General features: G+C 67.3%; 55 protein-coding genes (2 of these 55 only partly in view). 22 read left to right on the forward strand and 33 right to left on the reverse strand.

Annotated features, from left to right (window positions below; translation table 11 throughout):
- Nucleotides 1–173 carry the 3' end of an alpha-ketoacid dehydrogenase subunit beta gene (locus G9C85_RS17810; protein WP_166042472.1) on the forward strand. It extends 835 nt beyond the left edge of the window, so only the last 173 of its 1,008 coding nucleotides appear in the window; its start codon lies off the left edge, out of view; its stop codon occupies nt 171–173.
- 1 nt (nt 174) lies between these two features.
- Nucleotides 175–1,782 (forward strand): 2-oxo acid dehydrogenase subunit E2, encoded by a 1,608-nt coding sequence (locus G9C85_RS17815; protein WP_166042474.1) that lies wholly within the window; start codon nt 175–177, stop codon nt 1,780–1,782.
- A 133-nt stretch (nt 1,783–1,915) separates the two neighbouring features.
- On the opposite strand, the gene G9C85_RS17820 is transcribed toward G9C85_RS17815, so the two are convergent.
- Nucleotides 1,916–2,443 (reverse strand): RDD family protein, encoded by a 528-nt coding sequence (locus G9C85_RS17820; RefSeq protein WP_166042476.1) that lies wholly within the window; start codon nt 2,441–2,443, stop codon nt 1,916–1,918.
- Nucleotides 2,444–2,593: 150 nt separating this feature from the next.
- On the opposite strand from G9C85_RS17820, the gene lpdA reads away from it, so the two are divergent.
- Both lpdA and G9C85_RS17830 read left to right on the forward strand, forming a co-directional pair.
- On the forward strand, nt 2,594–4,063 hold the full coding sequence (gene lpdA, locus G9C85_RS17825; RefSeq protein ID WP_166042477.1) for a dihydrolipoyl dehydrogenase: 1,470 nt from the start codon (nt 2,594–2,596) through the stop codon (nt 4,061–4,063).
- Between the two features lie 125 nt (nt 4,064–4,188).
- Nucleotides 4,189–6,084, forward strand: a complete 1,896-nt coding sequence (locus G9C85_RS17830) for a cation:proton antiporter (protein ID WP_166042479.1) — start codon at nt 4,189–4,191, stop codon at nt 6,082–6,084.
- A gap of 34 nt (nt 6,085–6,118) precedes the next feature.
- On the opposite strand, the gene G9C85_RS17835 is transcribed toward G9C85_RS17830, so the two are convergent.
- Together G9C85_RS17835 and G9C85_RS17840 are read right to left on the reverse strand one after the other, a co-directional pair.
- Nucleotides 6,119–6,457, reverse strand: coding sequence for a cupin domain-containing protein (locus tag G9C85_RS17835; protein ID WP_166042481.1), 339 nt, complete (start codon nt 6,455–6,457; stop codon nt 6,119–6,121).
- Between the two features lie 93 nt (nt 6,458–6,550).
- Complete coding sequence (locus G9C85_RS17840; protein ID WP_166042482.1) at nt 6,551–6,847, reverse strand: hypothetical protein; 297 nt, start codon at nt 6,845–6,847, stop codon at nt 6,551–6,553.
- 143 nt (nt 6,848–6,990) lie between these two features.
- On the opposite strand from G9C85_RS17840, the gene pheA reads away from it, so the two are divergent.
- Both pheA and G9C85_RS17850 read left to right on the forward strand, forming a co-directional pair.
- Entirely contained in the window at nt 6,991–7,842 is an 852-nt protein-coding gene (gene pheA, locus G9C85_RS17845) for a prephenate dehydratase (protein ID WP_166042484.1), read from the forward strand.
- Nucleotides 7,843–7,976: 134 nt separating this feature from the next.
- The gene (locus G9C85_RS17850; protein WP_166042486.1) at nt 7,977–8,390 is read left to right on the forward strand and encodes an Hsp20/alpha crystallin family protein; all 414 of its coding nucleotides are present in this window, start codon (nt 7,977–7,979) and stop codon (nt 8,388–8,390) included.
- Between the two features lie 180 nt (nt 8,391–8,570).
- Here the strand turns inward: G9C85_RS17850 and G9C85_RS17855 are convergent, their stop codons facing one another.
- The 5 genes from G9C85_RS17855 to G9C85_RS17875 form a co-directional block, all read right to left on the reverse strand.
- The gene (locus G9C85_RS17855) at nt 8,571–9,596 is read right to left on the reverse strand and encodes a DUF4352 domain-containing protein (protein WP_166042488.1); all 1,026 of its coding nucleotides are present in this window, start codon (nt 9,594–9,596) and stop codon (nt 8,571–8,573) included.
- 228 nt (nt 9,597–9,824) lie between these two features.
- Nucleotides 9,825–10,280 carry a hypothetical protein gene (locus G9C85_RS17860; protein ID WP_205254401.1) on the reverse strand — a complete coding sequence of 152 codons (456 nt, stop codon included), beginning with the start codon at nt 10,278–10,280 and terminating at the stop codon, nt 9,825–9,827.
- Nucleotides 10,281–10,415: 135 nt separating this feature from the next.
- Nucleotides 10,416–11,030, reverse strand: coding sequence for an NUDIX domain-containing protein (locus G9C85_RS17865; RefSeq protein WP_166042491.1), 615 nt, complete (start codon nt 11,028–11,030; stop codon nt 10,416–10,418).
- A gap of 91 nt (nt 11,031–11,121) precedes the next feature.
- Entirely contained in the window at nt 11,122–11,742 is a 621-nt protein-coding gene (locus G9C85_RS17870) for a hypothetical protein (RefSeq protein ID WP_166042493.1), read from the reverse strand.
- A gap of 35 nt (nt 11,743–11,777) precedes the next feature.
- Nucleotides 11,778–12,068, reverse strand: coding sequence for a hypothetical protein (locus G9C85_RS17875; RefSeq protein WP_166042495.1), 291 nt, complete (start codon nt 12,066–12,068; stop codon nt 11,778–11,780).
- A gap of 112 nt (nt 12,069–12,180) precedes the next feature.
- Between G9C85_RS17875 and leuS the strand changes: the two genes are divergently transcribed.
- Nucleotides 12,181–15,051: a leucine--tRNA ligase gene (gene leuS / locus G9C85_RS17880; RefSeq protein WP_166042496.1), complete on the forward strand. Its 2,871-nt coding sequence runs from the start codon at nt 12,181–12,183 to the stop codon at nt 15,049–15,051.
- 268 nt (nt 15,052–15,319) lie between these two features.
- Here leuS and G9C85_RS17885 read toward each other — a convergent pair whose 3' ends face one another.
- Nucleotides 15,320–15,607 carry an amphi-Trp domain-containing protein gene (locus G9C85_RS17885; RefSeq protein WP_166042498.1) on the reverse strand — a complete coding sequence of 96 codons (288 nt, stop codon included), beginning with the start codon at nt 15,605–15,607 and terminating at the stop codon, nt 15,320–15,322.
- A gap of 190 nt (nt 15,608–15,797) precedes the next feature.
- Between G9C85_RS17885 and G9C85_RS19055 the strand changes: the two genes are divergently transcribed.
- On the forward strand, nt 15,798–16,529 hold the full coding sequence (locus G9C85_RS19055) for a hypothetical protein (RefSeq protein ID WP_240148959.1): 732 nt from the start codon (nt 15,798–15,800) through the stop codon (nt 16,527–16,529).
- Nucleotides 16,530–16,804: 275 nt separating this feature from the next.
- Here the strand turns inward: G9C85_RS19055 and G9C85_RS17895 are convergent, their stop codons facing one another.
- The 5 genes from G9C85_RS17895 to G9C85_RS17915 form a co-directional block, all read right to left on the reverse strand.
- Nucleotides 16,805–17,791: an ornithine cyclodeaminase family protein gene (locus G9C85_RS17895; RefSeq protein WP_166042499.1), complete on the reverse strand. Its 987-nt coding sequence runs from the start codon at nt 17,789–17,791 to the stop codon at nt 16,805–16,807.
- A 107-nt stretch (nt 17,792–17,898) separates the two neighbouring features.
- Nucleotides 17,899–18,459 carry a CBS domain-containing protein gene (locus G9C85_RS17900; RefSeq protein ID WP_166042501.1) on the reverse strand — a complete coding sequence of 187 codons (561 nt, stop codon included), beginning with the start codon at nt 18,457–18,459 and terminating at the stop codon, nt 17,899–17,901.
- 128 nt (nt 18,460–18,587) lie between these two features.
- Nucleotides 18,588–20,279 carry a thermosome subunit alpha gene (gene thsA / locus G9C85_RS17905; protein WP_166042503.1) on the reverse strand — a complete coding sequence of 564 codons (1,692 nt, stop codon included), beginning with the start codon at nt 20,277–20,279 and terminating at the stop codon, nt 18,588–18,590.
- A 282-nt stretch (nt 20,280–20,561) separates the two neighbouring features.
- Nucleotides 20,562–21,116 (reverse strand): pre-rRNA-processing protein PNO1, encoded by a 555-nt coding sequence (locus tag G9C85_RS17910; protein ID WP_166042505.1) that lies wholly within the window; start codon nt 21,114–21,116, stop codon nt 20,562–20,564.
- A 127-nt stretch (nt 21,117–21,243) separates the two neighbouring features.
- A complete protein-coding gene (locus G9C85_RS17915; RefSeq protein WP_166042507.1) occupies nt 21,244–22,479 on the reverse strand; it encodes a tryptophan--tRNA ligase in 1,236 nt (411 codons plus the stop codon).
- Nucleotides 22,480–22,762: 283 nt separating this feature from the next.
- Here G9C85_RS17915 and G9C85_RS18620 point away from each other — a divergent pair, with 283 nt between their 5' ends.
- On the forward strand, nt 22,763–24,352 hold the full coding sequence (locus G9C85_RS18620) for a BGTF surface domain-containing protein (RefSeq protein WP_193570818.1): 1,590 nt from the start codon (nt 22,763–22,765) through the stop codon (nt 24,350–24,352).
- 43 nt (nt 24,353–24,395) lie between these two features.
- Here G9C85_RS18620 and rio1 read toward each other — a convergent pair whose 3' ends face one another.
- The 4 genes from rio1 to G9C85_RS17940 all read right to left on the reverse strand — a co-directional run bounded on the left by rio1 (nt 24,396) and on the right by G9C85_RS17940 (nt 27,134).
- Nucleotides 24,396–25,313 carry a serine/threonine-protein kinase Rio1 gene (gene rio1 / locus G9C85_RS17925; RefSeq protein WP_166042509.1) on the reverse strand — a complete coding sequence of 306 codons (918 nt, stop codon included), beginning with the start codon at nt 25,311–25,313 and terminating at the stop codon, nt 24,396–24,398.
- Nucleotides 25,314–25,377: 64 nt separating this feature from the next.
- The gene (locus G9C85_RS17930; protein WP_166042512.1) at nt 25,378–25,878 is read right to left on the reverse strand and encodes a cupin domain-containing protein; all 501 of its coding nucleotides are present in this window, start codon (nt 25,876–25,878) and stop codon (nt 25,378–25,380) included.
- 206 nt (nt 25,879–26,084) lie between these two features.
- Nucleotides 26,085–26,246: a DUF6757 family protein gene (locus G9C85_RS17935; RefSeq protein ID WP_166042514.1), complete on the reverse strand. Its 162-nt coding sequence runs from the start codon at nt 26,244–26,246 to the stop codon at nt 26,085–26,087.
- Between the two features lie 87 nt (nt 26,247–26,333).
- Complete coding sequence (locus G9C85_RS17940) at nt 26,334–27,134, reverse strand: PHP domain-containing protein (RefSeq protein ID WP_166042516.1); 801 nt, start codon at nt 27,132–27,134, stop codon at nt 26,334–26,336.
- Nucleotides 27,135–27,261: 127 nt separating this feature from the next.
- Here G9C85_RS17940 and G9C85_RS17945 point away from each other — a divergent pair, with 127 nt between their 5' ends.
- Together G9C85_RS17945 and G9C85_RS17950 are read left to right on the forward strand one after the other, a co-directional pair.
- Nucleotides 27,262–27,549 carry a DUF2795 domain-containing protein gene (locus G9C85_RS17945; RefSeq protein ID WP_166042518.1) on the forward strand — a complete coding sequence of 96 codons (288 nt, stop codon included), beginning with the start codon at nt 27,262–27,264 and terminating at the stop codon, nt 27,547–27,549.
- A gap of 106 nt (nt 27,550–27,655) precedes the next feature.
- Nucleotides 27,656–27,847, forward strand: coding sequence for a hypothetical protein (locus G9C85_RS17950; RefSeq protein ID WP_166042520.1), 192 nt, complete (start codon nt 27,656–27,658; stop codon nt 27,845–27,847).
- A 43-nt stretch (nt 27,848–27,890) separates the two neighbouring features.
- On the opposite strand, the gene G9C85_RS17955 is transcribed toward G9C85_RS17950, so the two are convergent.
- From G9C85_RS17955 to G9C85_RS17985, 7 genes are all read right to left on the reverse strand, one after another.
- On the reverse strand, nt 27,891–28,460 hold the full coding sequence (locus G9C85_RS17955; protein WP_166042522.1) for a DUF1684 domain-containing protein: 570 nt from the start codon (nt 28,458–28,460) through the stop codon (nt 27,891–27,893).
- A gap of 126 nt (nt 28,461–28,586) precedes the next feature.
- Entirely contained in the window at nt 28,587–29,717 is a 1,131-nt protein-coding gene (locus G9C85_RS17960) for an ORC1-type DNA replication protein (protein WP_166042524.1), read from the reverse strand.
- Between the two features lie 96 nt (nt 29,718–29,813).
- Nucleotides 29,814–29,972, reverse strand: a complete 159-nt coding sequence (locus G9C85_RS17965; RefSeq protein ID WP_166042526.1) for a hypothetical protein — start codon at nt 29,970–29,972, stop codon at nt 29,814–29,816.
- A 165-nt stretch (nt 29,973–30,137) separates the two neighbouring features.
- Nucleotides 30,138–32,132 carry a helix-hairpin-helix domain-containing protein gene (locus tag G9C85_RS17970; RefSeq protein ID WP_166042527.1) on the reverse strand — a complete coding sequence of 665 codons (1,995 nt, stop codon included), beginning with the start codon at nt 32,130–32,132 and terminating at the stop codon, nt 30,138–30,140.
- A gap of 353 nt (nt 32,133–32,485) precedes the next feature.
- Nucleotides 32,486–32,659, reverse strand: a complete 174-nt coding sequence (locus tag G9C85_RS17975) for a hypothetical protein (protein WP_166042529.1) — start codon at nt 32,657–32,659, stop codon at nt 32,486–32,488.
- A 46-nt stretch (nt 32,660–32,705) separates the two neighbouring features.
- Complete coding sequence (uvrB, locus tag G9C85_RS17980; RefSeq protein ID WP_166042674.1) at nt 32,706–34,763, reverse strand: excinuclease ABC subunit UvrB; 2,058 nt, start codon at nt 34,761–34,763, stop codon at nt 32,706–32,708.
- Nucleotides 34,764–34,935: 172 nt separating this feature from the next.
- Nucleotides 34,936–35,202 carry a helix-turn-helix domain-containing protein gene (locus G9C85_RS17985; RefSeq protein ID WP_166042531.1) on the reverse strand — a complete coding sequence of 89 codons (267 nt, stop codon included), beginning with the start codon at nt 35,200–35,202 and terminating at the stop codon, nt 34,936–34,938.
- Between the two features lie 127 nt (nt 35,203–35,329).
- Between G9C85_RS17985 and G9C85_RS17990 the strand changes: the two genes are divergently transcribed.
- Nucleotides 35,330–36,214, forward strand: coding sequence for a site-specific DNA-methyltransferase (locus G9C85_RS17990; RefSeq protein WP_166042534.1), 885 nt, complete (start codon nt 35,330–35,332; stop codon nt 36,212–36,214).
- An 8-nt stretch (nt 36,215–36,222) separates the two neighbouring features.
- Here the strand turns inward: G9C85_RS17990 and G9C85_RS17995 are convergent, their stop codons facing one another.
- Entirely contained in the window at nt 36,223–37,386 is a 1,164-nt protein-coding gene (locus G9C85_RS17995) for a hypothetical protein (RefSeq protein WP_166042536.1), read from the reverse strand.
- Nucleotides 37,387–37,705: 319 nt separating this feature from the next.
- Here G9C85_RS17995 and G9C85_RS18000 point away from each other — a divergent pair, with 319 nt between their 5' ends.
- Nucleotides 37,706–37,978 (forward strand): hypothetical protein, encoded by a 273-nt coding sequence (locus G9C85_RS18000; protein WP_166042538.1) that lies wholly within the window; start codon nt 37,706–37,708, stop codon nt 37,976–37,978.
- A 166-nt stretch (nt 37,979–38,144) separates the two neighbouring features.
- Nucleotides 38,145–38,513, forward strand: coding sequence for a hypothetical protein (locus tag G9C85_RS18005; RefSeq protein WP_166042540.1), 369 nt, complete (start codon nt 38,145–38,147; stop codon nt 38,511–38,513).
- Between the two features lie 88 nt (nt 38,514–38,601).
- On the opposite strand, the gene G9C85_RS18010 is transcribed toward G9C85_RS18005, so the two are convergent.
- Nucleotides 38,602–39,243: a rubrerythrin family protein gene (locus tag G9C85_RS18010; RefSeq protein ID WP_166042542.1), complete on the reverse strand. Its 642-nt coding sequence runs from the start codon at nt 39,241–39,243 to the stop codon at nt 38,602–38,604.
- A 157-nt stretch (nt 39,244–39,400) separates the two neighbouring features.
- On the opposite strand from G9C85_RS18010, the gene G9C85_RS18015 reads away from it, so the two are divergent.
- A complete protein-coding gene (locus G9C85_RS18015; RefSeq protein WP_166042544.1) occupies nt 39,401–40,180 on the forward strand; it encodes a 23S rRNA (uridine(2552)-2'-O)-methyltransferase in 780 nt (259 codons plus the stop codon).
- Nucleotides 40,181–40,240: 60 nt separating this feature from the next.
- On the opposite strand, the gene G9C85_RS18020 is transcribed toward G9C85_RS18015, so the two are convergent.
- Together G9C85_RS18020 and G9C85_RS18025 are read right to left on the reverse strand one after the other, a co-directional pair.
- Nucleotides 40,241–40,417 (reverse strand): type II toxin-antitoxin system ParD family antitoxin, encoded by a 177-nt coding sequence (locus G9C85_RS18020; RefSeq protein WP_166042546.1) that lies wholly within the window; start codon nt 40,415–40,417, stop codon nt 40,241–40,243.
- A 98-nt stretch (nt 40,418–40,515) separates the two neighbouring features.
- Complete coding sequence (locus G9C85_RS18025; RefSeq protein ID WP_166042548.1) at nt 40,516–43,056, reverse strand: twin-arginine translocase subunit TatC; 2,541 nt, start codon at nt 43,054–43,056, stop codon at nt 40,516–40,518.
- Between the two features lie 110 nt (nt 43,057–43,166).
- Between G9C85_RS18025 and G9C85_RS19155 the strand changes: the two genes are divergently transcribed.
- Complete coding sequence (locus tag G9C85_RS19155; protein WP_166042550.1) at nt 43,167–44,510, forward strand: twin-arginine translocase subunit TatC; 1,344 nt, start codon at nt 43,167–43,169, stop codon at nt 44,508–44,510.
- Nucleotides 44,511–44,579: 69 nt separating this feature from the next.
- Here the strand turns inward: G9C85_RS19155 and G9C85_RS18035 are convergent, their stop codons facing one another.
- The 4 genes from G9C85_RS18035 to G9C85_RS18050 all read right to left on the reverse strand — a co-directional run bounded on the left by G9C85_RS18035 (nt 44,580) and on the right by G9C85_RS18050 (nt 51,069).
- On the reverse strand, nt 44,580–47,420 hold the full coding sequence (locus G9C85_RS18035) for a M14 family zinc carboxypeptidase (RefSeq protein ID WP_166042552.1): 2,841 nt from the start codon (nt 47,418–47,420) through the stop codon (nt 44,580–44,582).
- A gap of 245 nt (nt 47,421–47,665) precedes the next feature.
- Nucleotides 47,666–48,553, reverse strand: a complete 888-nt coding sequence (larE, locus tag G9C85_RS18040) for an ATP-dependent sacrificial sulfur transferase LarE (protein WP_193570820.1) — start codon at nt 48,551–48,553, stop codon at nt 47,666–47,668.
- Nucleotides 48,554–48,694: 141 nt separating this feature from the next.
- Entirely contained in the window at nt 48,695–50,458 is a 1,764-nt protein-coding gene (locus tag G9C85_RS18045) for an excinuclease ABC subunit C (RefSeq protein WP_166042554.1), read from the reverse strand.
- Nucleotides 50,459–50,484: 26 nt separating this feature from the next.
- Nucleotides 50,485–51,069, reverse strand: a complete 585-nt coding sequence (locus G9C85_RS18050; RefSeq protein ID WP_166042556.1) for a hypothetical protein — start codon at nt 51,067–51,069, stop codon at nt 50,485–50,487.
- 131 nt (nt 51,070–51,200) lie between these two features.
- Between G9C85_RS18050 and G9C85_RS18055 the strand changes: the two genes are divergently transcribed.
- The 6 genes from G9C85_RS18055 to G9C85_RS18080 all read left to right on the forward strand — a co-directional run.
- Nucleotides 51,201–52,448 (forward strand): PQQ-binding-like beta-propeller repeat protein, encoded by a 1,248-nt coding sequence (locus tag G9C85_RS18055; RefSeq protein WP_166042558.1) that lies wholly within the window; start codon nt 51,201–51,203, stop codon nt 52,446–52,448.
- A gap of 128 nt (nt 52,449–52,576) precedes the next feature.
- A complete protein-coding gene (locus tag G9C85_RS18060) occupies nt 52,577–52,924 on the forward strand; it encodes a hypothetical protein (RefSeq protein WP_369680840.1) in 348 nt (115 codons plus the stop codon).
- 102 nt (nt 52,925–53,026) lie between these two features.
- Nucleotides 53,027–53,566: a cupin domain-containing protein gene (locus tag G9C85_RS18065; protein WP_166042560.1), complete on the forward strand. Its 540-nt coding sequence runs from the start codon at nt 53,027–53,029 to the stop codon at nt 53,564–53,566.
- A gap of 64 nt (nt 53,567–53,630) precedes the next feature.
- The gene (locus G9C85_RS18070) at nt 53,631–54,641 is read left to right on the forward strand and encodes an ABC transporter ATP-binding protein (protein WP_166042561.1); all 1,011 of its coding nucleotides are present in this window, start codon (nt 53,631–53,633) and stop codon (nt 54,639–54,641) included.
- The gene (locus G9C85_RS18075) at nt 54,641–55,477 is read left to right on the forward strand and encodes an ABC transporter permease subunit (RefSeq protein ID WP_166042563.1); all 837 of its coding nucleotides are present in this window, start codon (nt 54,641–54,643) and stop codon (nt 55,475–55,477) included. Before G9C85_RS18070 ends, G9C85_RS18075 begins: the two co-directional genes overlap by 1 nt.
- Before the next feature lie 31 nt (nt 55,478–55,508).
- Nucleotides 55,509–55,551, forward strand: the 5' end (the start) of a protein-coding gene (locus G9C85_RS18080) for a hypothetical protein (protein ID WP_166042564.1). 626 nt of this gene lie beyond the right edge of the window; the window shows 43 of its 669 coding nt (coding positions 1–43); it begins with the start codon at nt 55,509–55,511; its stop codon lies beyond the right edge, outside the window.

Genomic DNA, 55,551 nt, shown 5'->3' on the forward strand with positions numbered 1-55,551 from the left:
TCGGCGGCGAGATCGCGACGATCATCCAGGAGGAGGCCTTGATGTACCAGGAGGCGCCCGTCGAGCGCATCACGGGCTTCGACACGCCGTTCCCGCTGTACGCGCTCGAGGACTACTACCTCCCGGAGCCGGCTCGCATCAAGAAGGGCATCCGCGACGCGGTGGACTTCTAACATGCCACAGGAATTCAAACTCCCGGACGTCGGCGAAGGCGTCGCCGAGGGCGAACTCGTCGAGTGGCTCGTCGAGCCCGGCGACACCGTCTCCGAGGACCAAGCTGTGGCGAAGGTCGAGACTGACAAGGCGCTCGTCGACGTCCCCTCGCCGTACAACGGGACCGTGAAGGAACTGCTCGCCGAGGAGGGCGAGATGGTGCCCGTCGGCGACGTCATCATGGTGTACAACGTCGAGGGCGAGGACGACCTCGAGGACACGTCCTCGAGCGCGGACGCCGATGCCGGCTCGCAGGACGCGACCGCGGAGCCGCCGGACGGCGGCGAGGCGGCGGCCGGCGAGACTGGAGCAGTCGATTCCGACGACGCCGAGGAAGTGTCGACGTCGGAGGGGCGCGTGTTCGCGCCGCCGAGCGCGCGCAAGCTCGCTCGCGAACTCGGCGTCGACATCGGCGCGGTCGAGGGCACGGGCCCGAGCGGTCGCGTGACGGACGCGGACGTCCAGGCGCACGCCGAGAGCGGCGACGACGCTCCCGAGGGCGGCGAGCCCGCGAGCGCCGAGGCCGACCAGAGCGCGGACGAGGTCGCGAGCGCCGGCGATGCCGGGTCGGCCGGTGGAAGCGCGCAGGCAGCGTCCACGCAGACGACGCAGTCCGCGCCGTCGCCGAGCGGCGTCGAGGCCGCTGGTCGCGAGAAGACGCTCGCGGCGCCGGCGACGCGGAAGCTCGCCGAGGAGGAGGGCGTCGACATCGACGACGTCCCGACCGACGAGACCCGCGACGGCGAGGCGTTCGTCACGCCCGAAGCCGTCACGGAGTATTCGCAGGCGACCCAGGAGGCCCAGGCGGCCGACGCCGGCGCGATGGCAGCCGGCGAGTCGATGGGTGCGGAGGGCCAGCGCGAGACCCGTGAGCCGTACAAGGGCGTGCGGAAGACGATCGGGGACGCGATGGCGAACTCGAAGTACACCGCGCCCCACGTCACGCACCACGACGAGGTCGACGTCACCGCGCTCGTCGAGACCCGCGACCGCCTCAAGGGCGAGGCCGAGGAGCGCGGCATCCGCCTGACGTACATGCCGTTCGTGATGAAGGCCTGCGTCGCCGCGCTCAAGGAACACCCCCAGCTGAACGTCTCGCTCGACGAGGCGAACGAGGAGATCGTCAAGAAGCACTACTACAACATCGGCGTCGCGACGGCCACGGACGCCGGTCTGATGGTGCCGGTCGTCGACGACGTCGACCACAAGGGCCTGCTCCAGCTCTCCTCGGAGATGAACGAGAAGGTCCAGAAGGCCCGCGATCGCACGATCGGCGTCGAGGAGATGCGCGGCGGGACGTTCACGATCACGAACGTCGGCGGGATCGGCGGCGAGTACGCCACGCCGATCATCAACCACCCCGAGAGCGCGATCCTCGCGCTCGGCGAGATCAAGAAGAAGCCGCGCGTGGTGACGGACGAGAACGGCGAGGACTCGATCGAGCCGCGGCACGTCCTCACGCTCTCGCTGTCGATCGACCACCGCATCATCGACGGCGCCGACGCCGCGCACTTCACGAACGAGGTCAAGAAGTACCTCCAGAACCCCGAACTGCTCCTTCTGGAGTAGTCGCACCGAGCTTTTTGCGTTCGCTCTCCTCTCGCGGCCTCGCCGTCGTCTGCCCGTGCTCTCGTTTCAGACAGCCGCGGAGCTGCGACGCTCGTCTCCCCCGCAGCCGGAAGAAGCCGGCGCGGGCGCCGGGTCAGAACTGCGTGGACTGGTCGGCGTCCGACCCCCAACTGGTGTCCGTTGAGTGTTCGGGCTCGGCACCGCTCGCCTTCTCGACGACGATTGTACTCGCGAGCACGTCGAAGATCCGCTGGGTCTTGTCGCTCAACGCCATGGTGAGGAGTGCGGCGAAGACGCTGAAGATGCCGAGGTTGAAGACCGCCGGGATGTTCCGGACGATCGTCTGCCCGAAGCTCGCCGCGTCCCCGGACTCGTCGACGACCTTGATGCCCATCAGGCGCTTGCCGACGGTCTGGCCGTCCCAGTAGTACTCGAGGCCGGCGTTGTAGAAGAACATCGCGGCGAACGCGACCAGGAGGCCGAAGAGCCCGATGCCGCTGGCGACGCTCTCGCTCGCCTCGGCCGCGGCGCCGGCGACCCCTGTGAGACCGATGAGGAGGCCGAACGCGAGGACGACCTGGATGATTCCGTCCACGATCTGTGCCACGATTCGCTCCCCGAAGACGTCAACGTTCAGACGTGCTTCCTGACTGGTTGCCATCGTTTCAATATCATAACTGTTCGATATAATTATTTCGTTCCGGCACAGAAACGGTCGCGGGGCGCTCCTGCTCCTGCTGGACCGACGACCGCGAGGGCTCGCAGTGCCGATTCCTGCGGGTTTTTATGGCTGCTCGCGGAGTGTATCAGTATGGTCGTCGGAGACGTCACAACTGGCACGGACCTCCTCGTAATCGGCGCGGGCCCCGGCGGATACGTCGCCGCCATCCGCGCAGGACAGCTCGGTCTCGACGTCACGCTCGTCGAGAAGGACGAATACGGTGGCGCGTGCCTGAACCGCGGGTGCATCCCGTCGAAGGCACTCATCACGGCGACGAGTCTCAAGCACGACGCCGCGAACGCCGAAGAGATGGGTATCCACGCGAACCCCGCCGTGGACATGACCCAGATGATGTCCTGGAAGGACGACGTCGTGGACAACCTCACGGGCGGCGTCGAGAAGCTCTGCAAGGCCAACGGCGTGAACCTCATCGAGGGCACCGCCGAGTTCTCCGGTGAGAACTCAGTTCGCATCGTTCACGGCGGCGAAGGCCAGGGGAGCGAGAGCCTGGACTTCGAGCACTGCATCGTCGCCACGGGCTCTCGCCCCATCCAGATTCCGGGGTTCGAGTTCGACGGCGAGCACGTCCTCTCCAGCCAGCACGCGCTCAGTCTGGACTCGGTCCCGGACGAGCTCGTCGTCGTCGGCGCGGGCTACATCGGGATGGAGCTCGCGACGGTGTACGCGAAACTCGGCACGGACGTCACGGTCGTCGAGATGCTCGACGACGTCCTGCCGCCGTACGAGGACGACGTCAGTCGGGTCGTCAAGAGCCACGCGAAGGACCTGGGCGTGGAGTTCCACTTCGGGTACTCCGCGAGCGACTGGGAGGAGACCGCCGACGGCGGCGTCCGCGTCACCGCCGCGCCTGCCGCAGCGGACGGCGGCCAGACTGCGGAGGCGGAAGCGGAGGACGAGACCTCGGACCTGGAACTGGAGGCTGACAAGGTCCTCGTCGCGGTCGGCCGGCAGCCCGTCACGGACACGCTGAACCTCGAAGCGACGGGTCTGGAGCCGAACGAGCGCGGGTTCCTGGAGACGGACGATCGCTGTCGCACGGACGTCGAGCACATCATGGCGGTCGGCGACGTCGCCGGCGAGCCGATGCTCGCGCACAAGGGTAGCAAGGAGGGCCAGATCGCGGCGGAGGTCGTCGCGGGCGAACCCTCCGCAGTGGACTACCAGGCGATGCCCGCCGCGGTGTTCACGGAACCCGAGATCGGGACCGTCGGCCTCACGCAGGACGAGGCCGAGGAGGAGGGCTTTGAGCCGGTCGTCGGCAAGTTCCCGTTCCAGGCGAGCGGCCGTGCGCTCACCACGGCCGAGACCGACGGATTCGTGCGCATCGTCGCCGACGAACCCAGTGGATTCATTCTGGGCGCGCAGATCGTCGGCCCGGAGGCGAGCGAACTGATCGCGGAACTCGGACTCGCCATCGAGATGGGCGCGACCCTCGAGGACGTCGCGTCGACCGTGCACACGCACCCGACGCTCGCCGAAGCGGTGATGGAGGCCGCGGAGAACGCGCTCGGGCACGCCATCCACACGCTGAACCGCTAGACGCGGCCACGACGGTCGGACGTCCCGGTACGACGGACGCGGCGGTGGGGCCGTCACTCGCATGCTCCTCGCTTATTCTCGCGGCACTCCTAGGCTTGTCTCACCGAGGATGAGAGGGAGGACTCGTGGCGGCGACTGAACTGTTCGCAGCGATTGCGCTCGTCATCAGCGTCGCGATCGCCGCGGAGCTCCTCGGTGCGCGCTTCGCGGTCCCGAACTTCCTTTTCTTCACGATTGCGGGCGTCCTCATCGGCCCGCCGGTTCTGGGGCTCGTCCACCACGAGGTGTTCGGCGACGGGCTGGCGGTCGTCGTCGGCATGGGCGTGGCGATCATCATCTTCCACTCGGGGTCGAGCCTCAGCCTGGAAGCGATCCGGGACGCGCCGCGGATGGCGTACCTCCTCGCGACCGTCGGAACGATGGTGACGTTCCTCGGGACGGCGGCGATCACGTACGTCGCGATGGACGTTCCGACGGGCATCGCGCTCCTCATCGGCGCGCTCCTCGTCCCCACCGGGACGACCGTCATCGAGCCGCTGCTGGCGGTCGTGCCGCTCCCCGAGCGCCTCGAGTACACGCTGGAGTTGGAGGCGCTCGCCACCGAGGTGACGGCGGGCATTCTGGCGGTCGCGGTGTTCTACGCCGTGACGCTCACGCGGACCAACCCGGAGCAGTTCGCGTTCGTGTTCGGGTGGCATCTCCTCTCGGGCGTCCTCGTCGGCGCGGCGGTCGCGGCCGTGGTCTGGGTGCTGTTCAAGAAAGCCCGGCACGCTCCGGACCGGGCGCCCGTGCACGCCAGCCAGCTCTACCTCGCGACCGCCGTGGTGGCGTTCTCGGTCGCGGAGAACGTCGCACGTGAGGCGGGCGTCGCGGCGGTTGCGACCGCTGGACTGCTCTTGGGGAACGCCGACCTCCCCTACCAGGAGCGAATCTCGGAGTTCGAGGAGGAGTTCATGACGTTCGTCCTCGCGTTCACGTTCGTCGTGCTCGCGGCGTTCGTCGAACCGGAGTGGCTGCGGACGGTCGGGGTGAACGGCCTGCTCGTTGCGGTCGGCGTCGTCGTCCTCGTCCGTCCGACCGCAGTCTTCCTCGCGAGCCTCGGATCGGTGCTCCCCTGGCGGGAGCGACTGTTCCTCGGGAGCGTGAGTCCACGCGGCATCATCCCGGCAGGCCTGGCTGTGTTGTTCGCCGTCCAGCTACAGGGCGAGAACCCGGGCGCGGCGGCGAACATCACCGGGACCGTGCTGATGACGATCCTCGTCACGTCCCTGATCGAGGGGCTCTTCGCGCCGCGGATCGCCAGCCGGCTCGGGCTGTTCACGGATACCGTCGTGGTCGTCGGCGCCGGTCGGACCGGGCTGGCGCTGGCCGAGCGATACGAGAAACAGGACCTGCGCGTGCACGTCGTGGAAGCCGACCGCGAGCTCGTCGAGACCGCGAGAACCGCCGGATTCGAGGTATACGAGGGCGACGGCACGGACGGTGCCGCGCTCCGTCGAGCCGGCGTGACCCGGGCGCGCCGGGTCGTCGCCGCGACGGACGACGACGAGACCAACGTCGACGTCGCTCGTCTCGCCACGGAGGAGTTCGACGTCGATACGGTCCTCGCCCGTCTCAACCGCACGGATAACCGCTCGATGTACGAGGCGTCCGACGTCGAACTGCTCACGGGCTCGCAGCTCGAACTCTGGTCGCTCGACCAGGTCGTGGACCAGTCCGCGCCGGACTGGCTCGTCTCGCTGACGCGGACCGGTGGCGTCCGGACGGTCTCACTGACGCGTGCCGGCGTCGACACCGTCGCGGAACTGGATCGGCTGGCGGCCGAGCGGTCGTTCGTCGTGGCGCTCGCTCGAGACGCGGAGACGTGGATTCCGGCCGCGGACGACGCCGTGAACCTCGGCGACCGGGTGACGGTCCTCGGGCGCTCCAGCGCCGTCGAGGAGACGACGGCGCGCCTCACGCACGACGTCGACGACGACCGCTTCGACGCGAACGCCGCGTTCGACGACTCTGCGTCGTGAGGCCGAGTCTGGATGCGAGCGAGTCGGCCTGCGGTCAGTCCCGCCAGTCGGGGTCGTCTCGTGGCGGACTGAAGACGTCGAGGCCGACGGCGGGGACGTCGCCGCGGTTCCGGGCACCGTGGGGTTCGTCGCCGGGGATGACGAACGAGTCGCCGGCCTCGACCGTGACGGTCTCGCCGTCGACCTCGAAGTCGAGCGCGCCCGACAGCACGTAGCCGACCTGCTCGTGGGGGTGACTGTGTTCTGGAACGCTCGCGCCGGGGTCGATGTCGAAGTGCTGGACGTTCGCCTCGCTGCCGCCCGCGAGGAGCGTCAGGGACACGCCGTCGACCGCTTCGGTGCTCTCGACCGTGGATTCTGGGACGACCTCCATGCGTTCGCGTTCGGTCGCGCGCTCGTTAACCCTTCCCACGGGTCCGTGTCGGGTCTGGATGCGTTCAGTCGATCGCGGCGCTCTCGCGTCGGCTCAGGTGGCGAAGACGACGTCGGGGGCGACGAAGACGGCGACGACGAGCGCGAGGAGGACGCCGATGCCCGCGAGTCGGAGGACGGCAGCCAGGTACCGCGGGGATTCGGGGAGGAGTTCGGCGACGCCACTCGTACCCATACCGATCGCCAGCCCGAGCGTGAACGGAGTCCGATGCTGGTGAACTAGCGCATAGTACGCGTAGATCGCGACGAAGACGACCGCGCTAAGCACGGAGACGCGGGCGGCGTCCCAGCCGCGGGGTGGACCGACGAGCCGTTCCGGGTGGAACTCCATCGCTCCAGATGACACTTCCCAGACACAAATAGCGGTCGATAGGTCGAGGCAGCGGCCGGTCGCTGGTCGCCGGTCGTCGGCCGCTGGCGGCGAACGCTGTCGCCCCCGACGGTCTTTTCTCGCACCGGGCGGTATCGGGTCGTATGTCGACCGTTACGCTCGGGCCGTCGGGGACGTACTCGCATCGGGCTGCACGCGCCGTCAGCGACGGCGAGGTGTCGTTCCGCGAATCGGTGACGAGCATCGTGGAGGCCGTCGCGTCGGGCGCGGCCGACCGCGGCGTGGTCCCGATCGAGAACTCCATCGAGGGGTCGGTGACGGAGACGCTGGACGCGCTCGCCGAGTACGACGTCGCGGTCACACAGGAAGTGGTGACGCCGATCAAGCACGCGCTGCTCGCGCAGGGCGAGGGGTTCGACGTGGTGGCGAGTCACCCGCAGGCGCTCGCGCAGTGCCGCGAGTACCTCGACGAGCAGTACCCGGGCGTCGAGCGGGAGGCGGTCGCGTCGACCGCGGCGGGCGTGGAGCGCGCTCGCAACGACCCCGCGGTGGCCGCGATCGCGCATCCCGGCAATGCCGACGAAACCGACTCCAGCGAGAACGCGGCGGGGGAACCCGGGGCGGGGGCGCTGCGCGTACTCGCCGAGGACGTCCAGGACCGGACGTCGAACGCGACGCGGTTCTTCGTCATCGCACGCCCGGAGGCGCGCAGCGAGGCGGGCGGGAAGTCGACGTTCGTCGTCTACCCGAACGCGAACTACCCGGGACTCCTGCTCGAACTCCTGGAGCCGTTCGCGGACCGCGACGTCAACCTGACGCGCGTCGAGTCCCGGCCGAGCGGCGAGCGCCTCGGCGACTACTGCTTCCACGTCGACGTGGAGGCCGGCCTGTACGAGGACCGCACGCAGGCCGCGCTCGATGTCGTCCGCGACCTCTGCGAGAACGGCTGGGTGCGCGAACTCGGGTCGTACGACGTCCGCACCGTCGTCTCGTGAGGGCGCGAGCGACGGCGACGCGACCGCAGCCGTCGCCGTCGTCGCAGTCGCCGCCGTCCTCGCCGTCGACCCCACCCGAACCGGCATCTTGGCGGGGAGGTTTTATCACCGCCGACAGCGAAGTGTCCTCTGTCATGCGACGGAATCCCTTCGACGAACTGGAGGACATGTTCGACCGGATGAGCCGACAGCTTGACACGGGCGACCTCCCCGAGTTCCGGAGCGTTCCCGTGGACATGCAGGACCACGGCGACGAGTACACGGTCGTCGCCGACCTCCCCGGGTTCGGCGTCGAGGACATCGACCTGACGTTCGCCGACGGCGACCTCCGCATCGACGCCGCGCGCGAGGAGTCCTCGGAGGAGGCCGACGACGAGGCCGGCACGTACGTCCACCGCGAACGCAGCGAGTCCGTCAGCCGTACCGTCCGCGTCCCCGACCCAGTCGTCGAGGACGAGATCACCGCCAGCTACAACAACGGCACGCTCACGGTCACGCTCCCGAAGCAATCCGAGTCCGTCGAGGGCCACAACATCGACATCAACTAGCGTCGATACGATATCACAGAACGGCCCATCTAGTGTTCGCTTCGTCAGTGAGATACTGAATCAACCGGCAGGTGGCTGTTCGCACCTACTAAAACGCATCCTATTAGCCACCGATAGGGTTGATGGGGTCGTTCTGAATACCCATACAGATTGGATACGAAGTCGAAAGAACCCGTGGTGTTAGCGGATTTGCCAGAACGCTTTGCTCCCCTCTACCCAAATACTGAATTCGAACGTCCAGTAGAGTGGACTGACATCTTCTGGGACTTCGTAAGGAATTTTCCCGCGCCGTGATTCACCAGATGTCAATGGTTGACTTTCGTTGTAGCTTTTTTCGAGTTCAGATAATGCGCTGATACTCATTGAATGGAAGTTCCCTTGCCCATCTTTCATCCGCATTTGGAGTAGCGTGGAGAGCGACAGGTCTTCGCTGGTATTGTTCGTTATGGTGATGTCGAGAATAACGAACTCATGGCCTTCTTCGGCTTCGGTAAATGAAGAGAGGCTTGTCTCTGTTTCCACGCTGTTCACTTTGACTGCTACATCATCCTTAGAAACGGTATCTCCTATCGAATTCAGGGGGACACGAAGCGTTTGTTCAAGTGAGGCTGTGGTCTCAGCTTCTTTACTGAGATCGATTACGATCTGGTTGTATCGGAAGAAGCTGAAGCTAGAGAGGTCGAACTGCAACACCAGTTCGGAGGCATCGGTTGGAACTTCGTACACGATGTCGCCTCGACCGACTTCACCGGGGGCGAGTTCGCCTCCTTCGAATGCGTTTCCAGTGACGGCGACTGTTTGACTGTATGTATAACCTTCTGAATCTTTTAGTTGTGTCTGAAGGAATCCGCTGAATGTCGCGTATTTTGATTCCGTGGTGTTCTTTACAGCGAGCTTGACGATGACGAATTCATTCCCTTCATCAGCCTCCTGGAATTCGCCAATTTTGGTAGTTCTGGAGACGGATTCGACCACCATCGCCATTTGTTTACCTTCAACTAGCTGTCCAACAATTACTTCTCCCGAGGCGTCTTCCGGCGTCGTTTCTTCTGTGTCGTCGGACTGGGTCGTTTGAGTGGTTTGGTCATCGCTTCCATCCCCATCGTTCCCCCCGCCTGAATCGAGGGTATCATCTGTATTACTTACGCATCCAGCTACAGGAACCATGGCCATACCGGTCAGACCTAGGAAATTACGACGTTCCATGGTATGTCAGGGATACACAAAGAGTTAAGATTGCGGTATATTTGAATTTGCTTACTTACATTTTAAATATCTATTATCCAGGTCCTATTCCCAGTCCGCTATTGACTCCCGGTCGCTATCCAGTACGAGTTACCTGATAGCACCTAGGTGAGTTGTTGCTTGGGCGTTACCTGGGTCCGCTGTAGCTAACGATCCGATCTATAGCTATTTGTGGGTGTGAGAACCGTTCTATGACACATCAGCGTCGAACGCGTGATCGGCTGCGTCGTCGAGCGCGCGGCAGGTCGCGTCGACCGCGGCGTCGACGCCGGCCCGCCACTCTCTGGGCGGGTCGTTCCCGCGCTTCGGCGGCGTCACGGGCAGGTCCACGGCGCGATAGGTCACGCGTTCGTACGCGTCCGCGGCGAGCCGTCCGACGAACGCCGCGTTCTCCCGCTTCGTGCTCACGCCACCACTGGCGAGGTCGTAGTACGCGGAGAACACCTGGCAGACGACGACGCGGTCGTACGCGTCGAGGACGCCCGCGTCGAGGTTTCTGAGGAGTTTCACCGTGTTGTTCGCGGGGTCCGCGCGTCGAACCTCTAGCTCTACCACGACGAGCACGCGCTCGCCCGCCCGCTCCGTGAGGACGCCGACGACGTCGACGGGCGTCCCGCCGACGTCGTACTCCTCGTGCCACTCCAAGGCGCTTGCCCTACCGTCGAGTCGCTCTCGAACCGCGGTCTGGAGCGTTCGCGCGAACTCGCCCACGAGCTGGCGCTCGCCCCCGAGGCACTTGGCTCTCGTGGCTCCGGGTGGCAACGGTGCCGTCGCGGGCGGTCAGTCGAGGAACGCGTCGACGTCCCCGCGGTGGTTCTCGTGGACGTCGTCGGTGACGGCGTCGACCCACGCGAGCGCGTGCTCGCTCCCGTCGCCGTACAGCGGGTGGTCGAGGTCGTCGGCGAACGTCGGGTCCTCGCGATAGCCGGCCGGCGGGTCGACGAGCGACGCCTCGAAGAGGACGCTGTCCGCGTGGAACGACGCGTCCGCGTCGCCCCCGGAGCGGAACGCCGTCCGCTCGAACGCGACGGCGTCGTCGACGCGGACGTCGACGCCAGTGATGGTGGTCATGGCGCGCTCGGCGGCCGCGACCCAGTCCTCGCCAGCCTCGACGTTCCCGCCCGGCGGCGCGTACGGTGGTTCGCCCACGAGGAGGACCGCGCCGTCGTCGTTCGTGACGCCGACCTGGACGACGCCGTCGATGCGCTCGTAGCGCTCGCGGAGCGCGTCGAACTTCTCTGCGGGGAGGACGCGGTCGCGCTCGCTGCACGCGACGGTCTCGCGCTCGCGGAGATCGTCGGGGTCGGCGAGCGAGCCGATTTCGCTCGCCGTCGGGCTCGAGCCGGTCGATTTGGCGTCGGTTCGTCCGTCGGTGGTGTCGTCGTTTCGTGTCATCGGTCGTGTCGTGGATGTGTCTGCTCGGCGGTCGCGGTCGTTCGTCGCGATCGGCGGTCGCGGTCGTTCGTCGGGGCTGCGTCGCGGGGCGTCAGGCGATCTCGTCGTCGCGGTCGACGGCGTCGACGAGCCGCCGGGCGGTCCGGACCTTCCGGTCGCCGCGGTGGAGGGCGTTCTTCGCGGCGCTCGTCGACGGGAGGTCCATGCGGTCGCGGACCTGCTTCTGGGTCAGTCCACCGTCCCGGAGGACGTGCGCGCGCGCCTCCTGTCTGGACATGCCACCGGCTTCGAGATCGTATATCCGGGGGGTCCAGGTCGTGAGCGGGAGCATCCCGGCGGTCTCGGGGTCGAGCCCGCGCTCGACGCCGTGGGTCCGGTGGGCGTCGACGACGGCGTCCTGAAGGGTCGAGCGGGCCGCCTCGCGGTCCACGTCGTCTCCCATCGCCGTCGTGTGCTCGTCCCAGTCGAGCTGCATGAACGGCAGGCGGAACGTCGCGGTGTCGACCGCGAGCGTCAACCGCTCTGGGCCGCGGTCGACGACGGTGCGGTCCGGGCGGTACTCGGTCTCCGTGTTCTCCACGAGGTTGTCCAACCGCGGACTGGTAATCTCGTCGAACGCCTCGAGGAGCGCGTGCAGGCGGTCGGGGGGACAGTCGTGGTCGGCGGCCGCTCGTTCGACCGCTGCGTCGTCGAGGGGGTGTCGTCTCGCCATCGGCAGTTAGTCGAATGAGCTAACGTTACTTAAAGTTAGCCTAAATGGCTAACTCCGGTGGTCGTGGTCGAAGCGGCCGCTCCCTCTGCCGCGCCGATCGACGCAGGTGGCTGGCCGAACCCGACGTACACGCTCGGCGAGGGCGTCACTGCGTCGGTCCCAGCCCGGACGCCGATGGTGGCGTCGAACTCGCGCTCGAACTCGAGCGCCGCTATCAGTTCGTTCTTCGCGCCACTCCCGAGCACGCCATGCACAGGCCATCCCGAACTTTTCGACGGATAGACAGGTGCGTCTGTCATCCAGGTCGGCTTTTCGGAGTGGGTCACGTCGCGTCGAGCGTGAACCAACAGAGACCGAACGACGCCAGTCGTCGAGCGTCGGTACGGCCCAGCGATAGAGTTGAGAGTGCTTATACATGCCCCACGTGAAGTCCGGTCCATGAGCGAGTACGACCCCCAGGAGCTGGAGTCGAAGTGGCGGTCGCGGTGGCGCGAGCAGGGCCGCTACGAGGCCGACGCGGAGGGCGACGCGGAGACGACGTTCGTCACCGTCCCCTATCCCTACCCGAGCGGCGGGATGCACATCGGGCACGCCCGAACGTACACGGTGCCGGACGTCTACGCCAGATATCGGCGGCTGCAGGGCGACAACGTCCTGTTCCCGATCGCATGGCACGTCACGGGAACGCCGATCATCGGCGCGGTCGAGCGCCTGAAGAAGGGCGAGGAAGAGCAGTTGGACGTCCTCCAGAACACGTACAACGTCGACGACGCGACGCTCCAGGACCTGGAGACGCCGATGGGTTACGCCCGGCACTTCATCGAGGAGCACTACAAGAAGGGGATGCAGGACCTCGGCCTGAGCATCGACTGGCGTCGGGAGTTCACGACGAACGACGACCGGTACTCGCAGTTCATCACGTGGCAGTACCGCACGCTCAAGGAGCGCGGACTGCTCGAGAAGGGCCTGCATCCGGTGAAGTACTGTACGAACGAGGACCAGCCGGTCACGACCCACGACATCCTCGAGGGCGAGGAGGCGGAGTTCCAGGAGTACACGCTCGTCGAGTTCGGCGCCGAGATAGACGGCGCGGCCGTGACGGTCCCGATGGCGACGCTACGGCCGGAGACGGTCCGGGGCGTGACGAACGCGTACATCGACCCCGACGCGGCGTACGTGGTCGCCGAGGTGGACGGCAAGTCCTGGTTCGTCTCCGCGCAGGCGGCCGAGAAGCTCGAACTCCAGGGTCGCGACGTCGAGGTCCGCGAGGAGTACGACGGCGAGGCGCTCGTCGGCGAGACGGTCCGGAACCCGATCACGGCCGAGGACGTACTCGTCCTCCCCGCCGGGTTCGTGGACGCCGACAACGCGACGGGCGTCGTGATGAGCGTGCCCGCGCACTCGCCGGACGACTACCTCGCGCTCCAGGAGGCAAAGGCGGACGACGCGCGCATGGAAGCGTACGGGATCGATCCCGCGGACGTCGACGCGATCGAACCCGTCCCCATCCTCGCCATCGAGGGGTACGGCGAGATCCCCGCGAAGACCGCGGTCGAGGACGCCGGCATCGAGTCGAGCGAGGACCCCGCGCTGAAGGAAGTGACGCAGGACCTCTACAACGCCGAGTTCAACTCGGGCGAACTCCTCGAGGAGTACGGCGAGTTCGCGGGCGGCGTCGTCCGCGACGTCCGCGACGAGTTCAAGGCCCAGTACCTCGGGAACGGGTTCGACACGATGCAGGAGTTCAGCGAGGAGGTCGTCTGTCGCTGCGGCGGCGACGTCGAGGTCGCCAAACAGGACACGTGGTTCCTCCGGTACAACGACGCCGACTGGAAGGCGAAGACCCACGACGCCGTCTCCCAGCTCGACGCCATCCCCGAGAACACCCGCGAGCAGTACGACCACACCGTCGACTGGCTGAACGAGTGGCCGTGCATCCGGAACTATGGATTGGGAACCAGGCTGCCGTGGGACGAGGACTTCGTCATCGAGCCGCTGTCGGACTCGACGATCTACATGGCGTACTACACGATCGCCCACCGGATCGACGACGTCCCCGTCGAGGACCTCACGCACGAGTTCTTCGACGTGCTGTTCTACGGCGCAGACGCCCTCGAGGACCCCGAGGCGGCGCCCGAGCAGGCCGTCGAGCTCCACGAGGAGTTCGAGCACTGGTACCCCGTCGACTACCGGTGTTCGGCGAACGACCTCGTGAACAATCACTTGACGTTCTTCCTGTTCCACCACGCGGAGCTGTTCGATCCCTCGAACTGGCCGGAGGGCATCACCGTCATGGGGATGGGGCTGCTGGAGGGCGAGAAGATGAGTTCCTCGAAGGGCCACGTCGTCCTCCCCGGCGAAGCCATCGAGCGCTTCGGCGCGGACACCGTCCGGTTCTTCCTGATGAACTCGGCGGAGCCCTGGCAGGACTACGACTGGCGCGACGACCAGGTCGAGACGACCCAGGACCAGCTCCAGCGGTTCTGGCGGCGCGCGCAGGAGATCCTCGACGACGAGGCGCCCGACGCCCGACCGGAGCTCGCGCAGGCCGACCGCTGGCTGCTCGCGCGCCTCCAGGAGACCGTCGAGACGGTTACCGAAGCGATGGAGGGCTTCGAGACCCGGACTGCGAGTCAGGCGGCGTTCTACAACCTCGAGGAGGACCTGCGCTGGTACCGGCGGCGTCGCGACCTCGACGCACCGGGTGCGCGCTGGACGCAACGTCGCGTCCTCGAGACGCGCCTGAAGCTCCTCGCACCGTTCACGCCGTTCATGGCGAACGAACTCCACGAGGCCCTCACCAGCGAGCCCGCCGAGAACGCCGGGTGGCCCGCGGTCGACGACGAGTTCGCCGACGAGAGCGTGCTCGTCGAGGAACGCCTCGTCGAGGACCTCACCGCGGACGTGAACGACATCGTCGACGTCACGGACACCGACCCCGACACGATCCGTGTCTACGCGACCGCCGACTGGAAGTACGACGTCCTCGATGCCGTCCGCGACGTCGGCCCGGACATCGGGCAGGTGATGAGCGAGGTGATGAGCGACCCCGAACTCCGCGAGAAAGGGAACGCGGTCAACGACCTCGTCCAGGACCTCGTCGCGTTCGTCCGCGAGCGCGACGACGACGCCCTCGACGCCCTCGAGGCGGTCGACGAACGCGCGGTGTACGAGGCCGCCGCGGACTTCCTCGCCCGCGAGTTCGACGCCGACGTCGAGGTCTACGTAGAGGACGGCGACGACGTCGTCGACCCCGCCGACAAAGCCGACCGCGCACAGCCGTACCGGCCCGCCGTCCACATCGAATGAGCTGCCCGTAGCCGTCTCGCTCTACTCCTCGCGGTTGCAGTCGTCTTCGCTCTGGCTGTCGGCGTAACGGTACCGGAGAAGCGTTCCCGCACGGCTTCACAGGGAAACCAAATGGTAGAGGCAGGTGACTCACGTATCGTTCCATCTGTTGCCTAGCTCGACTTCTGTCAAGAACGCCGTGCGAATTATAGGGCATCTCTGCAGCCCAACGGTTGCGTTTAGTACACCGCAAGGCGGCGAATCACTCGTCGGTGAACGTGCGGAATGACTACTCGATTTCTAACTGGCCGCTCCCGCTGGTCTCCTCACCGGCGTTCTCGTCCCATTCGAGTTCGAACTCGACACTTAATTCAGTCATATTGCCAGCCGGGCCTTCGCGTTCAGCTTTGACCTCGAAGGTCGGTTGGGCAGGGGGATTCAGTGTTACGGACTCGGAGCCTGCTTTCAGGTTGATAGCGTTTCCGCTATCGAGATTGTCCGCGACTTTCCGAAGGTACGATGCAATCTCTTCTCGACTCTGTTCGCTCTCTGATTTGAACAGGACTTCTTCAGGCATACAGGAGAGATTACACAGCCTGCACCGATAAATGCGCCCGTCGTCTCGAGTAGATGGGGCTGTTCAGTGCGCGTTCCATCCGTCGGGGCATCTCCCACTCTCCGCGACACTCGTTACGTGTTACTGAACTCGTTCAACCAGACACCAGAATGCTATTCAGAGTCACGCTTGAACACCAACGCAGATCCTGATGGGAGGTGATCGCAGTATCGGTATTCTTTGCAAGAAGAACAAGCCAGTGTTTAGCGACGTAGCCGAGCGTCTTCGAAACGCGGGCTTTCAGGTTCGATTCTTCCATCCTCAATCTACGCTCTCACGAGATCATATCGCCGATCTCCCGTTGATCGTTAACAAGAAGACACTCCCGAGTGCGTTCCCCACTCTCAGGCATGCTCGACGGACGGGGACAGCGCTGTGGAACAACCTGCAGGCGACGATCTTGTTCAGCTCACGGCTTGTCGGGCTTCGCGCACTCTCGGAGATGGGATTTCTCACGCCCGAAGTCACCTTCGAGAAACCCGATGGCGAGTACGTCGCTAAAGGCTGCTATATCTGGAACGACGAACCAGAACTCAACGGCGAGGGAGAGTTTTATCAGGAACTGATCCCGACGGAGCCAGTCGATTACAAGTATTACGCCGTCAACGACGGGACACGAGTACACGTCGCGGGGCGGCGCGTCACATCGAAGCTCTATATGGAGAAGCGGTTCCTCGGCGAGATAGAGATTCGGCCAGCGCTTGCAGCGTCGCTCCGAGCACTTGTCGAACGGTTCGACCTCAGGGGTGTGGGGGTGGACTTGGTCAAAGACGACGACGGCCAGTATTGGGCTGTCGATGTCAACCTCGCAGCTGGATACCGGGACACTGGACTAGAACCGGCTCTCACCGAATCGATTATCGAGAGTCTACCAAGCGAGTGAAGCGGAGTAACCGCAACTCCAGGAGGGCGTCCACCTCGTTGAATGACTGGCTGGAATTGTTTCCGTTTGAGGACTTCACCACAGCAGTCTGAGACGCGCCCTGTATCTCGCACAGGTGTCCAAATACCTCGTTGAGCTGAAAGAACCCACAGTGGTCAATTCGCAGGCTCTACGTATTGGTTACTTCGCCACGACCGATGGCGAATCCTGTGACTCTGTGAGGAGGTCCACTGCCCCTTCTATCTGAATCTATGGGACGCGACTCCGAGATCGTTCTACGTCTGGATGAGTTCGAACGGCGTGCCGTTGTCGTTCTCGAACGCGTGCTCGTAGACGACGTGCGCCGCGGCGACGTCCTGGATCGCGAGTCCGGTGGAGTCGAACACCGTCACGTCGTCGTCGTTCGTGCGGCCGTCGATGGCGCCCGTGACGATCTCGCCGATCTCGCCGTAGATGTCGTCGGCGTCCATCACGCCCTCGCTGAACGGGACGTTGATCTCGCCGGAGTGCGTGCACTGCTCGAAGTCGTCGATGACGACCTTCGCGTCGAGGAGGACGTCGTCTTCGATCTCGTGCTTGCCTTCGGCGTCCGCGCCCATCGCGTTGACGTGCGTGTGGTCGCCGACGTCCTCGGGGCCGACGATCGGGTCCTCGACGGGCGTGACCGTCGACACGACGTCGCAGTGCCCGGCGTCGGAGATGTCGCCGCGCTGCACGTCGAACGCGTCGCCGTAGACGTCCTGGAAGCGCTCGATGGCGTCGTCGCGGACGTCGCTCACGACGACCGTCTGGATGTCTCGGACCTGCGCGATGGCGTCGAGTTGCGTGTACGACTGGACGCCGGCGCCGACGATCCCGAGCGAGGTGGCGTCCTCGACCGCGAGGTGGTCCGTCGCAACTGCGGCCGCCGCGCCCGTTCGCTTCATCGTCAACTCGGTACCGTCCATGATCGCGAGCGGGACCGCCGTCTCGGGGTCCGAGTAGATCATCGTCCCCATCACCGTCGGGAGGTCGAACTGTTCGGGGTTGTCGGGGTGGACGTTCACCCACTTGATGCCCGCAGCGTCCCAGTCCTCGGCCGCCATGTACGCCGGCATCGACCGGAAGTCGCCGTTGTACTTCGGGAGGTCCACGTAGGACTTCGCCGGCATCAACGTACGACCGTCCTCGTACGCCGCGAACGCCGCCTCGACCGCCGCGACGACGTCACCCATCTGCGCGTTCTCGTCCACGTCCCCGCTATCCAGCAGCAGCGTATCCATACGGCGACGCTACCCCGCCACTCCACTTAATTAAACCGAAAGGTACGTGGCGAAAGTTGCGGAACGGAACCTCGTCTTCGCGGCCGACAGGCGTCACGACCGGGAGCTCAGCGCTCCCAGTGGGGGCGATGCACGTCCGATCGTCGGGCTTCGCGCACGACGCCGTCGTGCGCCCGTCCGACGTCCGACGGCGTCAGGATGCCCTCTAGCTGCATGTGCTTCGTCACGACGAGGTGCTTGATCTCGTGGTCGTGCATCGTCGCGATCGCCTCCGAGAGCGTCTCGTCCGGCTCGATCGTTACGAGCGGCGAACTCATGTACTCGCGGACCGGTGCGCCGGTCACGGGTCGCCGAAGGAGGAACACGATTCGATCGATGACCGTCGCGTCCTTGAGCGGATGCTCGAAGTCGCGGAGGGCGCCCTTCACGTCCCTGTCGGTAACGATCCCGGTCTTGCGCGGTGGCGACCCGGTCGTGACGACGAGACTCCCGACCTCGCGTTCCAGCATCTCGTCGAGCGCCGTCATCACGTTCGCGTCCGCGTCGATAGTCTCGACCGGCGTGGTCATCACCTCCTCCACGAGCATGCCGCCAACTACCACGTTCGGGGTGACGTGCGTTTCGGCCGCGACCGCGCAGTCCGCGTCGCCCGCCGTCGCGACGCTCACAGCGTCGCCACTACGCGAGCAGCGTCGCTACTACACGAGCAGCGTCGAAAGAAGATTCGCAGATGGGTCGGGGAGCGGTACGGAACGGGCCGATGACGTGGGAGTGTAAGTGTGGGCGTTGGCCGAACTTACATTGCGCCGCCCATGCCACCCATGCCACCCATGCCGCCGCCCATGCCGCCGGGGCCGCCAGCGGGCGGGCCGCCTGCGTCGCCGCCGTCGTCGGGGTCGACCTGACCGCCGGAGAGGTCGCCCGCCGCGATGACGTCGTCGATGCGGAGCAGCATCACGGCCGCTTCGGTCGCGGACTCGATCGCCTGCGTCTTGACGCGGAGCGGCTCCACGACGCCTTCCTCGCTCATGTCGATGACGTCACCGGTGTACGCGTCCAGACCGGCGGACGCCGCACCGCCGTCGTGCTTCGAGCGGAGTTCGACGAGGCTGTCGATGGAGTCGAGGCCGGCGTTCTCCGCGAGCGTGCGCGGGATGACCTCGACTGCGTCGGCGAACGCCTCGATCGCGAGCTGCTCGCGGCCGCCGACGGAGTCGGCGAAGTCCCGAAGCGCGAGACTGAGGGCGGTCTCGGGCGCACCGCCGCCGGGGAGGACCTTGCCGTCCTCGAGGGTCGTGCGGACGACGCCGAGCGAGTCGTCGATCGCGCGCTCGACTTCGTCGACGACGTGCTCCGTGCCGCCGCGGAGGAGGAGCGTGACGGACTTCGCGTCCTCGACGTCCTCGATGAGGATCTTCGTGGAGCCGGCGACGTCCTGCTCGACGACGTTCCCGGCGAACCCGAGGTCGTCTTCCTCGATGTCGTTGAGGTTCGAGACGATGCGGGCGCCCGTGGAGCGCGCGATGCGCTTCGCGTCGTCGCTGGACGTGCGGCGGACCGCGAGGATGCCTTCCTTCGCGAGGTAGTGCTGGGCCATGTCGTCGATGCCGTCCTCGGCGAACACGACGTCAGCGCCGACGTCGACGAGCTGGTCGACCATCTCCTTGAGCTGTGCCTCTTCCTGATCGAGGAACTGCTGGAGCTGGTCGGGGTCGGTGACGTTGACTTCGGTGTCGATGTCGGCTTCCTTCACTTCGAGCGCGTCGTCGAGCACGGCGACGTTCGCGTCCTCGACGAAGTACGGCATGTTGTCGTGGACGCGCGTCTTGTCGACGAGGACGCCCTCGACGAGGTCGGAGTTGTCGGTGGAGCCGCCGACGACCTTCTCGACCTTGATGTTGTCCGTGTCGATGCCTTCGTCGTCCTGCACGGCGAGGACGGCGTCGACGACGAGTTCGCTGAGGATGTCCTTCGCGGACTCCGCGCCCTTGCCCGTCATCGCGGTCGCGGCGATCTGCTTGAGGGTCTCGCGGTCGTCCGGGGAGACCTCGATGGCGGCGTCCTCGAGGACGTCCTTCGCCTGTTCGGCTGCCTGTCGGTAGCCCTGCGCGAGCGTGGTGGCGTGGATGTCCTGGTCGAGGAGGTCCTCGGCCTTCTTGAGGAGTTCGCCTGCGACGACGACGGCGCTCGTGGTGCCGTCGCCGACTTCGTCTTCCTGGGTCTCGGATACTTCGACGACCATGTTGGCCGCGGGGTGCTCGATGTCCATCTGCTTGAGGATGGTGACGCCGTCGTTCGTGACGACGACCTCGCCGCTGGAGTCGACGAGCATCTTGTCCATTCCCTTCGGGCCGAGCGTGGTGCGGACGGACTCCGCGACGGCTTTCCCGGCCGTGATGTTCATGGACTGGGCGTCTTTGCCCGATGTGCGCTGCGAGTCTTCGCTGAGAACGAGGAGGGGCTGCCCTCCGCTCATCTGTTGGGACATGTGTACCTCATTGATTGATTGTGATTCTATATAAAGATGCCGGAACGTGTCGACTAGGACCGCCCAACGGGGGGCTACAACTCCCGTGCGAAACGTTCGCAAGCGAAGGGGTTTATATAGAATGAGTTCGCCGGGTCGACCATCGGACTCCAGCCCGCATCCAGGAATCCGGAATCGAATGTAGCTCCGGTGAAAACGCCTCACGCTGTCGAAACGACCACGACCCGACGCCGCGGTGACGGCCGAACGACCGACCGACGATCTCCGGGACCGACGGCGTCCTCAGGTCCCGCCGGGGTACCGGTGGTAGTCCAGGCCTTCGCGCTTCAGTTCGTTGTGTTTGCGTTCGAGGAACGAGTACACGGAGCCGTGCGGGGCGCCGTCGAGCAGGCGCTCGGCGGCCTCGCGCACGATCTTCGTCTGCTTCGGGGACCCGATGATGCCGAGCGTCGACCCGTAGATGACGACCATCGCGCCCGTCAGCTCCTCCATCAGTTCGCGCGTCCGGCCGTTCTCGCCGATGAGGCGGCCCTTCTTGCGCTTCATGTCCTTGCTGTTGCGGGCGACCGCGCCGATGTCGACGAGGTCGAACATCCGCATGTCGTCGTCCAGTAGCGTCAGCGCGTCGTCGGGCGCGAACCCGCGACCGATCGCTTCGACGATGTCCGGGCCCTTCAGGGCGTCCACGGGGTCGCCGACCTGCTCGATCGCGACCTTCCCGTTCTCGGAGTCGATGTCGAGGCGAACGCCCGCGCGAGATTCGATGCGTCGCATCGTCTCCCCACCTTCGCCGATGAGCACGCCGATGCGGTCCTGCGGAATCTTCACGTGCTGCATACACGGCAAATGGGGTCTCGCGGCGCTTAAGACTTCGGCACCCGCGGGGCCGCGTCACGTGGTCCCGCGGCGCTCGCCTGGTCGACGACCGGAATCCGCCGCTGCACGGGTCGAACGAGTCGCGGGGCTACAGCTGTGGCACCCCCGCCGCTTCGAGCGCTCGCTCGCGCTCCTCGCTCGTCAACCGGTACGGCTCCAGTTCCTCGCGGACGTCCCCGAGCGCGTCGCGCCGGCGCTGGTGCGCGGCGAGGAACTCGGCGATGGCGTCGACGGCCTCGAGTTTCATTTCACCCGACAGCAACTCGCCGCGACGGTACTGCTTCGCCAGTTCCTCGAGGCGGTCGTCGTCGCGCTCGAAGAAGTACCGGAGGTACTGGAAGGCGACGTCGACGCTCGGGTCGCCGCCGCGCTCGCGGTGCTCGTCGACGCTGTCGCGGCCGCCCGAGTACGCGTGCGCTAGGATCTTCTCCTTCACCGTCTCCGCGTCGTCGGTCAGGTAGATCGCTTCGCCCTCGCTCGAACTCATCTTCCCCGGCCCCGACAGCGTCGGGAGGAACTTCCCGAGCAACGCGCCGGGCTTCGCGACCGGATACCTGGCTTTCGCCGCGACGTCCCGACTCACTCTGACGTGGGGGTCTTGGTCGACCGCCACCGGCACGAGCGTCGGATGCGCGCCGTGGACGAGCTGGGGGAGCAGGAGGTGCGTGGTCTGCACCGCCGGATAGAACCCCAACCCGACGTTGTCCGGCCGCCCGTAGACCGCCTCGAGCTGGTTCTGCGTGACGTCCTTCGCGAACGTCGCCGCGAGCGGGTACACGACGTCCGCGTCCGCCGTGTCGAGCACGAACCGCGTCCGCTCCGGATCGAACCCCACCGCCAGGAGGTCCCGGAGGTTCTCCGTCGTCGCCTCCCCTATCTCCTCGAACGTGAGGTCCTTCGAGAGGTACTTCTCGTCGTCCGAGAGCGGAATATAGACGGTCGCGCCCGTCGCGTCCTGCAGGGTCTTCGCGAGGTAGAACACGAGTGCGTGCCCGAGGTGCATCGGCCCAGAGGGTCCGACGCCGGTCACTATCGAGTGCCGGTCGCCGGCCTCGCTCGCAGCGAGGTAGTCGTCGACGTCCCGGCCCGCGTAGTAGATGCCGCGGCCGAGCAAAGGGTGGTCGGGGAACTGCCGGACCTGCTCGCGCGTCAATCGGTCCGCCCCGAACTGCTCGAGGAGCGCGTCGTAGTCGACGTCCCCCGATACCTCGTACGGCGTCACCGTGAAGTCGTCGTCGTCGGTCGTCATCGCTGTCGATTCGGCTGTCGCTGTCGATTCGGCTGTCGCTGTCGATTCGGCTGTCGAGTCGTCGTTGGCTGGCATTGGATCTGTGTCCGAGTTGCGTGCGGTCGGCTAGCGGGTCGAGAGCAGTGGAACGAGTGAGCGCCGCCGCCCGCGTCGCCGGGTTACGCCCGGCCACGCGCGTCGACTGCACTGTCCGCTCCCGGGGACTGCGTGCGCCAGCGCCAGCAGGGAGCGGACTCCATCACCATCCACTCGACGTGCGACGGCCAAGAACCTTGCGACGTCACGGGACGCCCTCGCACGGCGGTCTGGCTGGGCTTCCAGGGGAAAGCACTTGTCGGAACCCGGACAACACGCCTCCATGCCGCGTCCGCCCTCCGCGTCCGCCGCCGTCGTCGTCGCCGTCGTCGTCGTCCTCGCGAGTGCGACGACTGCCGGCGTCGGCGTCGCTGCCGGCGCCGCCAACGACGCACGCACCGCGCAGTCGACCACCCCCGCCGCCGTCGACGGACCGCCCGAGGCCAACGCGACCGTCGACGCCTGGCGCGTCCCCGAGCGCGCCGACCCCGCGAACGCGACCGTCGAATCCCTCCGCGAGTACGCCGCGGACGACGCGGGGACGGAAAACGTCACGCCCCACGACCGGCTTGTCATCGACGTCGCCGTCGCCGGCCTGGACGCCACCGTCGAGAACGCCTCGGCGAACGCGTCCGGCACGGAGAACGCGTCAGCGAACCTGACCGCGCGCGTCCTCGCCGCGCTCGACGAGCGCGGCCACTTCGCCGTTCGTCAGACCGACGACACCACCACTCCGGAGCGACAGTCCCGGAACCTCTGGCTGAACGCGTCGAACGTCCGCGCGGTCGACGCGCCCGGCGACGACCGCTACCTCCTCGTCGTCGACCCCGAACGCGTCCTCGCCGTCCACGCCGGGACGTTCGAGGACCCGAGTGCGGTCGCTGACGAGCACCGCGACGACGACTACCGCTTCGACGGCGTGTTCGAGGACGGACTCGCCGCCGACGAGGTGTACACTGCGCGGTACTTCGTGAACGAGAGCGTCCGCGGGCTCGCCGCGACCAGTCGCCGCGTCCAGTTCCGGCCCGCTATCGCGACCCTCCACGCCAACGGCCCACTCGAGCCAGCCGCGAACGCGACCGTCGCCGGCACCACGACCGTCGCCCCCGGCACCGACCTCGCCGTCACCGCGCGGACCGACGCCGGCGGCGTCGCCACCGCGATCGCCACCGTCGACGACGACGGACGGTTCGGTGCGACCCTCGACCTGGCTGCCGTCGACGCACCTGCGACCCTGAACCTCACGGTCGCACCCGCTGACGACCGCTCGCGGACGCTCACCGTCGAGCCAGCGACGGTTGCGGTCCGCGACCCGCGCGCCGTCGTCGCGTTCGACGACCAGACCACGTCCACGCGGTACGTCACCGCGCGGGCGAACCTCAGCCACGGCGGCTTTCTCGCGCTCCGGCACGACGGCGACGTCGTCGACACCGCGACCGTCCACGGCGCGGGCGCGAAACAGACCGTCACGTTCTCGCTCCCCGAGAACGCAACCGGCGGCACGTACACCGTCGTCGCCCACCGCGGTAGCGCCAGCGACCCCGGCCAGCGCTACGCGAATGGCACGACGAACGCGTCTATCGCGTTCGAGAACGACACCACCACGACGACGCCGCCGACCACGACGACGCCGCCGACCACGACGACGCCGCCGACCACGACGACGCCGCCGACCACGACGACGTCACCGACGACGACCACGTCGCCGCCGACGACGCCGGGAACGACCGGGATAACCACGGGCCCGTGGACAACCGCCACCGGGACGTCGGTCGCGGACGACCCGATTCCGGGCTTCGGCGTGCCGGTGGCGCTCGCGGCGGTCGCAGCGCTACTGGGTGCAGTCACGGTGCGGCGTCGCCGCGAAAACTGACCGCCAGGGCGCGCTGCCGGTCGCTATCGGACGCGAACGTCCCTCAGCGCGCGTTCCGGTTGTCGTCGCCGTCCTCGCGGGGGTTGGCGTTCTCGAGCACGAACTCGTAGCACTCCTCGCCCGTGACGTCCAGTCCCTGCCGGGAGAAGAACTTCGCGACGTTCCGGCAGTCCCGTTCGAGGAACCTGTCGCTGTTCGGGTGGTGGACGGTGACGGCCTGCCCGAGGTCGATCACGACGAGTTCGCCGTCCTCGACGACGATGTTGTACTCCGAGAGGTCGCCGTGGACGAGTCCCGCCGTGTACAGCCGCCGGATGTACTCGCGCACGACGTGATAGGCGGTCTCGGGGTTCTCGACGTTCACTTCCGCGAGCCGGCGGGCGCGCCCGCCCTCGTCCGTCCCGATGTACTCCATCACGAGCACGTTCCGCTCGACCGCGAGCGGGTTCGGCACCCTGACGCCGGCCTTCTCCGCGCGCTTGAGGTTCGCGTACTCCTTTCGCACCCACGCGAGCACCACCTGGCTCTTCTTCCCGCCGATCCCCTCGAAGCGCGGGTCGCCAGTGAGGTAGTCACGCATATCTCGGAAGTCGCTCGCGTTGATGCGGTAGACCTTCACGGCGACCTCGGGCTCGACGGCGTCGAGCGCGTCCGCGGCCTCGTCGCCGCCGAGCGCGGTGTAGACGTTCGCCTCCTTTCCGGTCGATATCGGGCCGCCGAAGGCGTTTATCCAGCCGTCCTGAACGAGCTTGTAGAGCGCGGCGAACGTCGCGTCGTCGAACACCGACGCGGTGACCTTGAACTGGTCCGCGTCCTTGATGCGGTCGCGGAACTCCGTGAACTCGCGGTCGCGCTTGCGCGCGATGCGGTCCGCGTCCGTGTCGGAGACGTCGATCTCCTCCCACTCGTCACCCGGTGTGTCGGCCTCGCTCGAGTCCACGAGACCGTACTCGCCTGTCATCTACCACTATGTCTGGCGCGCGAGGCCTAAAGGACTGGCGTACTCTCCGGTTCGCTATCGGGAGTCACGTGTAGCGCGCGGTTTCGCTGCCGCAGCGCTCGCAGACGGCGCTGATGGATTCGCGGTCGTCGGCGAGTTCGATGCGGTGGGCGGTTCGTTCGCCGCAGGGCTCGCAGTCCCGGAGCAGGTCCAGGTCGCCGCCGTCGCGTGGAGCGCCGACGCCGAAGACGACCGCGCGCTCGTCGCCCTCGTTGCGGCCGCACTGGTACTCGCCGACGTCGACGCGGACGACGTCGCCCGCAGTCGCTTCGACGCGCTCGCCGTCCACGCCAGCTTCGGCCGCCGCGCGGTCGGGATACGACTCGAACGTCACCGTCCCCGCCTGCACGAGGAACACCTCCTCCTGGTTCTCGTGGGCGTGCACGCCGAACGCGAGCCGTTCGCCGGGCGCGAGCTCGTAGTGGTTCGCGCCCATGTTCGTCAATCCGAGCGGTTTCGTGAGGGACGCCCGGACCGACCCGGGCCCCATGCGGGAGTCGAGTTCGTCCACGTCGACCTTCTCCATGCCGGGGCGAACGGCCGAGAGCGCCCTAAATCCTCCCGTCGTTCTCGCCGGTCCCGTCGCTCGCGGGACGGAGGCAGCGAGAACGACCGGACGTCGCGGGAGGGTCGCGGCGGCGCGGAGCGGTCGCGGCGGCGCGGAGCGGTCGCGAAAGGAAGGGTGGGTGCGGGACGGCGGGCTACGTGACTGCGGCGGAGCGGGTCTCGGCCTCAGGCCCGATCGACGTCGACCTCTTCCTTGAGTGCCTGGAGCTCGTCGGCGTCGGAGAGCTCTTCGAGGCGTTCCCGGAAGTGGACCTCGCAGAGACCGACTTTGACGCCCTCGGTCTCGGCGGCGAAGGCGGCTTCGTCGTCGCAGTAGTGGCACTTCATGCCAATCAGTAGGGGTTGCGCGGGTTTGAAGGCTGCGTTCGAGGCGACTCCTGTGTGGGGTGTCAACGTACCGGAAGCAGGTGTCCGTCAGGCGTCGGCGTGCGCGCGGAGGCGGTCGCCGACGGGCGCGTACTCGGCTTCGTCGAGCCCGGCGACGCCGAGATCGCGGCCGTGCGCGTCCGTGCCGCCGGTCACGAGCAGGTCGTGCTCGCGCGCGAGGGCGTCGACGGCGTCGAGGTCCGCGTCGACGCCGTCGCCGTAGGGATAGTTCCGTTCGACGGCGTCGAGGTCGGCGGCGACGTCGAGCGCGCGCTCGGGGTCGTCGTAGCGGAACGGGTGCGCGAGGCCGACGACCGCGCATGCGTCCGCGAGGACTTCGCGGCCGCGGTCGAGGTCTGGGACGTCGCGCGCGACGTAGCACGGGCCGTCGTTCCCGATGAGGTCGTCGAACACGCCCTGCATCGAGTAGTCGGTGTCGGGGTGGTCGGCGACGGCGCGCGCGACGTTCGGGCGGCCGATGCCGGGTCGTCCCTCGATGCCGAGGTCGACGCCGAGGCGGTCTTCGACGGCGTCGATGATGGCCTGGCCGCGCTCGGCGCGGTCGGCCTGGAGGTGGTCGACGAGCGCGGCGAGCGCGTCGGTCTCGCGGACGCCGAACCCGAGGAGGTCGACGCGCTCGAACCCGGCGTCCACGCGGAGTTCGATGCCGTGGACGACCGTCACGCCGTCGCGCTCGACGACGGGCGCATCGAGGTCGGGGTGCGTGCGGTCGTGGTCGGTGATCGCGACGACGGACACGCCGGCGTCGCGAGCGACCGCCGGCACCTCGTCGAGTTCGAGCGTCCCGTCGGAGTTCGTCGTGTGCGCGTGCAGGTCCGCGTAGGTCATGGGCGGGCTACGCGGGGGTGCGACAAGGACCTGTCCACTCGCGGTCCTTAAGGAATATAACCCCTACCGCAGACACCAAGGTCGTATATGGACAATGTTTATAATTATCTTTCACTCGGTATTGGGTATGCGCCTCAACAGCACCGGCGACCGCATCGAGGACCAGACCTACCCGCTCACCACGGACGACCTCACCGACGCCATCGGCGACGGCGAGATAGAACTCGCCGACGGCACCGAGTCCATCGACGACGTCCTCGAACGCTTCGGCGACCAGACGTTCCATACGCCCGAGGACGTCCGACACACGCTCCAGGCCGGCGTCTGCGAGCGCGCCATCGGCCGCAAGGGCTACTCCGATCGCGACCCCACCACGCCCGGCAGCGTCTACGGCCACGACTGCGTCTCGTTCTGACCGATTCGGTCGCGAGCGCGCATCGCGGATCGCTCGAAGCGATTCGACCACGAGCGCGGCGGGTTCTAGCACAACGTATTTCTCCGCCCGCGCCGACGCCCGGGACGTGACCGACAAACGGGACGTCCTCCTCGAACTCGCCGTCTTCTGCCTCGCACTCGTCGCGATGGCGACCCTCGACGCCGCCGACACCCTCCCCGCAATCGTCGTCGCCCTCGGGTACTTCGCCGCGCTCGGGATCGCCGTCGCCACCGGCGTCCTCGTCTGCTACGAGATCGTGACGTTCGACACCGCCTGACCGCGAGCGATGGCACCGGCGGTGGCGGCAAGCGCTCCGTCGCTCAGTCCCAGTCGCGCTCGCCGGCCTCGACCGTCGCGTCCAGCCAGTTCTCCTCCGGCGGCAGCGGGCACGCGTACTGCTCGGCGTACGCACAGAACGGGTTGTACGCGAGGTTGAAGTCCACGGGAATCTCCTGGCCGTCCGCGAGGTCGCCCTCGGCCTCCAGCTCCATGTACCGGCCCGCACCGTACGTCTGCTGGCCCGTCGTCTTGTCGCGGAACGGCACGAACAGCGACTCGCGCTCCTCGCCCTCCTGGCGGTACGCCGAAAGCGAGTGCTCCTCGCCGTCGAGTTCGAACGTCAACGCCGCGACCTTCAGGTACCGCTGCTCGCCGCCCGTCGACGTCTCCATCCGGTAGACGTCCTCGTCGTCCTCGTCGGTCAAGTGCACGGTCGCCGTCACGCGATAGTCGGCGTCCGGCTCGAAGTACTCGAGCCCGTCGAACGCGTCGCGCTCGCCCTTCGGAATCGGGGAGTGAGGATGCGTCCCGAAGAACTCGTCCTTCTCCTCGCGGTTCGCCGCCAACTCGCGGCGCCACTGCCGCTCGTCGAACTCCGCAGTCTCGCTCATGGAACCGAATTCACCGTCCGACCGGAAGGCCGTTGCGCTCGACGGTGCGACCGCCGCACGAGCGCGCTCGGGCCGGAAGTCGGTGCGACGCTGGCGCGCCACGCGATCCCTTCCGCGGACGAACGCTCAGTCCAGGCGCGACAGCACGGCGTCCTGGTCGTACGCCAAGTGGAGTTCCCGCGACCGCCCGCGGCCATCGACCTCGGCGTACGCCGTCTCGACGATCCCGAGGTCCTCGAGCTTGTTCACGATCTCCGAGTACCGCGTGTACCCCAGGCCCGAGACCGCCTGGAACGCCTCGTACACGTCACCGGCCTGCTCGCCCTCGTGCTCGGCGATGACCTCCAGGAGCTCCGTCTCGGAGTCGCTCAGGCTCTCCAGGGACCGAGAGAGATGCACGAACTTCGACGTCTCGTAGGCCTCGTCGACGTCCCGGCGCTCCACGACCTTCGACGCACGCATCTCCGCGTTCAATCCCGCTCGCCGGAGGAGGTCGATGCCGACGCGGAGGTCGCCGCTCTCCGCGGTCTTCGCCGCGACGTAATCCAGCACGGTCGTCGACACGACGTCGTCGTGGAACCCGCGCTCGACGCGATTCCCGAGGATGCTCGCGATCTCCGCCTGGTCGTAGACGTTGAAGTACACGTCCTCCGGGCGGAACACGGACTGCACCCTGGAGTCGAGTTCGTCGATGACCTCCAGGCTCGGATCCGAGGACACGACGATGACGCCGATGCGCGCCCCCGAGTGCTCCTCGTGCGCTCGCAGCAGCGAGTACAGCGTATCGCTGGCCTCGTTCTCGTAGAACAGATAGTTCACGTCGTCCAACGCCACCACGAGCACGTCGTCCTCGTCGACGAGTTGCTCGGTGACCTGCCCGAACAGCTTCTTGAACGAGATCCCGCTCGCTGGCGGCTCGTAGTCGAAGATCCCCTCGAAGAGGCGCGCGAACACCGAGTACCGCGTCGCGTTCATCTGGCAGTTCACGCGCACCGTGTGGACGTCACCGGTCTCCGCGCGCAACTCGCCGAACAGCTTCTGGATCGCGGTCGTCTTCCCGGTCCCCGGCGGCCCACGAACCATCGCGTTCAACGGCCGGTTCCCGCGCGTCGCCGGCCGGAGCGCGTACTGGAGGCTCCGCATCTGGCTCTCGCGGTGCTTGAACGTCTCGGGGACGTAGTCGATCTCGAAGACGCGCTCGTCCCGGAACACGGACTCGTCCCACGAGAGCATCCCCTCCTCGGGGTCCTCAGCCATCACTTTCACCCTGCTCCCGCGAGCACTTAGCCTTTCGGCAGCCTCGCGTCAGACGCACGCCACGAGCGGCGGGGACGAGTCGTCGCGGCGAGCGAGTCAGGAAACCTCGAGTCGGTCCTCGAAGCGAGCGCGGTCGAACTTCCGGCGGTGCTCGCGGGCGTCGTGGCGAGCGACGCGTCGCTCGAGCGCGGCGTCGTCGTTCGCCTCGAGCGTGAACCCGCAGTCGTGATGCGGGCACTCGTACGCGTACTTCACGACCGGCCTCCCCGCCGGCTCGAGCGGTCGACGGACCTCATGCTCGCCGATTCGTCGTGAACCCGCATAACCGTGCCGCACGGACAGTCGGGTGCTGTCACTCGACCGCCACGAGACCGGTCGAGACGCCCGAAACGAGCGATCACGGAACGCCAGTCGTGGCGATCAGAACTTCGCGAGCAGTCGGTCGTAGAAGCCGTCACCGGACTCGTCGGCGAGCTTCTCGACGATGAGTTCCGGCGTCGACCGCGCCAGCCGGTCCTTCACCGGCGAGCGGTTCACGACCAACTCGCCGTCCTCCAGGCCTTCAGCCTCGATGCCGTCGACGGTCACGTCGAAGTCCGCCATCTCGCGGATCTCGCCCGCGAGGTGGCTCACGAACACCGCGGTCGCCCCGTTCCCCTCGAGCGCTTCGAGGATGCCCGCGATGATCTTCGCGGACGCACCGGGTTCCGTGATGGACTCGAGCTCGTCGACGAGCACGAGCGAGCCCGCGCCGCCGGTCGCCAGGTCCGCGAACTCGCGGACCGTCGACTCGAACGCGCCCGCGTCGAGCGTCCCCTGGGTCTTCGCGTGATAGTGCAGGTCCTCAAACCACCCGAGTCGGACGGAATCCGCGGGCACCGGCAGGCCCATGTGCGCGAGGACGACGACGGCGGTGACGAGGTCGAGCGTCGACGTCTTCCCACCTGAGTTCACCCCCGAGAGGAGCGCGACGCCGTCGACCGCGTAATCGACGGGATCGACTTCGTCGTGCGGGACGGGAAGCAGCGGCGACCGACCGCCCTCGATGGCGAACCCCGTGGCGTGCCCCCCCGCGTCGGTTCCGTCGACGAACGCCGGCATCGTGCAGTCGAAGTCGTCGGCGAACCGCGCGATGGCGTACTCGACGTCGAGCTCGAGCGCGGCGTGCACGAGGTCGCGGGCGCCCTCGCGGTGGTCGGCAAGGTCCGTCGCCAGATCCCGTTTGAGGCGCGCACTCCGGCGGTCGCGCGCGGTCGAGAGCGACTCGTCGAGCCGCGAGACGACGTCCTCGTCGCGCGCCACCGGGTACGTCGGCTCGTCGCCGAACGCCCGACGCGCCAGCTCGGCCTCGTCCCCGCGGAGGTCGAGGGTGTCGACGAGGTGGTCGCGGGCCGCGTCGACCGCGGCCGCGTACTCGTCGGCGAGCTCGCGCGAGAGCAGCGAGTCCACGCCCGCGCCGCGCTCGACGAGCGTCAGGAGGTCCGCGCCCTCGATCGTGACGTCGCGCTCCTGGATCGCCTCCTTCAGGTGGTCGTTCGCGACGTTCTCGGCCATCCCGACGGCGGTGTCGAGGTCGTCGACCGCGGCCTGGAGGCGGTCGAGTTCGTCGTCGTCCGCGACCGTCCCGTCCGTCCGGAGCCGGTCGAGCGCCCCCAGTAGGTCGTCGACGGGCATCGGCGCGTCCAGTCCGGCCTCGCGATGGACCTCAGCCGCGGCCCGCAGCCGATCGCGGTTCACCGCGAAGAAGGCGATGGGGCGCTCGGGGACGACCTCCGCGGGCCGCTCCAGCGCGTCCGGTTCGACGCGCACGTCGCCGTCGACGTCGACGCCGGCGAACGACTCGTCGAGGGCCACCACGGTCGCGTACCCCCGCGCGAGCTCCGCCAGCCCGCGCGCGTCCTCGACGACTTCCACGGAGACTTCTGGAATCGCCTCCCGCGCCTCCGCGTACCTCTCGGCGTCGGTCGTCGCCAGGCACCGCTCGCGCACGACGACGTCCTCGGGCTCCGAGAGCGGTTCCACGGCCGCGAGCGCGTCCACGGCCGCCGGGTCGACGTCGCGCTCCATCGCCGACCGCACGTACTCGCGGACTTCCTCGACGCGCGAACGGGTGGCGCTCGGGTAGAACGTCTCCACGCGCTTTCCGCCGTACTCCGTCACGGTCCGTTCCGCGAGGAGGTCGAGTACCTCCCGGTACACCTCTCGCGCTCGCGGCGTCGCCAGGAACCCGCCGGGGTCGTCGTGCTCGTGCCGGATCGCACCCCGGACGATGCGGGCCGCTCGCCCCTCGGAGACGCCAGGCGCGGTCGCGACCGTCGCGACGTCCCCGCGCCGCAGCGCGCCTTCGGGGTCGTCGAGCTCCGCGAGCGACGCCGCGGTCTTCTCCCCCACGCCCGGGATCGCCGACAGTTCCATCTTGCGCGCCCCTATCCGCCCGGTCAGCAAAAAACTCCCGGCGAGCGCCGTCGTTCGTCAGCGCCGAGCGCCGTGGCTCGGTCGACGGAGAACGCCGTGGCTCGGTCGATGGCGAACAGGCGGCGCCCTCCTCGGCCGTCGGTCCGTCGCGTCGATGCGCCGCGCTCCCGCCGTGGTCGACGCGACCCCCTCAGTAGGTGATGCCGGCGTTCGCCGCGTGCCCCTACTTGAACTCGTGGCCTCCCGTCTCCCGTTCGAGGCGCTCGATGCGGTCCTGGGCTTCCTCGGCGTCCGCGAGACATCGCCGGCGCACCAGGAGTCAGTGGACTGGTTCTGGGGAGGGCTGTCCGATGCTACGTCCCGGGTGACCAGCCCGACAGGTGGATCCCGACCGAGAGGACGGCACCGAGAACTGCCCCGAGCAGGAGCGACGTGACCCCCGTGGGATCGGGAGCGAGGAGGAACCCGAGAAAGAGCCCCGACGGGAGGACGATGCCCACGGAGATACCGAAGTGATCGTTTCCCACCGTTCGTCGTTCGAAGAACGGCCGTAATATGCCTGCGGAGGTGGCGTCAGAACTCGGGATCGCTCTCGACGGGCACGCCGTCGTCGGGGGCGACGAGTTCGTCGTACTCCTCGCGGAGCTCGCGGATGCGGTCGCGGATGTCCGCCGCGAGTTCGAACTCGAGGTTGTTCGCGGCCTCCTGCATCTTGTCCTCGAGGCGCTCGATGCGCGCCTGGGCTTCCTCGGCGTCGGCGGGCGCGTCGCCGGCGACCCCGCTCGTGTCCGTCTCGGAGCCGGGGAGGTTCGTCTCACCGACGGACTTCTCGATAGTGGTGGGGGTGTACCCGTGCTCTTCGTTGTACTGGCGTTGGATGCGCCGACGGCGCGCGGTCTCCTCGACCGCGGCCTTCATCGCGTCGCTCGGGTCGTCCGCGTACAGGACGACCGACCCGTTCACGTTCCGCGCCGCCCGCCCCATCGTCTGTACGAGCATCGTCTCCGACCGCAGGAACCCCTCCTGGTCCGCGTCGAGAATCGCGACCAGGGAGACCTCCGGGATGTCCAGGCCTTCCCGGAGCAGATTGATCCCGACGAGGACCTGGATGTCGCCGAGTCTGAGTGCACGCACGAGCTCGTGCCGTTCGAGGGTGTCGGTCTCGTCGTGCATGTACGCCACGTCCACCCCGTTCTCCTCTAAGAACTCCGTGAGGTCCTCGGCCATCCGCTTCGTGAGCGTCGTCACGAGCACGCGCTCGTCGTCCGGCATCGCTTCGATGCGGTCCATGAGGTCGTCGACCTGCCCGGTCGCCGGCCGCGTCTCGATCTCGGGGTCGACGAGGTGCGTCGGGCGAACGATCTGCTCGACGATCTGCTCGGAGTGCTCGCGCTCGTAGTCGGCGGGCGTCGCGGAGACGTACAGCGTCTGGTCGGTCTTCTCGTCGAACTCCTCGAAGGTGAGCGGGCGGTTGTCGTACGCGGTCGGGAGCCGGAAGCCGTTCTCGACGAGCGAGTCCTTCCGGGACTTGTCGCCCGCGAACTGCCCGCGGACCTGCGGGAGCGTCTGGTGTGATTCGTCGATCACGCAGAGGAAGTCGTCCGGGAAGTAGTCGAGCAGGGTATGGGGCGCGTCGCCGACGTCGCGCTCGCTGAGGTACACGGAGTAGTTCTCGATGCCCGAACAGTACCCGGTCTCGGCCATCATCTCCAGGTCGAACGTCGTCCGTTCCTCGATGCGCTGGGCCGCGATCGCGTCCCCCTGGCGCTCGAAGTACCGGATGCGGTCCTCTAGGTCGTCGCGGATCTCGTCCATCGCGCGCTCTAGGCGCGCCTCCGGGATCGAGTAGTGCTCGGCGGGGTGCAGGAGGACTGCCGGTTCCTCGCTGACGACCGTGCCCTGCATCGGGTCCATCTTCACGATCCGGTCGACTTCGTCGCCCCACATCTCGACGCGCACCGCGTACCGGCCGTACATCGGGTAGATCTCGACGGTATCGCCGCGAACGCGGAACGTGCCCTGCGTGAAGTCGACGTCGTTGCGCTCGTAGTTCAGGTCCACGAGTCGCGCGAGCAACTCGTCGCGACCGACCCGCTCGCCGGCCTCGACGCGCAGGCTCATGTCCTCGTAGTTCGCCGGGTCGCCGAGGCCGTAGATCGCCGACACCGACGCGACGACGATGACGTCGTCCCTGGTCAGGAGGCTGCGGGTCGCGGAGTGCCGGAGCCGGTCGATCTCGTCGTTGATGGAGGCGTCCTTGTCGATGTACGTGTCCGTCTGCTCGACGTACGCCTCGGGCTGATAGTAGTCGTAGTAGGATACAAAATATTCTACTGCATTATCCTCGAATAGATTCCGAAATTCCTCGTAGAGTTGGGCCGCGAGCGTCTTGTTGTGAGCAATAACTAACGTTGGTTTCTGTAGTTCCTCAACAACCCAAGAGACGGTATTCGTCTTCCCCGACCCTGTTACTCCAAGAAGGGTCTGCTTCTCCATCCCCTGCCGAAAGCCATCAACTAATTGTTGAATTGCTTCGGGTTGGTCGCCCGCCGGGTCGAACGGAGCATTAACGCGAAACTCCCTTTCCACATCCGGTTTGTCGGGGGAAAGAGGGCCACCTGATTCACTCACAGTAGCCATTATTAGAGTCCTGAACCACTTTACCCGTTCGCTTGGGAAGCCGTCGCTGGATGACACAAACTACATCAGGAAACGTGTATCACTCCTGATTTTAACACAGGTTCAACAGATATTACCGAGATCGAAGAGGCCGTTTCATCTGTGGGCGAGCAGTTACGGGCAGCTACTCTTCTCGGTTCTTGATATACTCGACAATCTCTTGTTTCTCATCGACCACCCAATAGAGCCTTGCCTGTTTCTGAGATGTCGACTTGACCAGTTGCATCTCCTTTAACTCGGAAAGAGCTCGGCTGATAGTTGGTTGGTGCTCATCAAACTGGTCCGCGAGTTCAGTCGGTGTTCGAGCAGATTCGGAGAGTTCTAATAGAATGTTCTTGCGGTGTTTGCTGGCGAGAATACGAGATATGACCTCATAGTCGTCCTCATCCATTCTTAACACTCAGTCGTTTTGCGGAAAAGTTATAATTAGTTAGAGATTGTATAACAATTACATAGCACCCACGACGAGCAACAATAGCAAGGACTATTCAGACCGCTCAAAAACATCCAAGCAGTCAATGGAACCGCTACATATCGGGGGACAGACAGTTTACTTCGAATCCTCTGAGGAGATGAGCCAGTTTGACGGGGAAGCTGATTTTATCATGACCAGCCCTCCATACTGGAATCTTAAGGACTACGGGCATGAGAATCAGATTGGTTACGACGAGGCGTATGAAGAGTATCTCGACCGCCTTCAGCGAGTCTGGGATGCCTGCTACGAGGCGACCAGTGAACACGCGATAATGGTCGTCAACATCGGTGATCGTCGTCACAAGAAGCGATTCTACCCGATCGGGATGGACATCTACAATCGGATGGAGAACTGGAAATTACTTGATAATCTGATCTGGTATAAGCCAAACTCGCTCCCACAGCCAGCGTACTATCTTGACAAGCTGTTCGACGACAAGTACGAGAATCTTCTTATTTTCGGAAAGAACTACGATTACGAATACACGTTCAACAAGATTCGAGTCGAGCAAAAATACAAAGGCGTCGACCCCCGCGAAGAGAAATTAAACGACAAGGGTCGTAGCGTGGGTAACGTTCTGAAGATGCGTGCGTATCGACCCCCGACAATAAAGAATCAAAACTACCACGCCGCGGCATATCCCGAAGAGTTGGTGCACGCGTTGATGTATACATTCAGCAACGAGGGCGACACAGTTCTGGACCCCTTCCTCGGTTCTGGAACGACACTGAAAGTGGCACGTAAGTTGGATCGAAAAGGTGTTGGATTTGAGATCGACGAGGAATACCGCGATCTAATCGCCGAGCGAATTCAGGAAGACATGGCTGAACCGCAGTGGGAACAGCTCGATATCCTGAGCGACGAGCAGCCTACAAATGATAAGAAGCCGAGCTCAGACTCCTCTCTCAGCGACTTCACTGATTCATAGCTCAGTTGTCACACATAGAGAACGGCCTCACCTGCCTCGACCTCCCGCAGGCTGCTATCAACGCGACCCTCATTGACCACGTCGACAGAACTGAGGCTGCGTTCCAATTGATCCAGTTCGTCATCGGAATAGAAGTCCTGATTGAACGCGATGGCCTCAACGTTACAGATGTCTCTTCTGTTCAGAGACAGGGCAAGTTTCCAGACCGATTTGATTTGAACCCAGTCGTCAACGCTACCCAGAACGTTTCGCAGGGCTTTGTTATTCATCGCGAATCCGGCACCGTCACAGAATGACCAGAGTTCGCAATCCTCGCCGTTTGAGACCGTCTTATTGTACGACTCTATGCTCTGTAGGTAGTTGGCAGTCTTCGCGGTTTTGTCGACTCCGAACTGTCCAGGGTTACTTGTGTGGAAGAGACTGATGAGCCCTGCTCGGGTGTTCCCGTTGTCATCGTCGACAAGCAGATCGTAGCTGTAGTCCTCAAAGTCAACGTCCCCCTCCATCGGGTGCGAGACTTTGTTTGCCGGTCGAATATTCGCACCGATAGCTTCGATTACTCTGGCAATCTCTGCTTCCGCTCCATGTCCCTGGCGTTTCGCTCTTGACTGCCTACCATCATGGGGGACGATTGCTTCCTCGATGATGTTCTGGCGAGCACTGGTCGACATACTCGCGAAGTCGCCAAGTACGTCTATCACGCCAATATTCGCGAAGTAATTCGCGATCGTTTCTCCTGCTTTTTGAACCTCGGAGTTCGACCTTCGATTTCCACTCAGGAAGTTCTTGAAGTAGCTATACTGGTGTCGAGTGAATCCGTCCATACTACAACCGCAGAGTGAGGGGTCTCCAGCTGGACTCTCGGTTCCGCGGAATGAGAGGCTGAGGTCGATACTTAGTTTAGTTTTGGTTCGGCCGACGAGAAGGCGAAGAGTATCCAAGGGCTCTGGGTCGTTAACGAGCGCACGTCGCATGTTGTCGACAGCAGAAGACTCGTCGGCGAATGTCGTCTGTCCACCGTTCCCGAAAATACTCTCTATCAGTTCCTCAAGCGGCTGGAAGTTGATGGAGCTGTGCATGGACTGTCCAGCGAGGAACGTCGGGTCTTGGAGCGGGTTGTAGACATGTCGGAAGAACTCCGTTTCGTCGTCGGAATAGACGCCATTCAGCATAACTCGGACTAGTCAGGTCTGAGCCAAAAGGTAAGTTGAAGATAAGAGAACATTCGTATACCATTAATATAGCAGCCTGGTCTTCCGCCCTCCTCTCTTATCCGAGCTTCTGAGAATTACTTTTTGCTCCCAAATGAACCCATAGAACCTGGTTGGGCGCGAAGGCACTTGACGCGCACGCCCCTCCGGATGTCACGCCTCCCTTCTGACGCGTCCGCTGTTCCCGTCGAAGAGGCGAACGCGAGCGCGCCGTCCCGGTCGTGCCCAAGCACTGCCGGCAAGACCGATACTTAAGCCGGACGACGCCATCGGTCCGAGTATGACTCACGGGAACCTCGAACGAGCGAGCGATCTGATCGCCGAAGCCGCCGACGCTGCGACCCACGAGGACGCCGAGAGCCGTCTCCGCAAGCAGGCCGAGGAGTTCGCGACGCACGCCGAGAGCGAGCGCGGCCCCGACCACGGCCGGCTCGCGCGCCACGAACGCATCCTCACGGAGATCGCCGAGGCCGAGGGCGGCACCGTCGCGTCGAAGATCGACGAGGCGATCGACGCCGTCCGCGCATACCGCGAGACCATCGACGGCGTCTGAGGCCGGCCGAACCGGGACCGGCTCGACGGCCGTCCGATGCCGTTCGAACCCGAACCGGGACCGGCTCGACGGCCGTCCGATGCCGTTCGAACCCGAACCGACCCGGGGAGCGTCTGACGCCTGTCGTACGAGGGTTTTTGTCGTTCCACGGTCGAAGTCGGCGGGTATGTCCTCGGAGCGCTACCGTGCCGCGACCGTCGCCGGCGGCGCCATCGGCGTCCTCGGTTCGGTATTGCCGTGGGTGGCCGCTGGCGTGTTCGAACTCGACGTCAACAGCGTGTACGCGCTCGTCGCGTCCGCGCTCGTCGTCGTCGTCGCCGTCGGCTACTGGACGTCGCGCTCGCGGTACGTCGTCGGTGCGCTCGCCGGAGTGGTCGCGGCGCTCGCGCTCGAAGCCATCACGAACTTCGCGAGCAGCGGGCCGCCGTCGGTCGTTCCCGCCGTCGACACCGGGCCCGGCATCGGTGCGTACGTCGCGCTGCTCGGTGGCGCGCTCGCGCTCGCCGGCGTCGCACTCGACGTCCTCGCGGACTGAGAACTCGTACGCCGAGCGTGAACGCGTTCGCCGACCGAAAACTCGCTCGTGGACCGAAAACCCGCTCGTCGACCGAGCGCGTGCGTCGTCAGCAGACCGGCTTCGGGTTGACGCCCATCGCCTCGAGGCTCGCCGTGTACTCCTCGTACGCTCCCTGGACGACCGCGGACGCCGCATCGAGCGCCGCCTCGTGGTCGTCGTCGCCGTCCACGACGTCGGCGAGCGCATCCAGGACGTCGTCCCGCTTGGCCTCCAGGTCGCTCCCGTACGATCGGAACGCGCTCGCGGTCTGGGGGTCCGCCTCGCCCGTGAAGTAACCCGTGCTCTGCTCGGCGAGCTTCTTCGCGACGAGCGCGTATCCGACGACCGCACCCAGTCGCGCCGCGTCGCTCGCGCCCGACCCGTCGCCGTACTCGGCCAGCGCGTCGACGGCGTCGTGGGGCTCTCGCGCCCCGACGTCGTCGGCCAGGTCCGGCGCGCTCGCCGCGTGCTCGGCCGCCAGCGCCCCGAACGCGCCGAACGCGTCCGCAGCCGCGTCCGACGACGCGTCCGCGCCGTACGCCTCCAGCGCCGTCGCCGCCGCGTGCGCCACGTCCGCCGACACCGCCACGACCGCAGACGCCGTCAACTCCCCGCCCGTGAACGCGTACAGCGACTTCGACGACCCGAGCCGCGACAGCGCCGTCTCGTTCGCATCCCGTACCTCGGCGAGGAACGCATCCGTATCCATGCCCGAATCTGGGTCCGCACGCCGCTTGTAGGTACCGCCAGCGCCCGCGCTTGCCGGAACGCACGACGGCACGAGAGCCCCCGCACACGGGCCGAACCCCTCGCGACCGCGAGACGAAGCCCCTAACCGCCCGCGCGCCGTATCGAACTGCAATTAGATGACGCGGAAAGACAGATTCTACAACCAGGCGAAGCAGGAGGGCTACCGGTCGCGGTCGGCGTACAAGCTCAAGCAACTCGACCGCGAGTGCGGGCTGTTCGGGCCGGGGAACACGGTCGTCGACCTCGGCGCGGCTCCCGGCGGGTGGCTGCAGGTCGCCGCCGAGGAGGTCGGCGAGACCGGGACGGTCGTCGGCGTGGACTTCCAGCGGATCGACGACCTCGAGGACGCGCCGGCGTCCGTCGAGTTCGTCCGCGGCGACATGACCGAGGACGAGACGAAGGACGAGGTTCGCGAGGTCGCGGGCGGCGACGTCGACGTCGTGCTGTCGGACATGGCGCCGAACATGACCGGCGAGTACAACCTCGACCACGCCCGGAGCGTCCACCTCGGGCGGCAGGCGTTCGACGTCGCCACGGACGTCCTGAAGACCGGCGGCGACTTCGCCGTGAAGGTCTTCCAGGGACAGGACCTCGAGGACTTCAAGGCGGACGTCGACGCCGAGTTCCAGTACGTCCGCACGGTCGTCCCGGAGGCGTCCCGGGACTCCTCCTCGGAGGTGTACCTCGTCGGGAAGCACCGCCTCACCGCGCCCGTCCGCGAGGGCGACGTCGTCACCGTCACCGTCGAGGACGAGGGGAGCGAGGGCGACGGCGTCGCGAAAGTCGAGGGCTTCACGGTGTTCGTCGACGGCGCCGAGGAAGGCGACGAGCTCGACGTCCAGATAACGGAAGTGAAACCGAAGTTCGCGTTCGCCGAACCCGCCGCCGACGAGTAACGCGACCCCTCGTACCCGCTCTCCTCGCCCGCTCGATTACGGCTCGTCTTCGGGCCGAAGTCAGGCCTCCTCGTCGAGGCGGCCCTGGCGCTCGTCGATCTCGTCCAGCGTATCGAGCGTCTTCCGGATGGACGCCCGGATGGCTTCGCTCCGGTTGACGAACTTCCCGTCGCCGCCGACGTGGTCGTCGAGGTCGTCGAGGAGTTCCTGGGGTACCTCGACGCTTATCTTGGGCATATCCGTGGGTTCGCGCACGAGGACTAAATGATTGACGACGACTCGGGCTAGGAGTTCTACGGACGCGGGTTCGCTCGGAGAGTCCCCCGGCGTGGGCCCTACGCGGTCGACTCGGTCTCGGACCCGCCGCCGCCACCCAGCAGGCGTCCGGGCGCGGTCAGGACGCGGAGGATGCCGAGGCCGACGGCGTACGCGAGCGCGAGCGGGAGTGCGAACAGGAGCATCGAGAGGACGCTACTGCTCGTGATGAACGCGCCGGCGACGAACAGCGCGAGGACGACGCCTCGCCACGCGCGCTGCATCGCGTCGTAGCTCACGATGTCCGTGTAGTGGAAGAGTATCATCGACACCGGGATGTCCATGAGGAGGCCGATGCCGACGGTCATGAACGCGATGAGCCACATGAACGAGTTCACGCGGTACGAGATGACCATGTTCGCGCGGATGGCGTCCTCGACGAGGTACGAGACGATCGCGGGCGCGAAGAAGAAGTACCCGAGGGCGCTCCCGACCGCGAACCCGACGAACATCGCCGCGCCCCACAGGAGGAAGGCGTTACTGCTTCCGCCGCCGCCGAACCCGCGCTCTTTGACGGCCGGCCACGCGTAGTACCCGAGGAGCGGGAGCGTCACCGCCGCCGCGACGAGCGTACTGGCTTTCACCGCGAAGATGAGTTGCTCGACGGGGTGGAGCGCGACGACGATCCCGATCTGGCCCGCGCCGCTCATGTTCGCGAGCAGTTCCGCGTACGGCACCACGTCCAGTATCGTCGTCGGACTCGCGGGCCCGGACGCCGCAGTCTGGGTGCCGCCCGGCATCGTCGACATCGCGGACGCGAACGCGTTCGCGGTCTCCACGCTGTCCGCGAACGGGAGCGTGCTCGGGTCGCCGCGCACTTCCGGTGGGACGCGCGAGAGGAACTGGCGCTTGATGTCGCCGAGACCGCCGCGGTACAGCCAGAAGAACACGCCCGCGAGCGTCGCCATGAACACCACGACGAGCCTGAAGACCTTCGACGTGAGCGACTGGAGGACGAACGTGATGTCGTAGTAGTACCCGCCGATGTCGTCCTCCGTCGTCTCGTCCTCCGTGAACGGATTCATCATCCCCGCCGCGGTCGACTGGAGGACGCCGTCGTCCTCGTCGTCGTCCGTCCCTGCGGTCGTCCCCTGCATCGCGTCGACGTCCGTCACCGGCGTGGAGCCGTCGCCGGGCGGGCCGGCGGCGAGTTCGTGACCGTCGCTCGACCCGCTCTCTGCGCCCGCCGACGCTCCAGCGGCCGCACCGCCAGCTGCCGCACCGCCTGCGGCCGCGTCCGCTGTCGCGTCCTCGGCGTCCGCCTGCGCCTGCACCTCGTCGAATCGGTCGAGGATCGCCTGGGCCTTGTCCGGGTTCTCGGCGTCCATCGCGGTGCTGGCCTTCGAGAGCGCCTCGTCCTCCGTCAGCGCCGCGAAAACCTCCGGCGGCGCCGCGCGCACACCGGCTTCGTCGAGGGCGTCCAGGTCGATCTCCGCCGGGTCCATCCCGCGACCACCCGCTCGCGGCACCACCGGACTGCGGAGCACCTTCAGCGTGTACGCGAGCAGGACGAGGAGTGAGACGACGATCGCGATCTGGAGCGAGATGAGGAACTGCGCAGCGAGGGCGGCGTCAGGTGCGAGCCCGCCGGACGCGAGCGGGTTCGCGGGCTGGACGAGCGACGGCAGTGCCGGGACGATCGTGGCGTCGACGGCTGCGACCGCGCCGGCGCGGATCGCGAACGTCGCGGCGAGGAGCACGCCGACGAGGAACCCGCCGAACTGGAGCATCCGTTTCCGGAGCAGGCCGTCGGCCTCGGTCGCGCTCTCGCCGCGCCGCCGCAGGTTGACGACGACCTTCGAGAGCGCGAGCGACGCCGCGTACAGCGTACACAGCGGCAGCGCCCACATGACTTGCGTCAGCGGGTCCGGCGGGCTCGCGACCGCACCGAACAGGAAGATTGCGACGACCGCGTACTTCCACTTGTCCCGCCACGTCTCGTACGGCACGAGTTCCGCGTACGAGAGCGACGACATCACGAGCGGCAACTGCGCCGCCAGCCCGAACGAGAGCGTGAGGAGGAAGAGGAACTGCGTCCACATCGTGATGTCCCAGCTCGGTTTGAGCGTCGCGTTGATCGCGTTCTGCGCGAGGAACTCGAACATGAACGGGAAGAACACGATGTACGCGTACGCCACGCCTCCGGCGAACAGCACCGTCATGAGGACGCTCAATCCGGCGATTTGCGCTCGCGAGATCGGGACGTCGGGCGTCCACCCGCGGCGCTTCAGGGGTTCTTTCGCGTAGTAGAGCAAGAGTGGGAGCGCGAGGAGGATCCCGACGACGGCGCCGATCTTGAACTGGAGGAGGATGACGTCGAACGGCGTCCTGGCGATGATGTCGACCTGAGCGGCGATCTCGGGCGGCATGCGCTGCTTGGTGTTCTCCTTCAGCGCCTTCCAGAGGAACGTGCGGAGCGCCCAGATGCTCCCGAGGAGGCCGACGAGGAAGACGATGAATACCTTCTGGAGCTCCTTCTGGGCTGCGCGCAGGAGCGCCCCGATCGTCTCGCGCCCGGCGTCGATGGTCCGGGCGGTGTCCTCGTTGATGACCGAACTCATTGATTGCCGGACGCTACCTACCTCGGAAACATCAATCTTCTTCTCCCCGCTCGCTCGCGAGCGCGACGGAGAAAAAGGCCTATAACGTCCCACCTGCCTACTTCCGACAGATGCCGGACGAGTCGGACGACCGCGACCCCCGCGACGACGACGGCGTGTCCGACGCCAGCGTCGAGGGGCCCGAGGACGCCACGAGCGACGACGCCGTTCCCGACTCGTCCAGCGACGACGCCGAGACCGGAGACGATGCCGACGTAGCGGACGGCGAAGACGCCGACGCCGAAAACGAGTCCGCTGACGGCGACGGCGACGACGTGGACGAGGACTCGAACGACGGTTCGGGTGGGCTGGAGAAGGTCGATGCCGACGACGGTTCGGGTGGGCTGGAGAAGACGGAGTCCGGGCTCAATCCCGACGTGGAGCCGCGGTCGCGGCGCGTCGACGACCCCGACGCGGACGGGGAGTCCGGGGCGGACGAGCGGTCGACGGTCCCGGACCGCGGCGTCGAGGCCGGGTTCGAGCGCCCGGAGGACGCTCCGGAGAAGCGTCGCCCCGAGCACCCCGACAAACTGGACGCGAACGGTGGGTCGGACGTTCCCGTCGGGCACGCGGCCGGTGCGCCGACGCCGGGGGAGGCGACGCCCGCCAGCGCGGGAGCGGGCGCGAACGCCGGCGCCGGTACCGGAACCGGCAGCGGTCGCGGGTTCGACGAGGACGGGGACCTGTTCGAGGGGCCGCCGGACGACGAGGAGATGCCGCTCGCGGACCACATCGAGGAGATGATGCTCCGGCTCGCCGCGGTCGTGTTCGCGGGCGCGGTCGCGACCGTCCTCATGTACCTCTACTCGGACTACCTCGTGATGGAGATGTGGAACGACATCCTGCCGGCGGGCACCGACGCGGCCCGCCCGCACCTCTACGCGCCCCTGGAGTTCATCCTCACGAAGATCAAGGTCGCGAGCCTCGCGGGCGTCCTCATCGCGCTCCCCGTGCTCGTCTACCAGTCGTACCTGTTCATGCGACCCGGGCTCTACCCGAAGGAGCGCCGGTACTACATCGCGGCGGTCCCGACGAGTCTCGTGCTCGCGATCTTCGGGATGGCGTTCGCGTACTTCGCGGTCCTCCCCGGCCTGTTCCAGTACTTCGACTACTACACGGAGGGGAACGCGGTCATCGCGTACGGCCTCCAGTCGACGTTCAACCTCATCGTCGCCCTCATGGGCTTGCAGGCGGTGGTGTTCCAGATCCCGCTGTTCGTGATGCTCGCGATCATGATGGGCGTCACGTCCCGGGAGTGGCTGGAGGGCCGTCGCCTCCTCTTCTGGGGGGCGTTCGGTGGGATCGCGTTCCTGTTCGCGCCGGACCCGACGGGGATGGCGCCGTTCATCATCGCGGTGTCGATGATCGTCCTCTTCGAGGGCACGCTCGCGCTCCTCCGCTGGACGGGGCGGTGAGCGGCGCTCGAAACCCGCTTCGCTCGACGCCGAAAAAATAGAGGGCGGTCGGGAGCCCGCGGGTTCGGACTACCGGATCTCGCCCCAGGTTCCGACGAGTTCGTCCTCGACGAACCGGCGCTGCTGGAAGCCGAGGGCGTTACAGATCATGGTGTGGCCCATGAACGAGACGGCGTAGTCGGCCATCCCGAACGGGTGGAGTTCCCGCTGGTTCGCGGGCGGGAGCACCGACCCGAGGACGTTGATCTCGCTGTCGCCGGCGGACAGCGATCCGGCGGCGACGCCGCTCGCGTCGGAGCCGTCCGCGAGCTCGCCCGTCATTCGTCCGGCTACGTCGCCGCCTGCGTCCGCGAACGCGTCGTCGTCGACGACCGTCGCGGGCTGGTCGGGCGCGTTGGGCACGTACCCGACCTGCGGGCTCTTCCACATCTCGAACTGGAGCGGCCGGATGTCGTCGAGGAGGTAGTGGTCGAAGTCCCGATCGGTCAGGTTCGCGATGCCGACGCGGATCGACTGGAGGTCGCCGTCCTCGATGGCCGCGGCGTCGCCGACGTCGAGGTCCGCGAGCAGGTTCAGGCCGGTGTCGGTCACCACGAGGTCGCCGCCTGCGTCCACGAACGCCTCGAGTTCGGCGACGTACCGCGGGTCGTCGCGGCCGACGTCGTGGGAGACGACGACCTTGTCGTAGCGGCGCTTCCCGGAGTTCCCGCGCAGCAGCTTCCCGACGCGGACGTCGTGGACGCGGACGCTCTCCATCTCGCCGGCTTCGAGTTCCGGGGCGAGGTCCGCGAAGAACTGCATCGGGTTGACGACGTACTCCTCCTGGGAGTACCCGAACGCCGCCTCGGGGTCCGGGTGTTCCTCGTCGGTCTCGACGGTGACGAACTCGACGTCGACGTCGCCGTCGCCCTCGTACTCGACCGACCAGTCGCCCGCGTCCGGCTGCGGGACGTAGAAGCTCCGTTCGTCGGTCTCCGCGAGGTCGATTGTGCGAACGACCTGGCCGCCCGGGTTGCGGAGCGTCACGACGCCGGACTCGCGTCCGCGGTCGTCGACGGTCGCGGCGAGCGAGTGCGTCCGTTCCTTCGAGTTCACGCCGGCGCGGCCACCGGGGCCGGGCTGGACTGTCCCGTGTCGACGCTGGACGTCGGTCGCGCGCTCCTGGCCGCGGCCGTTGCCGTTCCCCGGGCGTTCGTCGGTGTGCGAGAGGTCCGCCGAGGATCGGGTCAGTTCGTCGGTGGTCACGTAGGCGGTGTCCTGGCCGTCGGTCGCGACCGTCGCGTCGGTGCTGGCGGCAGTCATCTCCGCGAACTCGCGCATCGAGAGCCGGTACGCGGTCTCGAGGTGGCGCTCGATGTACGGCCGCCAGTCCGAGAAGTCCCGCATCGCGAGCTCGGGGGCGACGGTGACGGCGCCGAGGCCGCCGAACTCCTCGGGCTGGCCGGCCCAGCCGAGCAGTCCGCCCGTGATGTTGTATCCCAGGGAGTCGTAGATCGAGCCGTAGTCGAGGAGTTCGTCCGGGACGTAGTCGTTCGGGTCGCCGAAGACGCTGTCCTTGCCGGCGCGGATCGTGTCCGCGGCGATCGCCTCCGGGCTCCCCCACTGGTCGGTCATCGCGGCGTCGATGCGTCGGTTGACCTCTTCGAGGTTGTGCGTACCGTCGTGCTCGTAGGCGGCGTTGGACTCGAGGTTCAACACCATCGTGTCCGCGAACCCCATCATGTGGTAGTCGCAGAGGTACTCGACGTTGTCGTACCCGCGGAGGTGTCCGACGGTCGCCAGCGCGTCCGGGACGACGTCGTCGTACCCCACGTCGTAGCCGGGACGGACGTCGGGAGCATCCCCGTGATCGGCTGGCCAGAACGCGGGGTTCGCCCACCCGATCGTGGGGTACTGGCGGTTCGTGTCGACTCCCGACGCGTTCCCGCGGTAGTGTCCGTAGAACGGCGGCTCGAAGAAGCTGGCGTACGGGTTCTGGGAGGCGTACTGGGGCTTCCGGACGGTCCAGCCGTCGGGGTTGATGTAGACCCAGACGACGACGATGTCGTCGAGGAGGTCGGTGAACGCGTCGGCGTCGCCGGTGACTGCGTCCTCGATGATCCGGCTTCCGGCCTCGACGCCGGCGCGCTCGTTCCCGTGGATTCCAGTGATGAAGACGGCCTTGTCCTTCTCCTGGAACGACGCCTCGTCCTGGACGTCGTTCGTGAGTTCGGCGACGTAGATGTCGTTCGGGTCGGGGGCTTCGCCCGTGAACTCGTTGTCCCACCCCGGTCCCTGCCCGATCCGCTCGAGGCGGACCATGTCGGGGTACTCGGTCTCGAGGTGCTCGAGCGCCGCGCCGGTCTCCGTGTGGGAGATGAAGTCACGAGCGTCCTCGACCGGCGGGAAGACGCCGTCGTCGTAGCCGCCGTCGAGCTTCCAGAACGGGTTCGCGCCCGGGGAGAAGTCGACGTGGTCGACGCCGCCGAGGTCGTCGAGCACGTGCTGGACTTCGGCGGCGGTGAGGTGACCGTGTGCAGCCGGCGTCGGCGACTCTCGCGTGACCGCCTTCGGCGCGCGGTCGTCCTGTTCGACGTCCCAGTCCGGGTCGCCGTACTCGTCGGCGAACGCGGACAGCGCGTCCGCGTCCGCGAACTCCAGGACGAGCGCGGCCTCGTATTCGTCGGGCGTCGAGTTGACGACGAACTCCGCGAGGTCCGTCATCGAGTCGTCGGTGACGTCGGCGCGTACGGTGCCGGGGAGGGCGAGGGCGGCGCCGGTCGCGGCGGCGACGCCGAGGAACGTCCGGCGGTCGATTCCGTCCCGTCCCTCGAACGCTGCGTCGTCGAGTTCGGCCGCGTCCGCGTGGTCGTATCGGTCCTGTTCGTCGTTCGCTGTGTCCGGATCGCCTTCCTGTATGTTTCGTGCCATTTGGGTGCGTGGGATTGTATCCCACGACAACTGGTAACAAACACACATCTAATAAACACCAATGACCGTTGGTTATCACCTCTACTGTTAGCCACCATCTACCGGCTCACGTCGGACTACGATGGAGTGAATTCGGACCGACAAACGACGCCTAACGATAGAACGCCAGACGCTATTGAATCACGCACCATCTCCCTGGCCGGTATCGGACCGGCCGCTCGGCCCGTCCGAACCTGCACCGCTCGCTACTGCGGGTACTCCTGGTCGAAGACGTTCGCGACCACGGGCTCGTCGTCGCCCGCGTCGTCGGCCCCACCGGCGGTGTCGGCCTCGGGACTCACGCTCCCGGTACGGTAGCCGTGGAGGTCGAGCGTGACGTGCTCGAACCCGATCTCGGTGAGGCGCTCGCGGACCGCGCGCGCGAAGTCCGCGTCGAGCGCGACGTCGAGTTCCTCGGGCCCGACCTCGATGCGCGCGAGGCCGTCGTGGTCGCGGACGCGGAACTGCGAGAACCCCCACTCGCGCAGTGCCGCCTCCGCCTGCTCGACCCTGCTCAGGCGCTCCTCGGTGACCTCGATGCCGGTCGGGATGCGCGAGGAGAGGCACGCCATCGACGGCTTGTCCGCGACCGAGAGGTCGTACTCGTCCGCGGCCGCTCGCACGTCCTCCTTCGAGAACCCGTGCTCGAGGAGCGGCGAGAACGCGTCCAGTTCGTCGACCGCCTGCAGGCCGGGGCGGTGGCCGCCGTCGGCGTCGCTCGCGTTCGTCCCGTCGCAGACCACGTCGATGCCGCGCTCGCTCGCGCGCTCGAACATCCGCCCCAGGCGCATCGTCCGGCAGTGATAGCAGCGATCGCCGTCGTTCGCCACGAAGTCCGGCGAATCCAGCTCGCTGAACTCGACGACGTCGTGCTCGATCCCGATCTCGTCGGCGACCCGGCGCGCGTCGGACAGCTCCGCGTCCGGGAGCGTCTCGCTCTTCGCGGTGCACGCGACCGCGTCCCCGCCGAGGGCGTCGTGTGCGACCGCCGCGACGACGCTCGAGTCCACACCGCCGCTGAACGCCACCAGGACGCCGTCGCGCTCGCCGAGGTCCGCGCGCATCGCGTCCAGCTTCGCCGCCAGGTCAGTCATGAACACCACGTAGCGGCCGCGTGGACAAAAGCGACCTGACTCCGGCGTGCCGCGCGATCACGTCCCACGGTCGCCGAGGCGTGGTCGGTCGCCGGGGGCGGCCGATCACCGACGTCGCCGGTGGCCCCGGCCCGCCACCAGTCAGAGCCGGTCAGCGATGGCGCGGGCGGTCTTCTCGCCGACGCCGTCGACGCCCTCGAGTTCGTCGACGGTCGCGGCGCGGACGTTCTCGACGCTCCCGAACCGCCCGAGCAGGCGCTTGCGGGTCGCCGGGCCGACGCCGGGGACGTCGTCGAGTACCGTCGAAACGTCGTCGCGCACGCTCTGGTGGTACTGGACCGCGAACCGGTGGGCCTCGTCGCGCACCCGGCGGAGGACCTGGAGCTTCCCGTCGCCGTCCCAGTCGTACTCGCCGTCGGGCGCGACGACGGTCTCCTCGCGCTTCGCGAGTGCGACCACCGGCACGTCCCAGCCCGCCGACTCGACTGCCTCCAGCGCGGCGTCCAGTTGCCCGCGGCCGCCGTCGATCAGGAGGAGGTCCGGGTCCGGGCGGTCGTCGCGGCCCTCGACCGCGCGCTCGGCGCGCCACCCGACGAGTTCCCGCATCCGCGCGTAGTCGTCGTTCTCGTCCGCGAGCTTCTTCCGCCGGTAGTCGGGCTTGCGCGCACTCCCGTCGACGAACGTCACGTTCGACCCGACCACGGCCTTCCCCTGCGCGTGACTCACGTCGAACCCCTCGATGCGGGCCGCGTCCTCGAGACCGAGTGCGTGCGCGAGCTCCCGGGTCGCGTCCCGCGACCCCGTCCCGGTCCGCGCGTTCTTCAGCGCCAGGTCGACGAGCTTCGCCTCCCGGCCCGCGCCCGGCACGCGGACCGCCACGCCCGCCGCGTCAAGCCACGCCGCCACCTCCTCGTCGCCGTGGGCCTCCGGCAGCAGGACGGCGTCCGGGAGGTCTCGCTCCGCGTAGTACTGGACGAGGAACGCGGACAGCACCGCCGGGACCGGCTCCTCCTCGACGGTTCCATCGACACCTTCGGCGTCCGACGGTACGTCGATGCGGTGCCGGTCGCGCTCGACGAGCTGGCCGCCCTCGGCGTGCAGGCGGGCGACGGTCGCGCGGTCGCCGTCGACGGCCACGCCGAGCACGTCGACGTGGCGCTCGTAGTCGTCGCCGGTCGCCGAGACCGCTTCGCCGCCCTCGCCGTGGAACGACTCGACGACCGCGAGCCGGTCCCGGAGGTTCGCCGCCCGCTCGAACTGCTGGCCCGCCGACGCCGCCGTCATCTCGCTCCGCAGGGGGTCCGCGAGCACGCCCGTCTCGCCGGCGAAGAACCGCTCGACGGACTCGACGTCGCCGAGGTAGTCGGCTTCGCCGATCTCGCCCGTGCACGGCGCCGTGCAGAGGCCGACCTCGTAGTCGAGACACGGCCGCTCGCGCCCCGCGAACTTGTGGTCGCTACAGCCGCGGACGCCGAACGTCTCCCGGAGCGCCTTCACGACCGTCTCCACGTCGCCCTTGTTCGTGAACGGGCCGAACACGGTCGCGTCCTCCGCCGGGTCGCGCGTCACCTCGATCCGCGGGAACTCGTGGCTCGTCAACTGGACGAGCGGGTAGGACTTGTCGTCCTTCAGCCGGACGTTGTACCGCGGCTGATGGCGCTTGATGAGGTTCGCCTCCAGCAGGAGCGCCTGCGTCTCCGTGTCCGTCTCCGCGACCTCCAGGGCGTCCGCGCGCTCGACCATCCGCCGGATGCGCGCCGACCGCGGGTCCGCGTACGACCGCACCCGCGACCGGAGGTCGACGGCCTTCCCGACGTACAGCACGACGTCGCCCTCGAAGAACTGGTAGACGCCCGGCTCCGCCGGGACGTTCATCGCGCGCTCGCGGACCGCCGTCGAATCCATCGCGTCCACCTAGCGGACTCGCGGGTTTAGGCGTGACGCGTCGAGGACTCACCAAGCGCCTGCCGGAGTTCGCTCGCGTGCGCGGAGGGGTCGCCGGTGACGACGAGGCGGACGTCCTCGGCGCCGGCGACGCCGACGGTGACGACCCGTTCGCGCGATTCGGCGTACCGGTAGCCGTGGTAGGCGGCGACGGCGAGGAAGAGCACGCCGAGGACCGCGATGGCCTCGTCGACGAGCGCGAGCGCGGCGACGAGGTCCGCGAACAGGGACACGATCCCGCCGGTGCCGCCGACCGCGCCCGACTGGAGGTTCTCGGGCACCGAGACGAACGACCCGAACTCGACGAGGACGCCGCCGACGACGCTCGCCAGGCCGAGGCCGCCCCAGACGACCGCTCGCGCGAGCCGGAGCCAGTCGCTGTCGCTGCCAGCGCCGACGCCCTCGACGTTCGGGCGATCGACCTGCCGGAAGTTCGGGCCGGCCGCGTCCTCGTCGAAGAACGCGAGCACGCGATGGCTCGTCACGTACACGCGGTTCGCGCCCACGTCGACCGTCCGCTCGACGGACTCGCCCTCGTACAACAGCTCGTCCACGCGCTCGCGCCACGACATTCACCGCCACGGTACCGCGGCACGCCCGAAAGTCCTTCGGGCCCGCGGAGTCCTCCGAACCCGCGGTCGCGGGAGGAGGCGGCGGGACCAGGGGGCAAACGGTAAGCCTGTCGGGGTCCCCACGAATTGACGTGTACGACGGATGCTCTCGCCGCGACGCGCTCGCCGCCGCCGGCGCGCTCGGGACCGCCGGTCTCGCGGGCTGCCTCGGCCGCCTCGGCCTCGGCGGCAGCGCTGCGACGGTCACGTCCGAGACGGCGACGACGCAGTTCCGCGGCGGCCTCGAGAGACGCGGCGTCCACCCGGACGCGACCGTCCCGACCGCGGTCGAGCGCGAGTGGACGCTCCGGGACGTGAACACGGGCGACCACACGGCCGCGAAGGCGAGCCCGGTCGCGCTCGCCGGCGGCGACGTCCTCGTCCCCGGGGACAGCGGGTCGCTCTGGCGCGTCGACGCCGACTCCGGCGACGGCGTCTGGGAGGCGAGCGTCACCGGTTCGTCCCGCGGCGTCCACGGCACGCCCGCGGTCGTCGACGGCGTCGCGTACGTCGGCGGGTACGACGGCGTGCTCACCGCGGTCGACGTCGAATCCGGCGACCGCGTCTGGCGCAGCGGCCTCGGGGACGCCATCGGGTCCAGTCCCGCGTACCACGACGGCGTCGTCTACATTGCGGTCGAGTACCACGACCCGAGCGGCGCGATGTTCGGCGTCGACGCCGAATCCGGCGACGTCGTCTGGGAGGACCAGCGCGTCACCGACCACCCGCACTCGACGTGCGCGATCGACCGCGACGCCGGCTACCTCGTCGTCGGCGCGAACGACGGCGATCTGTACGCGTGGACGTATCCCGACCTCGAGTTCGCGTGGACGTTCTCGACCGACGGCGCGATCAAGGGGCCGGTGGCGACGTACGACGGCGCGGCGTTCTTCGGGTCGTGGGACCACTCGATCTACCGCGTCGACCTCGCCGAAGGCACCGAGTCGTGGTCGACGCGAACGAACGGCCTCGTGATGTCCGGGCCGGCCGTCGACCCCGCGGCGGACGTCGTCTACGTCGGGAGCAAGGACGGCCGCCTGTACGCGCTCTCGACGGACTCGGGGAAGGCGACGTGGGAGTACGACGCCGGGAGCGCCATCATCGGCTGTCCGGTCGTCACTGACGAGCACGTCCTCGTCGGCTCCTACGACCGGACGCTGCACGCCGTCGCGGAGGACGCCGGCGACCGCGCGTGGACCGCGCGCGGCGTCGGGCGCGTCACGAGCACGCCGCTCGTCCACGACGGCGCGGTCTACTTCGCCGACCGCGCGTCGGAGACGTATCTCGACGACGGCAGCGGCGAAACCGGCGCGCTCTACAAGCTCGCGAGCGGGGACTGAAGGCGACGCCGGCGGCGGTCGCCGCCGGCGAGCGACCCGCACGGCTGCTGCCGACACCGCCGGCGCGGAGGCGCACGGCGCCGTCGCGTTCCCGAGGATACAAGCCCGCGCTGGCAGAACGAGGACGTATGAACGACGACGACGCGACCGGCGACGAAGCGGCCGACGACGGCGCGGCCGACGACGAAGCGGCCGGCGACGACGAGAGAGTCAGTGAAGACGGCGTTCGCTGCTGGCTCGTGGAGCGCGAGTACACCGACAAGGGCCTCGTGACGCTCGTGTACGCCGAACCCGGCGGCGAGCGCGCCGCCGTCATGCAGCGCTCCTCGAACATGCTCGCGCGCACCGACGTCACCGCCGCGCGCGACGTCGACCCAGACGAACTCGCGGCCGTCGAGGACGACGCGACCCGCGACCGCTACGCGACCGAGGTCGAACGCACGAGCGAGAGCCACGCGCCCGACGACGCGCTCTGAGGCGACCGATTCGACTCGGTCTCCGCTCGTCGTTCACGCGCCGCGTCGAATCGTCGCTTTCTGGTCGGAACAGGCTTGCCGTACCGTGTCGAATGCTACCACGTGTCTTCGAGTGCTACGGCTGGGACGGCGGACCGCGTCCTCGACTTCGAGGGATTCCCGGGTCGTTGGGAGATACTCGAGACCACCGAGGACACCGACGGCGAGCGCTTCACGACCCGGATGCACCTCGACGAGCGGTCGGAACTCCCCACGCACGTGCATCCGAGCGCCGAGGAGGTCTACGCGGTCGAAGCGGGCGAACTCGAGGTGCAGGTCGACGGCGCGTGGTCGACGCTCGCCGCTGGCGAGCGCGTGATCATCCCCGCCGGGACCGAGCACGCGTTCCGGAACCCCGGCCCGGCCGAGGTCCGCAACGTGCATCGGCCGGCGATGCGGATCGAGGCGTTCTTCCGGCGGTTCCACGCCCTGAAGACCGAACGCGGCGTGTCGATGCCGCCCGAGGGCCTCCGCGCGACCATCCTCCTCGCGATGCTATTCACGGAGTACGACGACGAACTCGTCGTCGCCGGCCCGCAACGCTGGGCGTTTGCGGCCCTGTCCGCCCTCGGACGCCTCCTCGGATACGACCTCCCCGACTGACGGTCCGACCGGCCTCGTCCGTCGCTCCGGTATCCTCTTGTGCGACCCCCGACATGAAGGGGGTATGGCCGCCATCGAACTTCGCGACGTGACCAAGCGCTTCGGCTCGGTCACGGCCCTCGACGGCCTCGACCTCACGGTCGAGGAGGGCGAGGTCTTCGGGTTTCTCGGACCGAACGGCGCGGGGAAGTCCACGACGATCGACATCCTGCTCGACTACGTCCGCCCCTCTAGCGGGACCGCTCGCGTCTTCGGGCACGACGCCCAGGAGGAGCCGCGGTTCGTCCGCGACCGCGTCGGCATCCTCCCCGACGGCTACGGCGCGCTCGGGCGGATGACGGGCCGCGAACAGCTCGAGTTCACGATCGAGGCCCGACGCGGTCGCGAGCACCCCGACGAACTCCTGGAGCGCGTCGGACTCGCCGGTGACGGCGACCGCCAGGTCCGCACGTACTCGAAGGGGATGGCGCAGCGACTCATGCTCGGGATGGCGCTCGTCGGCGACCCCGACCTCCTCGTCCTCGACGAACCCACGACGGGTCTCGATCCCGCCGGCGCGCGCATGATGCGGGAGACGATCGATGACGCCGTCCGCGACGGCCAGACCGTGTTCTTCTCCAGTCACATCCTCGGACAGGTCGAGGCGGTCGCGGACCGCGTCGGCATCCTCTACGAAGGGCGAGTAGTCGCCGTCGACACCATCGACTCCCTGCGGGAGACCGCGGGCGCGACCGGCGGCGTCACCGTCACGCTCGACGACGCCCAGCACGACCGCAGCGCGAACGTCGCCTCTCTGGACGACCTCCGCGCGAGCGTCGCGGGCCTCGACGGCGTCGTGGACGTCCTCGTCGACGCCGACGAGGACGGGCGACCGACGGTCGACGCGAACTGTACCGCCGCGGCGAAGGGCCGCGTCGTGAAGGCGTGCTTCGACGCCGGCGCGGACGTTCGCGACGTCGACACGCGCGAAGCCAGCCTCGAAGACCTGTTCGTCTCCTACACGAACGGCGAGACGCCCGCGGCGACGTCCACGACGACGGCCGGGACGACGCCCGCGGCGAGAGGTGAGGACTGATGTGGCGACTCGTCGCACGCAAGGACGTCCGGGATAGCATCCGGGAACGCCACCTCCACATCGGCGCGGGCCTGTTCACGATCGTCGGCCTCATCGCGGGCTTCGTCTACGCGGACAGCTACGACCCGACGTACGTCGACCAGCCCGGCGTCCAGTTCCTCGGCGTCCTCGTCGGCGTCAGCCTCTTCCTCGTCCCGATCACCGCGCTCATGCTCGCGCAGGGCCGGATCGTCGACAAGCGCAGTCGCGGCGAACTCGTCGTCCTCCTCGGGATGCCGTTCTCGCGACGCGACGTCGTCGTCGGGAGTCTCGCCGGGCGCGCCGCCGTCACCGCGGCGGTCGTCGCGTGCCTGTTCGCGTTCGCGACCGGCGTCGCCGCGCTCATGCTCGCCCCCATCCCGCTCGCGCGACTCGTCGCCGCGCTCGTCGTCTTCGCCGCGTTCGGCGCGCTCTTCGTCTCCATCGGGACCGGCATCTCCGCGGCCGTCGCCGGCACGACCCGCGCCGCCGTGGGCGCCGTCGGCGTCTACCTCTTCTTCGTCTTCCGCCTCCACAACATCGTCTGGGAGCTCCTCGTCAAGGGCGTCTATGGCGCGGACAACGTCCCGCGAGCGCTCATGCCGGTCGTCGCACAGCTCGGGCCGTTCGCAGCACTCCGGAACGTCGTCGTCGGCATCTACCCGCCGATCGCGGGCGCGTTCGGGTACTTCGGTGGACCGCCACCGACCGACATCACGCTGTTCGCGACGCCGTCCGTCGGCGTCCTCGTCCTCGCGCTCTGGGCGACCGTCCCGCTCTACCTCGGCCTCCAGCGCTTCGAAGGGGCGGACCTGTGACCGCGCTCGCCGGTCGTCGAGGTGGGAGGCGGTGACCGCGACCCTGACGTGCTTCGTCGACGACGAGGCGCGAC

It is taken from the genome of Halorubellus sp. JP-L1 (genome assembly GCF_011440375.1).
GTDB lineage: Archaea > Halobacteriota > Halobacteria > Halobacteriales > Natrialbaceae > Halorubellus.

Bases quoted from the DNA above. Each gene is read 5' to 3' on its own strand.
- G9C85_RS17870 (WP_166042493.1), bottom strand. From the start codon at position 11,742: ATGGCGAGACGACACCCCCTCGACGACGCAGCGGTCGAACGAGCGGCC.
- G9C85_RS18015 (WP_166042544.1), top strand. From the start codon at position 39,401: ATGACGCGGAAAGACAGATTCTACAACCAGGCGAAGCAGGAGGGCTAC.
- G9C85_RS17935 (WP_166042514.1), bottom strand. From the start codon at position 26,246: ATGAAGTGCCACTACTGCGACGACGAAGCCGCCTTCGCCGCCGAGACC.
- pheA (WP_166042484.1), top strand. From the start codon at position 6,991: ATGTCGACCGTTACGCTCGGGCCGTCGGGGACGTACTCGCATCGGGCT.
- G9C85_RS17820 (WP_166042476.1), bottom strand. From the start codon at position 2,443: ATGGCAACCAGTCAGGAAGCACGTCTGAACGTTGACGTCTTCGGGGAG.
- rio1 (WP_166042509.1), bottom strand. From the start codon at position 25,313: ATGACAGGCGAGTACGGTCTCGTGGACTCGAGCGAGGCCGACACACCG.
- G9C85_RS17895 (WP_166042499.1), bottom strand. From the start codon at position 17,791: ATGGATACGCTGCTGCTGGATAGCGGGGACGTGGACGAGAACGCGCAG.
- lpdA (WP_166042477.1), top strand. From the start codon at position 2,594: ATGGTCGTCGGAGACGTCACAACTGGCACGGACCTCCTCGTAATCGGC.
- G9C85_RS17985 (WP_166042531.1), bottom strand. From the start codon at position 35,202: ATGGATGAGGACGACTATGAGGTCATATCTCGTATTCTCGCCAGCAAA.
- G9C85_RS18035 (WP_166042552.1), bottom strand. From the start codon at position 47,420: ATGGCACGAAACATACAGGAAGGCGATCCGGACACAGCGAACGACGAA.
- G9C85_RS17840 (WP_166042482.1), bottom strand. From the start codon at position 6,847: ATGGAGTTCCACCCGGAACGGCTCGTCGGTCCACCCCGCGGCTGGGAC.
- G9C85_RS19155 (WP_166042550.1), top strand. From the start codon at position 43,167: ATGCCGGACGAGTCGGACGACCGCGACCCCCGCGACGACGACGGCGTG.
- G9C85_RS17815 (WP_166042474.1), top strand. From the start codon at position 175: ATGCCACAGGAATTCAAACTCCCGGACGTCGGCGAAGGCGTCGCCGAG.
- G9C85_RS18020 (WP_166042546.1), bottom strand. From the start codon at position 40,417: ATGCCCAAGATAAGCGTCGAGGTACCCCAGGAACTCCTCGACGACCTC.
- thsA (WP_166042503.1), bottom strand. From the start codon at position 20,279: ATGTCCCAACAGATGAGCGGAGGGCAGCCCCTCCTCGTTCTCAGCGAA.
- leuS (WP_166042496.1), top strand. From the start codon at position 12,181: ATGAGCGAGTACGACCCCCAGGAGCTGGAGTCGAAGTGGCGGTCGCGG.
- G9C85_RS19055 (WP_240148959.1), top strand. From the start codon at position 15,798: ATGGGAGGTGATCGCAGTATCGGTATTCTTTGCAAGAAGAACAAGCCA.
- G9C85_RS17990 (WP_166042534.1), top strand. From the start codon at position 35,330: ATGGAACCGCTACATATCGGGGGACAGACAGTTTACTTCGAATCCTCT.
- G9C85_RS17930 (WP_166042512.1), bottom strand. From the start codon at position 25,878: ATGGAGAAGGTCGACGTGGACGAACTCGACTCCCGCATGGGGCCCGGG.
- G9C85_RS18060 (WP_369680840.1), top strand. From the start codon at position 52,577: ATGAACGACGACGACGCGACCGGCGACGAAGCGGCCGACGACGGCGCG.
- G9C85_RS17970 (WP_166042527.1), bottom strand. From the start codon at position 32,132: ATGGAACTGTCGGCGATCCCGGGCGTGGGGGAGAAGACCGCGGCGTCG.
- G9C85_RS17940 (WP_166042516.1), bottom strand. From the start codon at position 27,134: ATGACCTACGCGGACCTGCACGCGCACACGACGAACTCCGACGGGACG.
- G9C85_RS18070 (WP_166042561.1), top strand. From the start codon at position 53,631: ATGGCCGCCATCGAACTTCGCGACGTGACCAAGCGCTTCGGCTCGGTC.
- G9C85_RS17885 (WP_166042498.1), bottom strand. From the start codon at position 15,607: ATGCCTGAAGAAGTCCTGTTCAAATCAGAGAGCGAACAGAGTCGAGAA.
- G9C85_RS17995 (WP_166042536.1), bottom strand. From the start codon at position 37,386: ATGCTGAATGGCGTCTATTCCGACGACGAAACGGAGTTCTTCCGACAT.
- G9C85_RS18025 (WP_166042548.1), bottom strand. From the start codon at position 43,056: ATGAGTTCGGTCATCAACGAGGACACCGCCCGGACCATCGACGCCGGG.
- G9C85_RS17945 (WP_166042518.1), top strand. From the start codon at position 27,262: ATGCGCCTCAACAGCACCGGCGACCGCATCGAGGACCAGACCTACCCG.
- G9C85_RS17960 (WP_166042524.1), bottom strand. From the start codon at position 29,717: ATGGCTGAGGACCCCGAGGAGGGGATGCTCTCGTGGGACGAGTCCGTG.
- G9C85_RS18010 (WP_166042542.1), bottom strand. From the start codon at position 39,243: ATGGATACGGATGCGTTCCTCGCCGAGGTACGGGATGCGAACGAGACG.
- G9C85_RS18050 (WP_166042556.1), bottom strand. From the start codon at position 51,069: ATGTCGTGGCGCGAGCGCGTGGACGAGCTGTTGTACGAGGGCGAGTCC.
- larE (WP_193570820.1), bottom strand. From the start codon at position 48,553: ATGACTGACCTGGCGGCGAAGCTGGACGCGATGCGCGCGGACCTCGGC.
- G9C85_RS18045 (WP_166042554.1), bottom strand. From the start codon at position 50,458: ATGGATTCGACGGCGGTCCGCGAGCGCGCGATGAACGTCCCGGCGGAG.
- G9C85_RS18005 (WP_166042540.1), top strand. From the start codon at position 38,145: ATGTCCTCGGAGCGCTACCGTGCCGCGACCGTCGCCGGCGGCGCCATC.
- G9C85_RS17915 (WP_166042507.1), bottom strand. From the start codon at position 22,479: ATGCCAGCCAACGACGACTCGACAGCCGAATCGACAGCGACAGCCGAA.
- G9C85_RS18620 (WP_193570818.1), top strand. From the start codon at position 22,763: ATGCCGCGTCCGCCCTCCGCGTCCGCCGCCGTCGTCGTCGCCGTCGTC.
- G9C85_RS17955 (WP_166042522.1), bottom strand. From the start codon at position 28,460: ATGAGCGAGACTGCGGAGTTCGACGAGCGGCAGTGGCGCCGCGAGTTG.
- G9C85_RS17835 (WP_166042481.1), bottom strand. From the start codon at position 6,457: ATGGAGGTCGTCCCAGAATCCACGGTCGAGAGCACCGAAGCGGTCGAC.
- G9C85_RS17865 (WP_166042491.1), bottom strand. From the start codon at position 11,030: ATGACACGAAACGACGACACCACCGACGGACGAACCGACGCCAAATCG.
- G9C85_RS17850 (WP_166042486.1), top strand. From the start codon at position 7,977: ATGCGACGGAATCCCTTCGACGAACTGGAGGACATGTTCGACCGGATG.
- G9C85_RS17910 (WP_166042505.1), bottom strand. From the start codon at position 21,116: ATGCAGCACGTGAAGATTCCGCAGGACCGCATCGGCGTGCTCATCGGC.
- G9C85_RS18000 (WP_166042538.1), top strand. From the start codon at position 37,706: ATGACTCACGGGAACCTCGAACGAGCGAGCGATCTGATCGCCGAAGCC.
- G9C85_RS17855 (WP_166042488.1), bottom strand. From the start codon at position 9,596: ATGGAACGTCGTAATTTCCTAGGTCTGACCGGTATGGCCATGGTTCCT.
- G9C85_RS18075 (WP_166042563.1), top strand. From the start codon at position 54,641: ATGTGGCGACTCGTCGCACGCAAGGACGTCCGGGATAGCATCCGGGAA.